Annotated in this window: 37 protein-coding genes; 9 read left to right on the top strand and 28 right to left on the bottom strand. The window is 58.1% G+C overall.

Annotation, left to right across the window (positions count from 1 at the left end; all coding sequences use genetic code 11):
• Window positions 1–174: 174 nt before the first annotated feature.
• The 17 genes from FD37_RS07505 to trpS form a co-directional block, all read right to left on the bottom strand.
• Window positions 175–1,101 (bottom strand): ROK family protein, encoded by a 927-nt coding sequence (locus FD37_RS07505; RefSeq protein WP_056964534.1) that lies wholly within the window; start codon window positions 1,099–1,101, stop codon window positions 175–177.
• Window positions 1,085–2,560, bottom strand: coding sequence for a 6-phospho-beta-glucosidase (locus tag FD37_RS07510; protein WP_056964536.1), 1,476 nt, complete (start codon window positions 2,558–2,560; stop codon window positions 1,085–1,087). Before FD37_RS07510 ends, FD37_RS07505 begins: the two co-directional genes overlap by 17 nt.
• 560 nt (window positions 2,561–3,120) lie before the next feature.
• Complete coding sequence (locus FD37_RS07515) at window positions 3,121–4,278, bottom strand: ROK family transcriptional regulator (RefSeq protein ID WP_056964538.1); 1,158 nt, start codon at window positions 4,276–4,278, stop codon at window positions 3,121–3,123.
• Window positions 4,279–4,299: 21 nt separating this feature from the next.
• Window positions 4,300–5,700: an MFS transporter gene (locus FD37_RS07520; RefSeq protein WP_056964540.1), complete on the bottom strand. Its 1,401-nt coding sequence runs from the start codon at window positions 5,698–5,700 to the stop codon at window positions 4,300–4,302.
• Between the two features lie 326 nt (window positions 5,701–6,026).
• Entirely contained in the window at window positions 6,027–6,881 is an 855-nt protein-coding gene (gene ispE / locus FD37_RS07525) for a 4-(cytidine 5'-diphospho)-2-C-methyl-D-erythritol kinase (RefSeq protein ID WP_056964542.1), read from the bottom strand.
• A gap of 169 nt (window positions 6,882–7,050) precedes the next feature.
• Complete coding sequence (locus FD37_RS07530; RefSeq protein ID WP_045807185.1) at window positions 7,051–7,287, bottom strand: Veg family protein; 237 nt, start codon at window positions 7,285–7,287, stop codon at window positions 7,051–7,053.
• Between the two features lie 98 nt (window positions 7,288–7,385).
• Window positions 7,386–8,276, bottom strand: coding sequence for a 16S rRNA (adenine(1518)-N(6)/adenine(1519)-N(6))-dimethyltransferase RsmA (gene rsmA / locus FD37_RS07535; protein ID WP_186811309.1), 891 nt, complete (start codon window positions 8,274–8,276; stop codon window positions 7,386–7,388).
• An 11-nt stretch (window positions 8,277–8,287) separates the two neighbouring features.
• Window positions 8,288–8,842: a ribonuclease M5 gene (rnmV, locus tag FD37_RS07540; RefSeq protein ID WP_045807187.1), complete on the bottom strand. Its 555-nt coding sequence runs from the start codon at window positions 8,840–8,842 to the stop codon at window positions 8,288–8,290.
• A complete protein-coding gene (locus tag FD37_RS07545; RefSeq protein ID WP_056964546.1) occupies window positions 8,829–9,605 on the bottom strand; it encodes a TatD family hydrolase in 777 nt (258 codons plus the stop codon). The genes rnmV and FD37_RS07545 overlap by 14 nt, the downstream gene beginning before the upstream one ends.
• A gap of 186 nt (window positions 9,606–9,791) precedes the next feature.
• Window positions 9,792–11,828 carry a methionine--tRNA ligase gene (gene metG, locus FD37_RS07550; protein ID WP_056964548.1) on the bottom strand — a complete coding sequence of 679 codons (2,037 nt, stop codon included), beginning with the start codon at window positions 11,826–11,828 and terminating at the stop codon, window positions 9,792–9,794.
• Between the two features lie 159 nt (window positions 11,829–11,987).
• Window positions 11,988–12,836 carry a DUF72 domain-containing protein gene (locus tag FD37_RS07555; RefSeq protein WP_056964550.1) on the bottom strand — a complete coding sequence of 283 codons (849 nt, stop codon included), beginning with the start codon at window positions 12,834–12,836 and terminating at the stop codon, window positions 11,988–11,990.
• Between the two features lie 12 nt (window positions 12,837–12,848).
• Entirely contained in the window at window positions 12,849–13,175 is a 327-nt protein-coding gene (locus tag FD37_RS07560) for a hypothetical protein (protein WP_045807191.1), read from the bottom strand.
• Window positions 13,176–13,189: 14 nt separating this feature from the next.
• Window positions 13,190–13,888, bottom strand: a complete 699-nt coding sequence (locus FD37_RS07565) for an NAD-dependent protein deacylase (RefSeq protein WP_056964552.1) — start codon at window positions 13,886–13,888, stop codon at window positions 13,190–13,192.
• A 197-nt stretch (window positions 13,889–14,085) separates the two neighbouring features.
• Entirely contained in the window at window positions 14,086–15,051 is a 966-nt protein-coding gene (locus FD37_RS07570) for a hypothetical protein (RefSeq protein ID WP_045807193.1), read from the bottom strand.
• Window positions 15,052–15,060: 9 nt separating this feature from the next.
• Window positions 15,061–16,323 (bottom strand): hydroxymethylglutaryl-CoA reductase, degradative, encoded by a 1,263-nt coding sequence (locus tag FD37_RS07575; RefSeq protein ID WP_056964554.1) that lies wholly within the window; start codon window positions 16,321–16,323, stop codon window positions 15,061–15,063.
• 13 nt (window positions 16,324–16,336) lie between these two features.
• The gene (locus FD37_RS07580; protein WP_056964556.1) at window positions 16,337–17,257 is read right to left on the bottom strand and encodes a Ppx/GppA family phosphatase; all 921 of its coding nucleotides are present in this window, start codon (window positions 17,255–17,257) and stop codon (window positions 16,337–16,339) included.
• Between the two features lie 20 nt (window positions 17,258–17,277).
• Complete coding sequence (trpS, locus tag FD37_RS07585; protein ID WP_045807196.1) at window positions 17,278–18,297, bottom strand: tryptophan--tRNA ligase; 1,020 nt, start codon at window positions 18,295–18,297, stop codon at window positions 17,278–17,280.
• A 394-nt stretch (window positions 18,298–18,691) separates the two neighbouring features.
• Here trpS and helD point away from each other — a divergent pair, with 394 nt between their 5' ends.
• Window positions 18,692–20,998 carry an RNA polymerase recycling motor HelD gene (gene helD / locus FD37_RS07590; protein ID WP_056964558.1) on the top strand — a complete coding sequence of 769 codons (2,307 nt, stop codon included), beginning with the start codon at window positions 18,692–18,694 and terminating at the stop codon, window positions 20,996–20,998.
• Between the two features lie 77 nt (window positions 20,999–21,075).
• Here helD and FD37_RS07595 read toward each other — a convergent pair whose 3' ends face one another.
• Complete coding sequence (locus FD37_RS07595; protein ID WP_056964560.1) at window positions 21,076–24,861, bottom strand: DUF5776 domain-containing protein; 3,786 nt, start codon at window positions 24,859–24,861, stop codon at window positions 21,076–21,078.
• Between the two features lie 538 nt (window positions 24,862–25,399).
• On the opposite strand from FD37_RS07595, the gene FD37_RS07600 reads away from it, so the two are divergent.
• Window positions 25,400–26,392: a tyrosine-protein phosphatase gene (locus FD37_RS07600; protein ID WP_056964563.1), complete on the top strand. Its 993-nt coding sequence runs from the start codon at window positions 25,400–25,402 to the stop codon at window positions 26,390–26,392.
• Window positions 26,393–26,614: 222 nt separating this feature from the next.
• Entirely contained in the window at window positions 26,615–27,517 is a 903-nt protein-coding gene (locus tag FD37_RS07605; RefSeq protein WP_056964565.1) for a tyrosine-protein phosphatase, read from the top strand.
• A gap of 59 nt (window positions 27,518–27,576) precedes the next feature.
• Here FD37_RS07605 and FD37_RS07610 read toward each other — a convergent pair whose 3' ends face one another.
• The 4 genes from FD37_RS07610 to FD37_RS07625 form a co-directional block, all read right to left on the bottom strand.
• Complete coding sequence (locus FD37_RS07610) at window positions 27,577–28,752, bottom strand: cation:proton antiporter (RefSeq protein ID WP_045807199.1); 1,176 nt, start codon at window positions 28,750–28,752, stop codon at window positions 27,577–27,579.
• A 242-nt stretch (window positions 28,753–28,994) separates the two neighbouring features.
• The gene (locus FD37_RS07615; protein ID WP_056964567.1) at window positions 28,995–29,936 is read right to left on the bottom strand and encodes a nucleoside hydrolase; all 942 of its coding nucleotides are present in this window, start codon (window positions 29,934–29,936) and stop codon (window positions 28,995–28,997) included.
• Between the two features lie 237 nt (window positions 29,937–30,173).
• Entirely contained in the window at window positions 30,174–31,508 is a 1,335-nt protein-coding gene (locus FD37_RS07620; protein WP_056964569.1) for a dihydrolipoyl dehydrogenase family protein, read from the bottom strand.
• A gap of 60 nt (window positions 31,509–31,568) precedes the next feature.
• Window positions 31,569–32,849: an MFS transporter gene (locus tag FD37_RS07625; protein WP_162256122.1), complete on the bottom strand. Its 1,281-nt coding sequence runs from the start codon at window positions 32,847–32,849 to the stop codon at window positions 31,569–31,571.
• A gap of 132 nt (window positions 32,850–32,981) precedes the next feature.
• Between FD37_RS07625 and FD37_RS07630 the strand changes: the two genes are divergently transcribed.
• Genes FD37_RS07630 through FD37_RS07650 form a run of 5 tightly spaced genes read left to right on the top strand, consistent with a single transcriptional unit; the run spans window position 32,982 to window position 36,441 of the window.
• The gene (locus FD37_RS07630; RefSeq protein WP_052957176.1) at window positions 32,982–33,896 is read left to right on the top strand and encodes a helix-turn-helix domain-containing protein; all 915 of its coding nucleotides are present in this window, start codon (window positions 32,982–32,984) and stop codon (window positions 33,894–33,896) included.
• Window positions 33,889–34,785: a helix-turn-helix domain-containing protein gene (locus tag FD37_RS07635; RefSeq protein WP_052957177.1), complete on the top strand. Its 897-nt coding sequence runs from the start codon at window positions 33,889–33,891 to the stop codon at window positions 34,783–34,785. The genes FD37_RS07630 and FD37_RS07635 overlap by 8 nt, the downstream gene beginning before the upstream one ends.
• Window position 34,786: 1 nt before the next feature.
• Complete coding sequence (locus FD37_RS07640; protein WP_056964572.1) at window positions 34,787–35,236, top strand: DUF3290 domain-containing protein; 450 nt, start codon at window positions 34,787–34,789, stop codon at window positions 35,234–35,236.
• Window positions 35,237–35,241: 5 nt separating this feature from the next.
• The gene (locus tag FD37_RS07645) at window positions 35,242–35,880 is read left to right on the top strand and encodes a DUF421 domain-containing protein (RefSeq protein ID WP_045807204.1); all 639 of its coding nucleotides are present in this window, start codon (window positions 35,242–35,244) and stop codon (window positions 35,878–35,880) included.
• Between the two features lie 30 nt (window positions 35,881–35,910).
• Window positions 35,911–36,441, top strand: coding sequence for an NUDIX hydrolase (locus FD37_RS07650; RefSeq protein ID WP_056964574.1), 531 nt, complete (start codon window positions 35,911–35,913; stop codon window positions 36,439–36,441).
• Between the two features lie 37 nt (window positions 36,442–36,478).
• Here the strand turns inward: FD37_RS07650 and FD37_RS07655 are convergent, their stop codons facing one another.
• The 3 genes from FD37_RS07655 to FD37_RS07665 all read right to left on the bottom strand — a co-directional run bounded on the left by FD37_RS07655 (window position 36,479) and on the right by FD37_RS07665 (window position 40,574).
• Window positions 36,479–37,261 carry a tyrosine-protein phosphatase gene (locus tag FD37_RS07655; RefSeq protein WP_056964576.1) on the bottom strand — a complete coding sequence of 261 codons (783 nt, stop codon included), beginning with the start codon at window positions 37,259–37,261 and terminating at the stop codon, window positions 36,479–36,481.
• A 177-nt stretch (window positions 37,262–37,438) separates the two neighbouring features.
• Window positions 37,439–38,278 (bottom strand): aldo/keto reductase, encoded by an 840-nt coding sequence (locus tag FD37_RS07660; protein ID WP_056964578.1) that lies wholly within the window; start codon window positions 38,276–38,278, stop codon window positions 37,439–37,441.
• Between the two features lie 139 nt (window positions 38,279–38,417).
• A complete protein-coding gene (locus FD37_RS07665) occupies window positions 38,418–40,574 on the bottom strand; it encodes a BspA family leucine-rich repeat surface protein (protein WP_056964580.1) in 2,157 nt (718 codons plus the stop codon).
• Between the two features lie 363 nt (window positions 40,575–40,937).
• Between FD37_RS07665 and FD37_RS07670 the strand changes: the two genes are divergently transcribed.
• Window positions 40,938–41,912: a serine hydrolase gene (locus FD37_RS07670; protein ID WP_056964583.1), complete on the top strand. Its 975-nt coding sequence runs from the start codon at window positions 40,938–40,940 to the stop codon at window positions 41,910–41,912.
• 71 nt (window positions 41,913–41,983) lie between these two features.
• Here the strand turns inward: FD37_RS07670 and FD37_RS07675 are convergent, their stop codons facing one another.
• The 3 genes from FD37_RS07675 to FD37_RS07685 all read right to left on the bottom strand — a co-directional run bounded on the left by FD37_RS07675 (window position 41,984) and on the right by FD37_RS07685 (window position 44,974).
• Entirely contained in the window at window positions 41,984–42,727 is a 744-nt protein-coding gene (locus tag FD37_RS07675) for an ion channel (protein WP_056964585.1), read from the bottom strand.
• Between the two features lie 170 nt (window positions 42,728–42,897).
• The gene (locus tag FD37_RS07680) at window positions 42,898–43,737 is read right to left on the bottom strand and encodes an aldo/keto reductase (protein WP_056964587.1); all 840 of its coding nucleotides are present in this window, start codon (window positions 43,735–43,737) and stop codon (window positions 42,898–42,900) included.
• Window positions 43,738–43,798: 61 nt separating this feature from the next.
• Window positions 43,799–44,974 carry an MFS transporter gene (locus FD37_RS07685; RefSeq protein WP_056964588.1) on the bottom strand — a complete coding sequence of 392 codons (1,176 nt, stop codon included), beginning with the start codon at window positions 44,972–44,974 and terminating at the stop codon, window positions 43,799–43,801.
• Window positions 44,975–45,513 lie beyond the last annotated feature (539 nt).

Consider the following 45,513-nt stretch of genomic DNA (forward strand, 5'->3'; position numbering starts at 1 on the left):
CATACCAGCCAGTTAGTGGCGTAGAAATTCACTCCAACTTATGGGGTTCACTTCATCTTCCCGATTCGCTGCTTTTTTAATTAACCCCATCAGCAACCCAAACAGGGTGGCCAGTCCGCGGAAGTTTCCGCGGTCTGACCACCCTGTTTAGTTTGCTAAATAGCTGTTTCATGCCTAACGCGACACCGGCACTTCAGCGGTCGCGGCGAGGGGCGCCGTATCGCCGAACTCCAGGTCGAACTGCCGCACGGCCCCGATCAGGTTCGCCTCGTTGCGGAACTGGCAAGGCTGCACGTCCACCTCGATGGGCGCCCCGTGCTGGTACATCAATTGCTGAATCTGGGCGCGCAGTTGGGCGACGAATCCCGGCCGGGCCGAGATACCGCCCCCAATCAGCAGGCGCTGGGGGTTCACGCTGACATAGCTGTTGAAGGCCCCCACGCTCAGCCAGCCCATCATCGCCGTAATGCACTGCTGGGCCACCGCATCACCGGCCGCCGCGGCGTCGTAGACCTCTTGGGCCGATACCGCCGTCAGGAGGTCGGCCTGGCGGCTGTAGCGCCGCGCCATCCGAACCGGACTGGCCAGCTCGCTGAGGGTCTCGCCCCGCTCGTTCATGACCATGTAGCCGAATTCGCCGGTGAAGTGCTGCCGGCCGGTCACCAACTGGTGATCCACCAGCATGGCGCCCCCGACCCCGGTGCCGATGATCATGAAGAGCGCGTCGGCCACGTCCCGGGCGTTGCCCCGCCAGCTTTCGGCCAACGCCGCACAGTTGGCGTCGTTTTGAATGCTGACGGGGACCCCCATCGCCGCACGCAAGGCGGCCTTAATGGGGAACCCGTTCAGGTACTCGACGGCACTGGTCCCCGAGATCTTCCCGGCGACCGTATCGACACTCCCGGGAAGACTGATGGCGACCCCGGCGAAGTCCTGCGGGTAGCGTCGCTGAACCCGCAGCAGTTCGTTCAGCAGGTCCGGCCACTGCTGGGGCGTGTCGAACCGCCCCGTTTGTCCCAGCTGCTGGTGGGCCCACACACCGTATTTAACGGTGGTCCCGCCAATATCAATCACCAGTAACGGTTCAGTTGGTCGTGCCATGGGCCGCACCTCCCGTAGACGCCAGGTCCGCCCCGTTCGTGGCGATGACGTGCTGGTACCAGTAGAAGGAGTCCTTCTTGTAGCGCGCCAGGCTCCCGCTCCCGTCGTCGTTACGGTCCACGTAGATGAACCCGTAGCGCTTCGAGAGTTGACCGGTGCTGGCGGAGACGATGTCGATGGCGCTCCACGGCGTGTATCCCATGACCGGCACCCCGTCTTCCTGCATGGCCAGCTCCATCTGTTCGATGTGGTCGCGCAGGTAGGTGATGCGGTAGTCGTCGTGCACCTGGTGGTCCGGCGTCAGTTCGTCGATGGCCCCGATCCCATTTTCCACGATAAAGAGTGGCAGGTGGTAGCGGTCATTCAACCAATTCAGCGAGTATCGCAGCCCCTCGGGGTCGACCTGCCAGCCCCAGTCGGACTGGGGCACGTACTGGTTGGTGACCAGGTCGGTGGACTCGTTGTAGGAGAACTGCGGATCTTCGTGGTCGCTGGCCGCCGTGGCGAAGGACATGTAGTAACTGAAGCCCAGGTAGTCGACCTTGCCGCGCTTCAAGTTCGCCAGGTCGGCCGGGGTGATGTCCAGGTCGTAGCCCTTGGCAGCGAAGTAGCGGGTCAGCCAGGTCGGGTAGGCCCCTTCGACCTGCACGTCGGAGAACCAGAAGCGAGCTTGCATGGCCCGTTGCGCCTTTAAGATGTCCGCCGGTTTGTCGGTCGCCGGGTAGACAGGTGACATGGCGATCATGGCCCCGATTTGGAAATCGGGATTGATCTGGTGGCCCAGTTGGACGGCCAGTGAACTGGCGACGACCTCGTAATGGCCGGCCTGGTACATCACGGCCTCGGCGTTCTCCCCGGGCTTGATCTTGATCCCGGAGTTGGTGAACAGCGTGAAGGCTCGGTCGTAGTTGCTTTGGTTGTTAATTTCGTTAAACGTCAGCCAGTACTTGACCTTGTCCTGGTAGCGTTCGAAGACGGCTTGGGCGAACCGGGTAAAGAACGTGACCACCTTGCGGCTGCGGAAGCCCCCGTACTCGGTGACCAGGTGGTACGGCATCTCAAAGTGCGAGAGCGTGACCACCGGTTCGATGTGGTACTTCAGGCATTCATCGAACAGCCGGTCGTAGAACTTCAGCCCCTCTTCGTTGGGTTCGAGTTCGTCGCCCTGGGGGAAGATCCGGGACCAGGCGATCGAGGTCCGGAAGCACTTAAAGCCCATTTCGGCAAATAGTTTCACGTCGGCGGGGTATTGGTGGTAGAAGTCGATGCCCACGTGGTTCGGGTAGAATTCCCCGTCCTGGACGCCCTGGGTGATGGTCCGTTCGTCGCGGTTCCCGGCGGCGGTCATCACGTCGGCCACGCTCAGGCCCTTACCGCCCACGTTATAGGCCCCTTCGAGTTGGTGGGCCGCCACGGCGCCACCCCATAAAAAGTTCTTTGGTAAGCTGATTTTCGTCAAATCAATTTCCTCCTATACAAAATGTCGTTTTATTGGTTAAATGCTTCAATTGGTCGTTGGCAGGCGCTCCACGCCGGCGAGCAAGCTGGTCGAGGTGGGCACGACTCCGAAGCCTCGAAACCCACGAGTCTCCAGAGCTCGGCCTTGATGTAACCGGGCAAAGAACACCCGGTAACATCAATTTCACCACGACCAGCAAGTCGCCTCTGTTACGCTCACATCATGAAAAACCATCATAAACGGAACATACTGGCGACCACCCCCGATGATGGCGGCGGCTGAAAACTGGACCAGCGCAGTAATCCCTAAGACCCCAACGGACATGGCTTAGCATCCACATCAGCTGGAGGGGTTGAGTTCACCCATGCTCATCCCATACGTATCTATACTTTGCAATCCGTAACTGATGAGTACCTGGAAATATGATGTTCAGCTCAGAGTTGCCAGTTTCCGCAACGTGAGCCAGAAGCGCTGAGTTCATCCACCTGACCCACAAAAAAAATGTGATGCCGACCAGCTTCGTCAGCCACCGGACATCACATTTTTAGTTTGGCCACCCGTTAATGGTGGAAGATCAACCGCGTCTTCGGCATGTGCAAGACCTGGTGAATCGCCAGGGAAGCACCGCCCAGCAACGTGGCGTAACGCACGTCCTTCGACATGACTAACGGGGGAACCAACGGCATAAAGCCGAGTTTCATTTGAATATTCTTGAGAATCTCTGGAATCTGATCCACTAAGGGTGAATCGAAGAAAATCATCTGCGGATCGTAGGCCGCAATCAGGTCGCTGGTCACGATGGCCAGTTGGTAACAGAACTCCTCCAACAACTCGGCAATCGCCGGGTCGCCGGCATTGTAGTCCCGGATCAGCTGGGCCAACTCGTAATCGGCCTGACCCTTCAGGTGCCCCGCCTTCGCGAGGAGCGCCGTTTCCGACCATTCGGTGTCGAACGTGGGCAGCGTCGCCAAGCGGCGTTGGGGATGGTCGCCATCTTGAATCATGATGCGGCCGATTTCCCCGGCCTGCCCGTAGTTGCCGCGATACAGCTGGGTGTTCAGGATGATCCCGGCCCCCAAGCCCTCGTGGATACTGATCGACACGATGTTCTGGAGCTCCTGCTTACTGAAGTCCTGCTCGAAGATGGCGGAAAGGTTGGCCTCGTTTTCCATAATCACTTCAACGTGGTAGCGTTGCTTGAAGTGGGCCACGAGGTCAAAGTCCTCGAAATCAACGAACGGCGACGTCATGATGGTGTTTTGGTAGACCACCCCGAAGATGGCGATGGAGATGGCGACCAGGCCATTTTCCACCGGGAACTTCGGCAATTGGCCGATCATCTTTTCCATCTCGGCCACGATTTCCTTCACGGACTGATGATTAAGCGGCTTGGTGCTGTACTCGAGCGCCCGCCCATCCAGCTGGGCAACCAGCATTTCGATGGCGGAGCCCGAGAGACTGAAATTGATCACGTAACCGTAAGCGGCGTTATAGGCCACCAGTTCCGGGCGGCGTCCGCTCGAACTGGCCGTTTTATCTTCACCAACGCTCAGTACCAACTTCCGTTTGAGCAACGTGCCGACAATGTCGGACACCGTCACCTTGTTCAGTCCCAGCAGTTTCGAGACATCGTTCCGCGAAATCGGGCCATGGTTCACAATCGCCTGTAAGACTGAGTGTTCGTTATGATCACGCATAACGTCCTTATTAATAATCATTCAATCAACTCATTTCACTGTTTAGTCTTCGTCTTCAGCGTTTTCCTTAGCGTGCTTAACCGCTAAGTCACTTTGCATCTGCTTTTCAATTCCATCTACATGATAGAACATCAGCGCGATACCTGAAAGCGCGAATCCCAACAATGGTACCCAAATGTAGTTCAATTCGATTCCGTGTAACGCGGAAGCGCTTTGGGCGTGGTTTGCGACGTAACCAGTGGAGGTCAGTAACCAACCAGTGATCACACCACCAATCCCCATCCCTAACTTCGCAGAGAAGCTGGAGAAGGAGGTAACGATTCCTTCGGCCCGGACACCGTTCTTCCATTCACCGTAGTCCACGGCATCGGCTAACATCACGGCGATCAAACCAGAAACGTAACCGGTTCCTAAGTAACCCACGATGGTGGCAAAGATGATCATTGGAACGCTCAAGCTGCCGGCACCAACACTCAAGAGTAATTGGCCCACAACGGCTAAGATCATACCCATTAACATGGTGTTCCGCTTACCGATCCGCTTGGAGGTCCATGGCGTCACGACCACGGCAACCAAAGCAACGATTTGTAAACTCAGAACGAAGGACGCCAGACCGGCATCGTGCATGTTGTACTTGAAGAAGTAAACCGTGACTTGTGAACGGGTCTGCATCCCCAACCAGTAAATGAAGTTGATGAAGATGATGATGGCCCATGGCCAGTTCCGACGAAGCGCTTTCAAAGATTCCTTGATTGGAATCGACTTCCGGGAGCTCTTGGTCTGAACCCGTTCGTGCGTGTTCTTGAAGACAAAACCGAAGATGATCACCACAATGATCCCGACGATCAAGGCCCAGATGAACCAGCCGTGAGCGCTCGTGGTGGAACCGTTACCGAAGAAGGCAACCATTCCCAAGGTAATCCCGGTGATCAACGTAGCACCGGCGGTTCCCATGAATTGACGAATCGTGGATAACGTTACCCGTTCTTGTGGGTTGCTGGTTAATGATGGCAAGATTGACGTAATTGGAATGTTAACTGCGGAATAAAGAACATCAACCCCAATATAGGTAACGTAGGCCCAAATCAGCTTCCCCGTTAAGCTCAGGTTTGGCGTGGTAAAGACCAGAACACAGAAGACGGCAAATGGAATCGAGAACCATAACCAGTACGGTCGACTCTTCCCATACTTGGTGTGGGTGTGGTCGATCATAATTCCCCAGAATGGCCCATCAAAAGCATCGACAATCCGGGCAGCCAAGAACAGGGTCCCAACTGCGGCAGCACTGATCCCAAAGGTATCAGTGTAGAAAATCATTAAGTACGTCCCAACCATCTGAAAAGATAGGTTGCAGGCAAAGTCACTCAAACTATAGGCGAATCGTTCCTTCCAAGGGACCATGTTCTTGGTGGCCACCTCGGCGTGTGGAGCATTTTCACTCATATCAAACACCTCTTAGCATAAAAGTTTTGACGCTATTAACAAACTCAACTTTCAATGACTAGGATACTGTAACCGTTTTCAGTTGTCAATATCAATTTACATATTTTTTAAGGTAAAACGCTTGATATCAGTAGATGTAACCAGCTTATTTTGATTAAAATCGTTGATAGACCGGGCCACGGTCAGCAAATGTTTGGCAACGATTAAGAAATTCAACTTTCAAAAAGAACTTGCGCCACCCTTTCCCACCCAAAAAGGCAGGCCCTCCCCCACTGGAGAAGGTCCTGCCTATTTTAAGGATCACTGCTTTGATGTTCTGGGGCTGGCTACGGCAACGGACGGACCAGGTACACCTCGCGGCAGAAGCCCTTCATGCCGTTGAAGACGCGCTGGGCCCGGGACTGCTTGCCACACAGGCCGAACACCGTGGGCCCGGTGCCGCTCATCTGCGCCGCGTCGGCCCCGAACTTGATCATCTGCTGCTTCAGCTGCGTGATCTCCGGGTAACGCTGGGCCGTCAGGGGCTCCAAGGCGTTGCCCATCACCGCACACATCGCGGCGATGTCCTGCTCCCGGACCGCCCGCAAGAGGGCCTCGATATCCGGGTGCTCCAGGTCGTCGTAGCGGATGCGCTGCAGGATGCTGGGCGTCGAGACGCTGACCTTGGGCTTGGCCAGGACCACCCACGCCGTCGGGAGTTTCGACAGCGGCGTGATGCGCTCCCCGCGCCCGCGTACGTGCGCCGTCCGGCCATACACGCAGTACGGCACGTCCGAGTCAATCTGCAGGCCCAACTTGGCCAATTCTTGCCAGGACAGCCCCAAGTTCCAGAGCTGATTGAGGCCACGTAAGACCGCCGCGGCGTCCGAGGAACCGCCCCCTAGGCCGGCTGCCACCGGGATGTTCTTCTTGATCCGAATATTGACCCCTTCGTTGATGTGAAAGGTCGTCTGTAATAAGTGGGCCGCTTGAAAGGCGAGATTCCGTTGGTCGTTGGGTAAAAAGCCGCTGTCCGAGGCCACCCGAATCCGTTTATGCTTGGTCAGCGTCTGAATGTCGACGTAATCGGCCAGGTCGACCGAGGTCATGACCATGTTCCACTCCTCCGCCCCATCTTGGTGATGGTAAGGCGTATCGAGCCCGAGGTTTATCTTGGCTGGTGCCTTTTCAATCAGTTGCATGCGCTCACCTTAATTCCGGGTAGGACCGGCCTACCGTACTCGTGAATCTAATTAAGCCCATTATACTATGGAAAAAAGCCAAATTGAACTCCATCGCGATAAAATCCTGGTCCCGCCCCCGGTTCCCCGCATTTTGGGCAAAATAAAAAGGCCTCGTAGGCCCAATTATTTATTCATCAAAGTCGACTTCGATGTTTTTGGTTAAAATATCGGTGTAACTGTAAGAAACCCGTTCAAAGGAGTTTTCGTTTTGATCGAGATCAACCACGAAAACTGCGGGATAGGTTTCCCGAAGAATTCCATGCCGTTCGGTCGTCTTCTTACGCCCGGCTTGGGCAATTACCATTAACTTTTCACCAATGCGACTATCAAGTTTATTCTTGATATTTGCTAAACTAGTTGGCATGCACTTCACCTCTGTGAAACATGATACCATAGTTTCACAAGAAATGCAAATTATACCACACTAGCCTCAAAATCGCAATAATCAGCGATTGGTAAGGGTTACATTAGCCCTTCGTCATGAAAAGCATTCACTAATTCAATAAAATTAATCAGCGTCAGCCGTTCGGGCCGCAATTGTTGCGAAATATCGACCCGTTGCAGGACCGTCTGGATGCGTTCGCGGACCTCGGGTTGTTTCCCAAAGATCCCCTGCAGGTTGTTCCACAACGACTTGCGCCGGTGGGCAAAACAGCCCTTGACGAAGCCAAAGAGGGCCTTGTCGTCGTACGGCATCACCGGCAGCGGCTCCCGCGGCGTCAGCCGAATGATCGCCGAATCCACGTTGGGCTGGGGAATGAACGCCGAGCGCGGCACGTCGAAGGCAACCTCCACGTGGGCGCGGTACTGCATCACCAGCGACAGGGAGCCGTACGCCTTGGTGCCCGGAACGGCCACCAGCCGGTCGGCGACCTCGGCCTGCATCATCACCACAATCTGGTCGAAGGACACGTTGCTCTGCAACACGCCCATCAGGATCGGCGTCGTAATGTAGTACGGCAGGTTGGCCACCAGCTTGACCGGGTGCCCCGGCTCAAACTCGTCACGGATGACCTCGGGCAGGTTGGCCTTCAAGATGTCCTGGTTGATGATTTTCACGTTGTCGTAGTCCATCAGGGTATCGTCCAGGACCGGCAACAGGTTGGCGTCGATCTCGAAGGCCACGACCTTGCGGGCCTTGCGCGCCAACTGTTCGGTCAGCGCCCCGATTCCGGGACCAATCTCGATGACGTTGTCGTCGGCCGTCACGTCGGCGGCCGTCACGATGTTCCGTAGGATGTTCAGATCGGACAGAAAGTTCTGCCCCAGGCTCTTCTTGGCCACTAACCGGTAGCGGTTCAGGATGGCCTTGGTGCGGGCTGGCGAGCCAATCTCAGGTACATTGTTATTCACGTAAATCCCCCTTATTCCGCGGGTAGCTGGGCGACAGCGGCCTGAAAGTCGGCCGGCTGAATCCCAAACATCCGCAACCGTTTCTCAAGTTGCTTACCGTTCACGTAGCCAATCTGCAACAGTTCGCCGAGTTGTTCCCGGCGCCGCTTGGCCCCCGCCCCACCGATCAGGCCGGCGGCGACCAGCTCGGCGTGGCTGATCAGTTCGGGCGCGGCGTCCGTCTCGGTGTAAACGTGGTCCAGTGCCGCACGAATGGCGTCCGGCGTCGCGTGTTCCACGCCCAGTGAGCCCCCGGCCTTGTCCGGGCGCCCTTCCTTTTTCGGCAGGAAGGCGTGCTTGGCGTTCGGCACGGCCTCGGCCACGATTTTGCGAATCTTCTCCCCGGAAAAGTCGGGGTCGGTGAAGATGATCACGCCGCGTTGGTCGGCGAGCTTTTCAATCAGGGCCAGGGTGTCGTCGTCGATGGCGGACCCCCTCGTCTCGATGGTGTCGGCGTTGACCGCCCGGTTGATGGCCTTGGTGTCGTCCTTGCCCTCGACCACCAGGACTTCTTTAATCTTCTTCAATTTGGTAAAACTCCTCTGCGTTGTGGTAGGTCGCGGCCGCAATGGTCTCTGGCGTGGTAGCCCGTTCCTTGGCGATGGCCTCGACGGTGTAGCGGGTAAAGCCCGGTTCGTTCTGCTCGCCTCTGTGCGGCTCCGGCGTCAGGTACGGCGCGTCGGTCTCGACCATCATCACGTCCAGTGGCGTGGCCCGCACGGAATCGTGGACCTCGTGGGCGTTCTTGAAGCTGGCCACCCCGGAGTACGAGATGTGCATCCCCAAGTCGAGGAACTTCTTCAACCATTCGGGGTCGCCGTTAAAGCTGTGCATGACCCCGCCGATGTCCTGAATGCCGGCTTCCTTGATGATCCGGTAGGTGTCTTCGAAGGCGTCGCGGTTGTGGACCACGATGGGCTTGCCGACCTCCTTGGCGATGGCGATTTGCCGGGCAAAGACCTTGCGCTGGGTATCCTGCGGGGAGGTGTCCCAGTGGTAGTCCAGGCCAATCTCACCCAGGGCACGGACCTGGTCGTCCTGCAACTGCTCTTCCAGCAGCTGCTCGGCGGCCGGCGTGTAGTTTTTCGAGTCCTCGGGATGCCAGCCGACCACGGCGATCATCTGCGGGTACTGGTGCGCCAGCTTGATGGCGTCGGCGTTCAGCTGGGTGTTCGACCCGACGTTGGCGATCCGGGTCACACCCAGGTCGGCGGCGCGCTTCACGAACGTCGGCACGTCGTGGATGAATTCTTCGCTGTTTAAATGCGTGTGTGAGTCAAAAATTTTCATACAATTGTCTCCTTATCAGAAACGGTGACCACTCTGCTAGGGGCGGCCGTTGCGACCAGCCGCCCCTAGCGCGATTCTCCTATTAAATCATCATTGGCCCGTCAGCGTCAAGCCGCAGCGGCCAACTGGTCGTCACAAAAAACGCGGGCCGACGACTAAGTCATCGCCGCCCGCGTTTGCTTGACGTTATTCGACTGAGGACCCGTTGACCAGGTCTTGTGGCACGATGGCCAGCTTGACCTCACCGTCATATTCCGCTGATAACAGCATCCCTTGACTGATCTGGCCCCGCATCTTCCGTGGCTTCAAGTTGGCCACGATGATGACCTTCTTGCCCACGAGGGATGCTGGTTCTGGGTACCATTGGGCGATGCCGGAGAGGATCTGGCGTAAGCCCTTGTCCCCGGCGTCCAACTGGAACCGTAACAGCTTGTCGGCCCCTTCAACGTGGTCGACCGCCTTGATTTCGGCGACCCGCAGTTCGATCTTTTCGAACTTGTCGAACCGAATTTCGGATTTATTTAAAGTGAGTTCCGTTTCTTCTGGATCCACAGCAGCCTCCTGCTTCTGAGCCTTCGCCGCCATCGCAGCCCGACCCTTGGTCTTTTCCGACTTCGTCATCTGTCCTTGGATGAAGTCCACTTCTTCCTCGGTGTCCAACCGGGGGAAAATCGGCGTTCCCTTGGCCACGACCTGCTCACCGGCGGGTAAGTCGGCGAATTGCAGGCCCTTCAAGGCCAACGTGGCCGGGTCCAAGCCCAACTGCGTGAAAATTTCCTTCGGCGCGTGGGTCATGACCGGACTGATCAGCGTGGCGATGACCCGCAGGCTGGCCGCCAAGTGGGCCATCACGGCGGACAATTGGTCGCTCGCCGCGTCGTCCTTGGCTAACTTCCAAGGTTCCGTCTCGTCGATGTACTTGTTGGTCCGGGCCACCAGCTTCCAAATCTCCGCCAGCGCGTCGGCGAAGTGCATCTGGTCCATCAGGTCTTCGTAGTTCCGGATGACGTCGGCCGCGGTCTGTTCCAGGTCGGCGTCGAATTCGGTCACACCGCTCTTCAAGACTGGCAACTTGCCATCTTCGTACTTGTTGATCATGGCGACGGTCCGGTTCAGCAGGTTCCCCAGGTCGTTGGCCAGGTCGTAGTTCAAGCGGTTGACGAAGTCTTCCGGCGTGAAGTTCCCGTCGTTACCATACGGCATCGCGCGCATCAGGTAGTACCGTACGGCGTCGAGGCCGTAGCGGTCGACCAGCGTTTCGGGGTAGATCACGTTCCCGGTCGACTTGGACATCTTGCTGTCCTTCATCAACAACCAGCCGTGGGCGAACAATTCCTTCGGCATTTCTAGCCCCAGAGCGTGTAGCACGATTGGCCAGTAAATGGAGTGGAACCGGACGATTTCCTTCCCGACCATCTGAACGTCGGCCGGCCAGAACTTCTTGAACAGCCCCTCGTCGTCACTGGTGTAGCCCAACGCGGTGATATAGTTCAGCAGCGCGTCGATCCACACGTAGACCACGTGCTTCGGGTCGCTTTCGACCGGGACCCCCCAGGTGAAGGTGGTCCGGGAAACGGCCAGGTCTTCCAGGCCAGGCTTGATGAAGTTGTTGATCATTTCGGTCATCCGGGATTCCGGTTGGATGAAGTGCGGATGGCTGTGGTAGAAGTCCAGCAGCCAGTCGGCGTACTTGCTCATCTTGAAGAAGTAGGACTGTTCCTTGACCAGCGAGACCTCGTGGCCGGACGGTGCCTTCCCGCCGATGACCTTGCCGTTATCGTCGTGGTAGACTTCGGCCAGCTGGGTCTCGGTGAAGTACTCTTCGTCGTCCTCGGAGTACCAGCCCTCGTATTCACCCAGGTAGATGTCGCCCTGCTTCAGCAGACGCTCGAAAATCTTTTGCACGGCCGCCACGTGTTCGGCATCCGTGGTCCGAATGAACTTGTCGTTGGAAATCTCCAGCGTCTTCCAGAGTTGCTTGATCTGGGTCGCCATGCCATCGACGTATTCCTGCGGCGTCTTGCCCTGGGATTGGGCCTTGTCCTCGATCTTCAGACCGTGTTCGTCGGTCCCGGTCAGGAAAAAGACGTCGTACCCGTTGCTGCGCTTGTAGCGCGCCACCGTGTCACAGGCAATCGTGGTGTAGGAGTTTCCGATGTGTAACCGACCCGATGGATAATAGATCGGCGTGGTGATGTAAAAAGTAGGTTTGGTATCTGCCATAAACTAAAGCCTTCCTTGCTCAAAAGATTTCCGTAAATTTTAGGGTTAAATTTCACGTTAAATTCTCATTTAGTATAGCATAATCCCCGGTCCAGCCATAGCACCCGACCGGGGATTTTGTCAGCTAAATGGTTCTGTCGGCCAACCACTGCCCGCCGCTTAGAACAGATCCAACTGTTGCGGGGCCAAATTGGTCCACTGCAGGCCCAGGATCTCCTGCAGGCGCAACGCGTTCGGGGCGGCATCGCGGCCGGAATTGTTGTTAAAGATGACGCACACGTCGCGGGCCTGCATGGCGACCTGCCGGACCAGCGTCGCAATCGTCTGCAGCTCGTCTTCACTGTACTTGTACAGCGTCCGGGTCTTGCGCCAGTTGGCTCCCTGGTTGAACCAGCCCTGGGCGTTGCGGCCGTGCAGCCGAATCATTGCCAGGTCGGGCGTGGTCACCGTGGCGACCAGCGGGATGCCGTCATTTAAGTTGTGCGGCTCGTCGGTCGTGACGTTGGTCATCCGCAGCGACTGCAGGTAGGCCAGCACGTCGGTGGTCATCCCCGGGGTTGCAAACCAGCTGGGACTCCGAAATTCCACGGCGATGGGCAGTCGCCCCATCCAGGTCCGAATCTCGCGGAGGTACTGGATATTCTCCGTAGTGCGGTTGAAGTACGGCGGAAATTGAAACAGGATCGTCCGTAATTGGTGGCGCCGCACCAACGGGGCCACCAATTCGGCGTAATCGGCGAAGACCTTGGCCCGTTCCTCGAAGGTCACCGGATGCTGCCGCTGTCCGTGGGTGGTCATGACCTGGTTGGCCTTCAGGATAAATTGAAAGCCCTCCGGTACCGTGGCCTGCCAATTGGCGATAGTACTGGCCCGTGGAAGGCCGTAGAACGGCGTATCGAGCTCCACCACCGGCAGATGACCGGCGTACTCGGTGAGGGTCACGGGGCGGTCGACGCCCCCAATCAGGGCGGGATGTTCCGTCCAGGTAGTTAACCCAATGGTGATCATGCGTGTCCCTCCCTACTTAAAGCGTTCAAACTGCTTGATCAGGTCCGCTTCCGGCGTAGTCAGGTGGCCGCTGAGTTGGCTGATCAGCCGCCGCCCGGCCAGCCGGTCGTTATACCGGATCCCGGTGACGCAAAGGTCGATCAACGCAAACAGGATGGTCACCATCCCCGCCCGCTCCCGGGAGAAGCCGGTGTTGAACAGCATCACGACCTCCTGATTAAAGGCCAGCTGTAAGATGCCGTAGATCACCAGCGTGTCGGGAATCAGTTGCAGCGCGTTTAGCCAGCGCATCCGGCGAACCAGCCGCCGGAGCCGGTCAATAATCTCTTGATGGCTCATCGGTTCTATCACCCTCAGACCTGAAGTTCTTCAAAGAATTGTGTGGCGTCCGCCTGGACCATCTCAATCGGGACGCCCAAATCGAGCTTTTCTTGGTTGATCACCACGACCGGGGCCTGGTCGTTGCGGTAATCGAGCAGGCCGGCGAACGGGTAGACCCGCATCGAGGTCCCGACGATGACCACCAGGTCGGCCTGGGTCATGGCCGCGACCGCCCGTTGGATGTTCAGCTGCTTCAGCCCCTCCTCGTACAAGACGACGTCCGGCCGCAACCAGCCGCCATCCGCGTCATGGTGCGGGTCCTTGAGGTACTGGTGCCAGTCGACGTGGGCACCACAGACCTGGCAGTAGACGTTGTAGAGGTTGCCGTGGAACTCGACCAGGTGGGCACAGTTCGCGACGTTGTACAGGTTATCGATATTCTGGGTAATCACCGTCGCGCGGTTCTCCCGGGTCAGCGCCGCCTGCTTGGTGTGGATCACGTTGGGCTGCGCGTCCGGGTAATAGAGGTTCTGCTTGACGTAGTCGTAAAAGGTCGCGGGCTCACGCACCAGGCAGGTGTGGCTCAGGTAATACTCGGCGTTGCGGTGGCCGGTGTACAGGCCATTCTTCGAGCGATAATCTGGAATCCCGGACGGGGTCGAAACGCCGGCACCCGTGAGAAAAACGATGTGTTTTGCTTGATCAAACTGTTCTTGTAATCGTGCTTCCATTCGTTACTACCCCCTCACAAATCATCCAGCAAACATCTGTTTCCATTATAGCATGCCCCCGAGGAGGTCGTTAATATCCACCATCTCACCGGAAAGTTGTGATTAGAAATTTTATACGCGAACGACCCGCTTTTATCTCGCTAATCGCACCATAAAAAAGCAGGCCAACGTTCAGTCGTTGGCCCGCTTCAGGGTGGTTACCGCAAAATGTAAGGCATCTTCAGTTGTTTGAAGAGGTCCTCAACGGTCATGTTATAGATGTTCGTGTAGTAATCCGGCGTGTCTTCCTTCGGCTTAGGTGCGGGCAACACGAAGGCGTTCTGGTTGTCCGCCCGGTTGAAGCCGACGTACCCGCGCCGTTGCGTGGTCTTCTCGTGCATGTCGGAATGGTACAGCTCGAAGATCTGCCGCACCTGCAGACTCAGCTGGCGCTTGGACAGCACGCTGGACAACGTGGTGAATTCCGTGTTGTGCAGCGCCGGCAAGTTCCAGGCTTCCAGCTGGGCGTCGAAGGCCTTGAACAGCTTGACCACGTTCCGGCGGAGGCTAAATGGCGACGTGACCGGTTTGGCAGTAATTGTTTGGTAGAGCTTCCGGGCCGCCGCGAAGCTTTCCGGGTAGTCCTTGGTGAACTGGTCGTTGATGGCCTGGTTATCGGGGCCAAAGAAGACCAGCGCGTCCAATAACGTCAGCGTCCGCAGGGTCATCTCGTCATCGCGCTCGGCCGGTTCCGGCTTCAGCGTGTAGTCGACCCCTTTCAGGTACAGGTCGTTGATCTCGGGCGTGATCAGGCCGTGCTTCCGCTGTTCGCTGACCACGACCTCGTGGCTCACGATATCGTACAGCTCGGTACCCATGATCATCAGCTGTTGATCCAGGTCGGGGTTCCCGGTGGTCAGGGAGAAGAAGACCTGCGGGAAGCCGGATAAAATCATCAGCAGGTGCAGCAGTTCGTGCGACGCCGTGTAATTCGGCGCCGTCAAGTCGGCCACTTGAATGTCGATGTCCTTGCCCATCTGCATCTGTTGGGCCTGGTCGTGCCGCACAAAGCCCGCCTGTAGTTGGCCGATAAAGTGGACCTCAACCTTCCCCGGGTAAAGGTTATTGACTTGGTTGAGCAGGTCTTGGACCTGGTCATTCAGTTGTACATCTTTTGCTTCCATGTGCTTGTCTCATCCTTTGTTGGTTAGATTGGCCTGACGGACGGCCCGTAACGCCGCCTGGGCTTGTGCAGTGGTCGGTTGTCGTTCCTGCAGCCGGGCCACCACTGCGGGGACCTCGGCCGGGGTGGCGCCCACGGAGAGCGCCAACGATTTGAGTTGCAGGTGCATGTGGCCCCGCTGGATGCCCTCGGTGACCAAAGCGCGCAACGCCGCCACGTTCTGGGCCAAGCCCAGCGCGGCGGTCACCCGCATCAGCTCGCGGGCACTGGTGACCTGGGCAATCTGTTGGTTCACGGCGACCAGCGGGAAGACCCGCGTGGCGCCGCCCACGAAGCCCAGTGCTAGCGGCAGGGTCAGCTCACCGTGGAGGATCGCCCCGTCCAGCCACCAGCGGCTCAAGCCGCGGTACTGGCCGTGACGGCTCGCATAGGCGTGCGCACCGCTCTCCACGGCCCGCCAGTCGTTGCCCATCGCCAGGACCACGGCGTCGATGCCGTTCATGATGCCCTTGTTGTGGGTAGCCGCCCGGTACGGGTCGACCTGGGCAAAGTCGCTGGCCGCGCAGATGCGCTCGGCGACGGTGGCCCCCGCCAGCGTGGCCGTTTTCAGTGGGTCCACCGGCACGGCACACCGCGCCGTGACCAGGCTGTGGGTCGCGTAGTTGCTGAGGATGCTCATCAGGACCTCGCCGTCGATCTGGGGACGCAGGTAATCGGCGACCGCCTCGGTCAACGTGTTGACCAGGTTGGCCCCCATCGCCTCGCCCACGTCGATGAACAGGTCGATGGAGACCCAGTCATCGGGGAGCACGCGCACCCGGATCGACCGGGCCCCGCCCCCGTGCGTCAGTAACGTCGGGTGCGCCGCGTCGGCGACCTTGAGGATCGCCGCTTGGTGGGCCTGCACCCAGGCCTTGAGGACCGCGGGTTGACGGACGTGCTGGCAGACAATCTGCCCCATCAGCTCCCGCCGCGCCACCGTGGTGGTGATGCCGCGGTCGCTGGTCAACAGCCGCCCGCCGTTGCTGGCAGCCGCGATGACCGAGGGCTCCTCGGTGACCATCGGGACGGCCACGGAGCGCCCATCGACGCGCAGGTTCACGGCCACGCCCTCGGGCAAGCCGTAGGTCGTCAGGTAGTTTTCAATCAGTTCTTCGTCCGCCGATTGCCGCTGCCGGGCCACGATGGCCAGCTGTGCGCCGGTCAAGTGCCGCGTCGTGGCCAGGCGGTCACGGCGTTGCTCGTACGGCAACCGGTAAAAGGGTGTCGTCATCCTGTCCACCTCCTTAACGCTGACTGAGGTACTCGGAAATGATGCCTTCGCGCACGCCGCTCTCGGAGAACACGACCCGGTCGGAATCCAGCATCTGCAGCAGCGTCACCAGGGGCAACATGCCGCCTAAGATGATGTCGGCCCGTTCCGTTTCCAGTCCCGAGATGCGCTTGCGCTCGCGCAACGGCACCGCCAACAACCGCTGAAAGGTCCGCATGACCTGGTCGGTCGTCAGCCGGTAACCGTGGATGTTCTCGACGTGCAGGATCTTTTGCTGCTGCCGGTTCATCCGGGCCAGCGTCCGGTTGGCGCCCCCTAAGAGGACCAGGGGAAGGTGCTTGGCGTCGTTGAGCCACCAGATGTCCCGCAAACGTTCCCGGAGGAAGACCTGGGCCGAGAAGAGGTCCACGGCCGCCACCCGGTCGTCCAGGTGGAACTGCTCCGAGAGGTTGACGGCCCCAAACGGCACGCTGATCAGGTTCGCATCCCGGCCGTCCTTGACGTGGACCAGCTCACAGCTGGCGCCACCGGTGTCCAGTAACAGGCAGTCCTTGACCTTCAGGCGGTTGACCGCGCCCAGGTAGTCGTAGTAGGCCTCCTGGTCGCCGGTCAGCACCTCGAGGTCGATGTTGGTCGCGCGCTTGACCTGCGCCAAGAACTCGTCGCGGTTGCGGGCTTGCCGGACCGCGGCCGTCGCGATGCCCCGGACGATCAGCTGGGGTAACTGCTCATAGTACGGCCGAAACGACCGTAAAGCGGCGATCGTCCGCTCCATCGCTTTGGGTTGAAGAATCTTCTCCGGCCCCATGCCTTCCGACAGCCGGCTGTCGGCCTTGACCCGGTTAACTTCCCGGTAGGTGCCGTCGTCGCGTAGTTCGTTCACGGCCAGGCGCACTGAATTGGAGCCGAGATCCACAATGGCTAAATTTTGCATGGTCATCCCCCCGTTTCGACTTAACCGAAGTAGTCGATACCAACCGCGTGACGCACTTCACGCAACGTTTGGGCGGCCACTTGGTTGGCCTTCTCGCTCCCCTGCTTGAGGATTGCGTAGACCCCGTCCGGGTCGGCCGCAAACTGTTCGCGGCGTTCGCGAATTGGCTTTAATTCGGCTTGTAAGACGTCGTTTAGATACCGTTTAATCTTAACATCTCCTAAGCCGCCATGCTGGTATTGCGCCTTCAGATCGGCCACTTTGGCCTTGTCTTCGGCGAAGATGTCCAGGTAGGTGAAGACCGTGTTGCCCTCGATGTGGCCCGGGTCCTCCACGTGGATGTGCTCGGGGTCGGTGTACATCGACATGACCTTCTTCTGGATCGTGTCGGCGTCGTCGCCCAGGTAGATGGCGTTGTTCAGGGACTTGCTCATCTTGGCGTTGCCGTCGAGACCGGGGATCCGCCCGAGGCCCTTGGCTGGGAAGTAGCCTTCGGGTTCGACCAGAATCTCCTGACCGTAAATGTTGTTGAAACTCCGCACGATTTCACGGGTCTGTTCCAGCATCGGTTCTTGGTCGTCACCCACCGGCACCGTGTCAGCTTTAAACGCCGTGATGTCGGCCGCTTGACTGACCGGGTAGATGAAGAAGCCGGCCGGGACGCTTTCACCAAAGGCCTTTTGCTTGATTTCCGTCTTGACCGTTGGGTTGCGGTTCAGGCGCGAAACGGAGACCAGGTTCAGGTAGGTCATGGTCAACTCGCTCAACGCGGGGATCTGGGACTGCACCAGAATGGTCGACTTGGCGGGGTCGATGCCCACGGCCAGGTAGTCTAAGGCCACCTGGAGCAGGCTGTGGCGAATCTTCTCGGGGTCCCGGGCGTTGTCGGTCAGGGCCTGCGTGTCGGCGATCATGATAAAGGTGTCGTAGTCGCCGGTATTTTGCAGCATGACCCGGTTCTTCAGGGAGCCGACGTAATGGCCAATGTGGAGCTTACCAGTGGGCCGATCGCCCGTTAAAATCACGTGTTTTTTTGTCATCAGAATCTTCCTTTCTAAAAAAGCGCCCCATTGACGATTGTCAATAGGACGCGACTGCGCGGTACCACCTAACTTGTGACCAGTGCTGGTCACCACTTTCGGCCGTTAACGGAGCCACCGCGACGTTCATCGTTTATTCAGGGAACAACCGTTGTGACCCACTTCGCCCGTGGGACCGTTTCAGCCGACCGGTCCCTCTCTGAGATTGGGCTACTCCATCACAACTCATGCCTACAGTTTAGTGGATTTACCGGCGAATGTAAACCGCCATTCACGGGGTCTTGCGGAAGAATCCGCCATTCGGCGTTTTCGCGGCGGTCTTTGATTGACAGCGCCCCGAAATGTGACTAGAATTGTTAAGCAATTTAGCCAATTCTATGAAGGAGGCGGTCCTTTGACCACCAACGAACAAGCCAACGAGCAACGCCGGGTGGACGACGTGGTCCACCAGATTGGGAACCGGATCGACCGCACCACGGCCGAGTACAACGACGCCCACCAAGAGTTGCGCAACGTGTTAAAGAACTATAGCGAAAACACGTCCGTGAACTGGTTCGAAGTCGATGACCGAATCGAAACCAGTGCCGAACTGCAGCAACAACGGGCCCTGGTCTCCCGGTTAACCGAAAATCAGAACATCATCGAGAATCAATTGCACACCTTCCAAGAACTTCAAAAATCGCCCTACTTCGGGCGCATCGACATTCAAGACCCCGACGAGGCGGCCCCCGAGTCGCTGTACATCGGGACGGCCTCGTTCGTGGACGACGATGAGAACTTTCTGGTCTACGACTGGCGCGCACCAATCTCCAGTATCTACTATAACGGGGTCCTGGGCAAAGTCGCCTACAGCACCCCAGCCGGTACCCAGCAGACCGACCTCTTGAAGAAACGCCAATTTTTGATTCAAGACGGTCAGATCAAAAGCATGTTCGACACCAACGAGACCGTGGGCGACGAGATGTTGCAACACGTACTGGGCGAGCAGAACGACGCCACCATGCAGAACATCGTGGCGACCATCCAACGGGAACAAAACGACATCATCCGCGACGTCCACAGCGACCTGCTGGTGGTCCAGGGGGTCGCCGGCTCCGGCAAGACCTCCGCGATTCTCCAGCGGATCGCCTTCCTGCTGTACCACAGCCGCCGCGACCTCGAGGCCGATCAGATTGTGCTGTTCTCGCCCAACCGCCTGTTCAGCCACTACATCAGTGACGTGCTCCCCAGTCTCGGGGAACGCAACATGCGCCAGGTCACGCTGGCCGAGTTCCTCACGCAACGCTTCCAGGGGCTCAACGTCCAGACCCAATTTGCCCGCTACGAAAGCGACCAGCAGCACCCGGTCAACCTGGCCGTCCGGCGCTTCCAGGAGAGCGCGGCCATGATGGACGCCGTCGCGGACTACTGTCAGCAGTGTCCGGCCGACCAGATGCAGTTCACCGACATCCGCTTCAAGGGCCGGGTCTTCTTCGACCACGACGAGATTCGGGCCATCTACGCCCGCTATCCGGCCACGGTGCCCCCGGCCGAGCGGTTCCTGAAGACCAAGAACGTGCTCGAGAAACGCCTGAAGCACCGCATCGCCGAGGAGGCCCAGGCCGACTGGGTCCGTGACACCATCGACCAGCTGAGCGACGAAGATTACCACAACCTGTTAGGGGCCAAACACCTGGGGCAGTTCGAACAGTTGGACGATGAGATCGACTTTATCGCCCGCGAGATTGTGCGCCGGCGCTTCCGCCAGGTCGACGACGCCATCTACAACGGGTACTTCCTGGACGTTTACAGCCAGTACACCGCCTTTCTGCAGCAGTGCCCGTTGCCGCAGGATGTGTCGGCGGCCGACTGGCAGGCCATCGTTGACCGCTACAACCACGACATCGAGTTCCATAAGCTGGCGCTGACCGACGCGGCGCCCCTGCTGTACCTGCGGGACCTGCTGACCGGTGGCGGCCTGAACCACCAGATGCAGCACCTCTTCGTGGATGAGATGCAGGACTATTCGATTGCCCAGTTAATTTACCTGCAGCACGCCTTCCCGCGGGCCAAGCTCACGCTTCTGGGCGATAGCGAGCAGGCCCTCTTCAAGGCCGTTGAGTCGCCGGAATCCATCCTGAAAAAGTTGGGCGCGGCGCTGCACGCCAAGCACGCGCGACTGATCACGTTGCGGCGGTCGTACCGCTCGACGCTGCCAATCACCACGTTCGCCAAGGCGCTGTTGCCGGACGGGGACCAGATCGAGGCGTTCAACCGCCCCGGCGACCTGCCCAAGGTGGTCATCCGCTACGACGCCCCGGCGGCGTTCAAGGCGTTGGCCCACGAGCTGACGGCCGAGCTGGCGGACAACCAGACGGTCGCGATTCTGACCAAGAACACGGCCGAGGCCAAGTACGTGTACCAGGAACTCCACGCCGACTTCGACCTGACGCGCCTGACGGATACCGACCGCTCGCTGCCCCAGGGCGTAGTCGTCCTGCCGATTTACCTGGCGAAGGGGCTGGAGTTCGATAGTGTCATCGCCTACAACGTGTCGGCGGAGAACTACCCCACCGACCAGTTCACGGGGACGCTCTACACGATTGCCTCGCGGGCGATGCACCACCTGACCCTCCTGAGCATCGGGCCGGTCTCACCGCTGATCGCCTCGGAGCGCATCCCGCAGAGTGATCTGCAGATCGAACATGAGTTGAGTAATTAGAGATCATCGTCAAAACGCATTGCTGGTTTCCTTGGGGGAATCGGCAATGCGTTTTTTGTGCTGGTATCACCACAAGCTTACTGCCAGTCGACAAACTGCTTGTTTGCTGTGATGTAAGTGCCATCGCTTAGTTGATACCGGTTAACGCCATCCTGTCGCCGAATCAAGCGCCGAATGGTCACCACCTGTCCGCGGTGGAAGTGATGCCGCCGGTCGCTCTGTCGGAAGTGGGCATGCCGATAAGCGTAAATGCCGTGCAGTAACTTGAGTTTGCCCGTCAACGGAAACATCTGGTAATACAGGTGTGCTGTGTACCCGGCGGTAGCGGTGATGTAACTCCCGTCGCGTAACCGATAGAAGCGCGTGCCTTGTGGCCCGTTAAAGACCGCGACCACCGTGAAGACGGCCGCCTGAGTGCGGGGACGGGATGGATAGAAACGAATCCGGTTATCTGGGGAGAAGGTCAAGCTTCGATAGCGCCATAGTGCTTGCGTCAGGTAGACCTTAAAAGGAACCTGGGTGCTTTCTGCAAACTGGCTGCTTGTCGTCGACGTCGGCGCAACCACTTGGTCCGCACTTTCCGTAACCACCACGTCACGAGCAGCCTGGTCTCGGGCGGCTTGTTGCAGTTGTTGCAACTGCGCTACCGTCGTCAGTTGGCTCACTCGCGCTAGTAATTGGTGCTTTTGCGCGGTAGTCAGGCTGTCGAGTTGTTGAATGGCCTGGGTCGTTGCAGTCTGCGTCGTCACTAAATTCTGTCGATCCTGCCGTTGGGCAGCCGCCACCTGATCCGGCAAGCCCTGCGTTGGCGTGACCAGTAGCAGCGCTTGCTGACTCACCTGTTCCTCATCATCCAGATTCGGCAACGCTTGGGCGTCTTGAATGGCCTGATTGACTTGTTGAAGATGAGTTTGCGCTTCTGCTTGGGCTTTCCGATAGTCACTATCTGCCTGGGCGACCGTCGTTCCCTGCTGAATTTTGTGCTGGATGGTTGCCTTTTCGCTCGTTGATAAGGCGCCTAATTGGTTCGTCTGTCGGATTGCCTGTCCTTGTGCCTTAGCCACCGCAGCATTTTGGTCTTGTTGCGCCTGCTTCCAAATCGTGGTCAACGATCCAGCATTCTCTGACGTAGCCGTTTTGACCCCATTGGTAAGGGCTCGTCGGTCAGCCTCTGACAAATCTGGTAGTCGTTTCAGGTTGGTCAATACCCGGTCCTGTTGATTTTCCCACTGTGCTTGCTTCGCTAATTGATTCAAATCAGACTGGGAAGCTGTCTGCATGGCCGTTTTGAGGTTTTGGCGGTCCGTTCCTGATAAGTCCGGCAACTGACCCAATTGTTGAATCGCATTATTCCGATTCAACTCCAGCTGATTGAGATTCTGCGCTTTCTGTAGCGTTTTTTGAACATCTGCGGGCGTTTTATCACCATCCAATCGCTGGACACTATCGGCCTTTTCCTTGGCCGTTAGCGCTGGCAGGGCTTGGATACCATCTTGTAATGCTACCAAGTCCGTCTTATTTTGGTCTATTGCATTTTCTCGGGCCTTCTCCGCTTCCGAAACGTTCGTTGCTTGCTGAATAGTCGATTCGGCTATCTTTCGGTGACTAGCCGACAAATCGGCCAACTGGTCGACCGCTACTTTTAAGCTAGTCTGAGCATCTGCTAAATTCTGTTGCTCCCCCTTTTTCTCTAACTTGTTTAACGCAGAAATTTCTTTGATTTGTTGAATCTCGTCTTTTAGAGTCTGTTGCTCATCCGCTGTTAAATATTTCAGCGTGGGTAACTCCTTTAAGAGGTTATTTTGTTTGTTTTGGGTTTCGTTATTTTCACTAGTTGCTTGTGTTAGCGCTTCTTTAATCGATTGAATAGTCGCTGACTGATCATCAATAGTTTTTTTAACCGCTGTCCTTTGCTCGTCCGTGAGGTCCGTTAGCGACTGGAGATTTGTTGTGCTATTGGACCTACAAGTCGTTAGCGCTTCATTATCCGCTTTCTTGGCATCTGCCACCGTTTTGTTAATGGTATCAAGCTGATTATCATTCGCCTTATTCTGCTTGACGACAGATCGAATCTTCTGAATATCCTTACTGGTATCAATGTTCTTTAATTGACTAAGCTGTTCTATGGCCCCGTTAGCAGCATCTTGCAATTGGGCCTGTGCCTGCACGTGCTTTATGGTCGTCTGTTTCGTTTGGTAATCCTGTAAACTGTCTTTTGCAAGTGAGTCGGTTGGCAATGACGTATTTTTTGACAGTTCCGTAATATAGCCTTTTTGGCTTTGCTCCCCTGCAGCATCCAAATGGCTTAGCTTTTTAATAGCTGCTTCCGCCTGCTTTTCTTGGGTAGCTAGCTGCTGATTTAGATAGTTTTGCCAGGTTGTCCATGCCTGCTCAACCGTCCCTACCCTTTTCAGGCCATTCAGCCACTGAGAATCCGGAGAGGGCTTTACCTGAGCTGCGTCAGCACTAATCTGCTGTTTCACTTGCGCGAGCTGTATCTGTTGGTCAATTTTTTGCAGGTCCTGTTCATTTTTAGCATTCTTGATACTTTCGGTAATTGTCCCCTTATCGTCCAATTTACCAAGGGCCGTTTGCTCCGTACTTTTCCCATCTGTTAAGTTATCCTGTTGGGCAGCTGCAACCTGACTTAGGATTTTCTTTCCATCCGTAGAACCCTGGATGACTGATTGATACTTTTTCTGGTGGTCTGGGCTTAAATGTGTCAACTTCTGAACTTTAGCTTGAACGTCTCGTTTAATTGGTTCCACGTCAGCCATTTTCTCCTGATGGATAATATTATTAACGGTTTCTAAATCTCCTTTGGTTATATTATCCTTAATTTTTTGCTTATCTGCAGGTGATTGATTTGTCGCTTTTTCAACTAATTCCAAACCTTGTGCACGTTCTTCGTCTAAAGATAATGCTTCCCGCCAGATATTCGCAATCCGAATATCTCTGCCATCCGGACCATCCTTAGCCGTACGCGATTGGTCGAGATCATTAGGACTGAGGCTATTGTCTGGATGTACAACTGGGTTGATCTTATCAATTTTATTTTTAAAGTTTGTCTTATCAGCAGCTGTTAAATTCTGGAAATCGCCAATGGCGTCTTCAAAAAATAATTTACTCTGCTTAATGCCCACGGTCTCCTGTTCCAGATTGATCCAGGTCATGATAGTCTTCCTATCTCGGGCAGAACTAATGCTAGTATCCGCTCCGCTCAAACTCAGGCTATTCCCTGGAACATTTTCCAGTGCATCTACCACCGTTTTGGCCTTGGCACGTTCCTCAATAATTTTATTATTTTTAATATCCTGATCAACAACTACCTGTAGATCAGCATTCACCTCATCAACTGATGTATCCGTGTCAATCCTACTAATAAGTTCTTCTCTATCAGAGTCACCTGCAGTAGGATTCAACGTATGAAACGATTGCATACTTCTAATCTGATTTTCAGCCCTCGTTCTAGCATCCGTTAGCGTTTCTTGTGGTTCAACATCAGTTACCGGTTTAGAGACCGTCCCTACTACTTTCACCGCTTGTTGGTTGGATACTCGGGGTACTTGTTTCTGATTAACGGGCCCACTTTGCGGCTTGATCTCTAACTTACCCGCTGGCTGAACGCGACTTCCGGTTTCTACCGCTGCATCTTTCTTCGGAGAAGCTACGACTTCAGCATTTCGTGTTACCGTCCGTCCGGCGGGCGCCAGTTGCTTCACAGTTGCCGATGATTGCGGACTTTCCGAACTGAGAGGTAAATCCGCTGCCCGAACCCTTTGTGGTTGTGCTTCACTCATCCCCAGTAAAATTCCCGCCGAAAATAACACGATGCCTAAACGTGACCATGTTGATTGTTCCATGACTACCTGACTCCCTTTTGTATTTACCATCCTTACTCGCCGATGGTTAAAAAGCCAATCAGTTTTACCCCTAACTGAAGTATAGAAGGAAACCATTCATGAAGATACAAAACTAGTCGCTATATAACGATATAAATATTAAATCGGTTATACTAAAGAACTGCCCATTGCAAATTTCATAAAATTCACAATTCATTCTGCCTCAAACTGCCGAAAGCCAGACTTCCATAACCAATCTTTACATTCACTTGTTCCTTAAATACACGGCCGTTTTAGGAAGCAAGCTCAGATTGACTAAGACAATTTGCTTAATGGTTTCAACAGTCCTATTGGCCACTTGCCTCGGCTGAACACAGTTCAATTCAAATAATCGCTTAACGCCACCGTTGCCTGAGTATTCAGTCACGGTGGCGCTTTTTATCAACATTATTTTAAGGGATTGGTCACGTTGCCTATGATCTTTACACAACCAACATTAACTCATTACATTACCTTGCTATCCTAGCACTGTACCAAAACAAGAGGAGGAGACACATTTATGAACAAACGCGTTAGCACCTTATTATCCGCCCTGCTGTTGGCAACCACGTTAGGGTGGCAACAACCTTTGGTCAACGTTGCAGCCGCAACGCACGCCCAAACGACGCAAAAGGCTAAGACCGCTAAGTCCGGCAAGCACGCCAAGGCCAAGAAGAGTTCCAAGGCGAAGACTTCTAAGGCCAAGACCGTTAAGCAACCCGCATCCGCTTCCAAGCACATCAAGCTTGCGGGCGCTTCTAACGCCCGGGACCTGGGTGGTTACGTCAACAAGAACGGTCAAAAGATCAAGGCTCACCGCTTGATTCGTTCCAACACGCTCTCCAAGTTAACCAAAGCTGACACTAAAAAGCTGGTCAAAACCTACCACGTCAAGACCGACGTTGATTTACGGACGCTGGTTGAACAAAAAAAGAGTCCTGACGTGAAGATCAAGGGCGTCAAGCTGGTCAAGGCCAACGTCTTCAAGAATTTCGGCGCCGCTCCTGACTTCTCCAAGAAGAACGCCGGCGTTAAGATGATGGAAAAGTCCTACCACGACGCAGTTACCACGGCGCAGGGCCGGAAAGCCTACAAGATGCTGTTCCACGAACTCCTGAAGAACCCGAAGAACAAGTCCGTCTTATGGCACTGCAGCGCCGGTAAGGACCGCGCCGGCATGGGCACGGTCTTAGTGCTCTCCGCCTTGAACTTCGACAAGAAGACCATTGCGAACGACTACCTCAAGTCCAACAAGTACTTAGTTCAGACCAACAAAGAAAACCTGGCTACCCAAGAAGCTGGCTGGACCAAGGGCGGCAAGACCTTAACGCCTATCGTGGTTTCCAACTTCAAGGCCCAAAACGGGGTGCAAATGGCTTACTTAAACACCTTCTACAAGGCCATCGACAAGAACTACGGCAGCATGAACGGCTTCCTGCACAAGGGTCTGGGCTTATCCAACACCCAATTAAAGCAACTCCAAGCCAACTACCTGACGCCCGCTAAGAAGTAGCGCCCGGCGTTCTCTTCAAACTAACTAAAAACACTTGATTACCAGGAACGGACCACAATCTCCCCGACGACGTTGTGGTCCGTTTTTGTGCTTCGTTCGGTCAGTAACGCATCTTTCCCGCCGCATTCCCGCATTGTTCTGTTTCTTTACGTCTTCCACACCTTTTCGTTACATCCCCTTTCTATACTGACGGTGTTTCCAACAAAGGAGGAACTCAAAATCATGCATCAATCCATGGGAACACTCTTATCGACCGTTTTGTTAGCCACCAGTCTGGGTGGGCTGGTGGCCCCACCCGTTGCCGCGCAAGCCATACGCCGGCCTACGCCGATTGCGCAGTCGGCCACCGCGGGGCGGGAGATTCGCCTGAAAAGCGCACCAAACGTTCGCGACCTCGGCGGTTACGTCAACCAACGGGGCCAACGGATCAAGCCCCATCGCCTGATTCGCTCGGCCTCCCTCTCCAACCTGTCCCCCGCGGACGGTCGCAAACTCGCGAAGGTTTATCACCTGAAGACCGACGTTGACCTGCGGACCCTCAGCGAACAAACGACCGCCCCGGACGCCAAAATCGCCGGCGTGCGCCACGTTTCCGACCCCGTTTTCCTCAAATGGGGCAAGGCTTCCGGCAACCTTAGCGACCGCGTCAAGGGCAACGGCGTCAAGAATATGGAGACCTTCTACCGCAACGCCGTCCTTAGCCGGCAGGGGCGGCACGCCTACCGGACCCTCTTTCTGATCCTGCTGAAGACGCCGCGCAAGGACGCCGTGCTCTGGCACTGCAGCGCCGGTAAGGACCGCGCTGGCATGGGAACCATGCTGATCCTCAGCGCCCTCGACGTCAGCCGGCGAACCATCAACCGCGACTACCTGCTCTCCAACCGGTACCTGGCCGCCAAGAATGCCGTCACGCTCGCCCAAGATCGGCGCAACGGTGATACAGCGACCCAGCTCGCCAACGCCAAGGCTCAGGCCGGTGTCCGGATGGCCTTCCTGAACGCAGCCTACCGCGCCATCGACCACCATTACGGGTCCGTCCAGCGCTACTTACACCGCGGACTGGGCCTGACGTCCGCTCAGCTGACCCGCCTGCAAAAGGCCTACCTGACGCCCGCTAAGCACTAAAATTTCCTCCCCCGAGGTCCAAAAAACCGCCCATCGTGATTGATGAGCGGTCTTTTGGATTATGCTTCGGTCGGTTGGACCGTCAAGCGTTTTAACGTTGGTTTCAAGAACAGCGGCGCCAACACGGTCGCCAGGATGATGACCAGGATCATCGCCGAGTAGCTGGCGTTGCCCATCAGGCCCGCCTGGTGACCAATCTGGGCGGTGATCAGCCCCATCTCGCCCCGGGCGATCATCCCCGTACCAATCACGGTGCTGCTGGTCCAGTCGAAGCCGCTGATCCGTGCCCCCAGGCCACAGCCGACCAACTTCGTCAGACAGGCCAGCACCGTCAGCACAATAATCAGCCAGAGGTTGTCCCCCAGGTGCGCCAACGTCATGTTCAAGCCCACACTCACGAAAAAGACCGGGATAAAAATGGCGTTGCCCAGCGGCTCTACGTGGTCGGCCAGCGTTTCCCGGTACGGCGTGTGCGCCACCGCGATCCCCGCGAAGAAGGCACCAATCGCCCCACTCAGGCCCACGATGTCGGCCAGCCAGGCCATCCCCAGGCAGATGACCATCGACATGATGGTCACACTGGACGCCATGACCAACCGTTCGCTCAGGTGCATCAGGTACGGTGCCACCCATTTGACCAGCAGGTAGGTCCCGCCGAAGAAAGCCACCTGTTCCAGCAGCACCAATCCCAGCGCCGGGTGACTGCCGGCCGTTTCGATGCCCTGGCTTGCCAGCAGACTGATCATCAGCGACAAGAGCACCACGCCGATGATGTCGTCCGCCACGGCGGCGCCCAGAATCGTGGCGCCCTCGCGCGTGCCGAGCGCCCGGTACTCCTTCAGCACGGCCACCGAAATCGAGACCGAGGTGGCCGAGAAGATCACGCCGATGAACAGGGCCTCCAGGGGGGTAAAGCCCCACCACCAAGACACGGCCCCCATGACCACGACCGGAAAAATCACCCCGGACGTCGCCACGATGATGGCCGGGCGGAGATACTTCATCAATAATTGCAGGTTACTCTCCAAACCGCCCAGAAACATCAACACGACCACGCCGATATCGGCGAACAGACTGACCAAGCTATTCAACTGGACCCAGTTCAACACGGCCGGGCCAATCAGGATACCAATCACCAGCTCCCCGATCACCGCGGGGACCCCCAGTCGGTTGGCAAAATTTCCCGCCAGCGTCGTCAGTACCAAAATCAAACACAACGTTCCTAAAAAGGCCACGGGCCTCTCCACCCTTCTTATGGTTTTAGCATCCATGATACGCCACTTGCCCGGTCCACAACAAGACCGCAAAATCGCGTGGATGGTTACCACCGATTGACCGCCGACTGGCACCGGCCCCCGCTTCATCGCCGTTTGATCAGCGCCCCGCAAAAAAACAGGCGGAAAATTCATTGCGCGAATTTTCCGCCTGCTTGGCTGGTGTGGCCGGGTCAGTCCCCGGCCCCGCCTGAGGGACCGTTTTAAGGTTGATAAGTCGCCGACTGGGCCAGCCGGTCGACGGTCGCAAAGAACGCCGCCTTGTCCGCCCGGGTGACCAACGTCAGGGGCTGCCCCGCCGGTTGACGGAAGGTCCGCCCGGCCGCCGGACCCGTGGTCAGCACGTCCCCCTCGATGGCCTGCGTCGTCACCAGCTCCGGATACTGGCTCGCCATGGCCGTCAAGACATCCCACAGGTAATACGTCGAGTTCGCTTCATAGGAGAGCACCAGCGCGTATCCCTGCCCAATCAGGTCCACGGCCGGGTAACCGACCATCTGGTTCCAGTGTTGGCGCAGCTCGTCCGTCAGTGGCAACTCGTCGGTGCTTTCCAGTCCAATCATCTGCAACGGCACACCGGCGTGAAAGACCGTGTGGACGGCCTGGGGATCCCAGTAGGCGTTCCATTCGGCCGTGCCGTCACGCCCCGGTTCGTTGACGTTACCCTGGTTGTTCATGGTACCGCCCATCCAGAAGACCCGTTCGATCTTAGCCGCGATATCCGGCGCCACTGTGAGCGCTCGCGCCAGGTCGGTCAACGGGCCGGTCATGACCACCGTGGTGGGACCATCGGCCTGCCGAATCTTGGCGACCATGTCCTGGTGCGCCGAGACCGGGGCCAGCGGCGTGGTCAGAGTCGCCCGCCGGTTCAGTAGGGGCATCGCGTTAAATGAATACGAGATCAACCGCCATTCCTTGGGAAATTGGTTGACCGGCCGCGAATCCGACGCCGCAACACTCAGGTCCTGGTGGTGGGTGTTGAAGTGATCAATGATCTTGCGGGAAGCGGCGACGGCAGGTTCCTGATACCCGTCGGCATCGACCACCCCGACCCCCAGCAGGCGAATGTCCGGCACCTGCAGCAGCAAGAGCAGCGACACCAAGTCATCGACGTTCCCATCGTGGTCAAAGTACACATTTTTCAAAATAACGGCCTCCAGTGATTTCTTTCTAGTTTACGGAACGGCTCCCGCCTTGTAAAGGTGAATATCCGGTTATTTTTATATAAATGGTTTTACCTCATCATTTTTTATTATTTAAGTAAACAAAAAGCGAACATCTCGTAAAGGTGTTCGCTTTTAAATCGGTTTATCCCACCGCCCCACGGCAGCAAAAAAGGCCCCGCCGTGCATCCATCACGACGGGACCCTTGGGCTGTTTAGTTAATGGAAATAAGTCAGATCAGACGCGAGCGTTGGGTACGCCATAATTGTCTGGTTGATGGCCACTGCATCGAGGTGTTGTTGGATGACGAAGTCCAGGTAATTAATCACCTGTTCCGCCTCCATGCTCAATACAGCCGCACCCACGATACGTCCACTGCCTTTCTCCAGGACGACCTTGATCCGGGCATGGGGATCCTGCACCCGCTGATAGCTGTACCAGTGCGTCAAGTCCAGGTCACTGACCCGGTACTCGTCCGGCTGGTCCGCCGCTTGGGCCGGCGTCACGCCCAGCTGAGCCAACTGGGTCTTGCCGTAGACCACCGACGGAATCACGGGGTAGCTGATGGCCGGCGCATCCGGCGTCGTCAGCGCCGTCGTCAGGTATTGGCCTTCAAACCCGGCTACCGGCGTCAATTTCGGCTGGGGCCGATCCACCACGTCGCCCACCGCGAAGACGTGCGGATTGGTCGTCTGCAAGTGATCGTTCACGGTGATGCCGTGGGCGGTCGTCGCGACGTGGACCCGGTCCAGGTGCAGGTCGGCCACGACCGGTACCCGCCCGGCCGTCGCGAAGACCATCCCCGTGATCCAGGACTCGCCATCCCGCGTGGTGACCCGGTACTGGTCACCGGCGGGGGCGACCTGCACGATGTCCGTCCCTAGCCGCACATCGATGCCGTCCCGGGTCAGTAACGCCAACAGGTCCGTGACCAGGTCGCCGTCAAATGCCCGCAACGGCCGGTCGCTGTGGTGCACCAGATGCACCCGGCTGCCCGCCGCGTTGGCGATGGCCGCCAGCTCCACCCCGACGTAGCCGGCCCCCATCAGGGTCACGTCGTTCGGCAGCGTGTCCAGGTCCAGGAAGTCGTTACTGGTGCGGAGCCATTCCTGGCCCGCTATCTGGGGCAAGCGAGGCGCCTGACCGGTCGCAACGATCACGTTGGTCGCGTTCAGCTGCTGGTCCCCCACCTGCAGGGTACCGTCGGCGTTAAAGCTGGCCTTCCCGTGCAGATTGGCGATGCCCGCCGCCTGCAGACCGCCCTGGGTCCCACTCGGAATCCCTTGGGTGTAAGCGCGCTTGGCCGCCATTAAGGCCGCCCAGTCGATCCGGGGAACCCCCGTCAGACCGTGACCCTGCAGGGCCGCACTGCGTCCCTGCGCTTCGACCGCCGCCATCAGGATCTTCTTGGGATCGCACCCGCGGTTCGGACAGGTGCCGCCCCACAGGTCCTTTTCGACGACCGCCACGTTTTGGCCCTTGGCGTGTAAACCGTACGCCGCAGCGAGCCCCCCGGGTCCACCGCCGAGGATTACCGTATCAAACTGTTGCATGCCCCATCACCCTTTCAAAAGTCTGTCCACTTCTGATTCTAGCACGCCACCCCGTTTTTTCTAAGCATTTGCCTCGCCGGACGGTTGCGGCGCCACGACCTGGTGCACGATCTTCCGGTTACGGTACCAGAAGAAGCCGACCAGCCCGATCAGGACCAGGCCCACGGCGATAAACAACGGACCGCCGAGCAGCCGCTGGAACAGCCAGCTGAAGAGCAGGGTCCCCACCGGCATCGCCAGCGTGTTCAGGGTCGTCAGGGTCACGCTGACCCGGCCCAGCAGGTGCGTCGGGACCGTGGTCTGCAGGTAAACACTGATGGGCGTGTTGATCCAGGCCAAAAAGAGCCCCATGGCCATGCTCAGCAGGACCAGGCCCCCCGTCACCAGGTTCGCGGCCAGCGGGTGGACCAGCCAGGCCCCCATCAGGGCGAAGACCGACCCAAAGCCCAGCGTTAACAGCAACACCGTGCGGATCAGGTGCTGAAAGCTCGGCAGCCGCATCAGCAGCAGGTTGCCGGCCAGCATCCCCAACGCACAGGCGCTGGAGACCCAGCCCAGCCGGGTGTTGCCCAATTTTAGCGTCTGGACCATCACGTAGGCCAGCCCCACGTCGACCGAGCTGAACAGCAGGTTCAACCACACGGCGATCTGGACCACGAACCACAAGACGGCGTGGTCGTGGATGTAGCGCAGGCCGACCTTGAAGGCGGCCCACTGCCCCGCCGTCTGCTGGGTCGGAGCGGCCTGCGGCAACGGGTGAAAGTGCATGCTCAGGGTGATCAGGATGACTACGAACTCGGCGATGGCCTCCAGCCATAACACCCCGCGAAAGCCGATCAGGCCGTACAACAGCGCGGCTAGTAACGGGGAGGCCAACTGGACCCCCGAGGTCGCGGCTTGCTCGATGGTGGTCAGGGGCTTGATGTGCCGTTCGTTGACCAACTCATGGACCGAGGCCGTGTAGCCCGTCCCGGAGATGCGGTCGTTGATGGCGTAGACCGCCACGATGACGATGGAGGCCGCCAAACGGTCATGGAGCCGAAAGATCACCGCGCTGTAGATCAGCAGGGCCACCAGCGTCACGAGCTTGCTGACCAGGATGGTCGTCTTGTGGTCGTGGGTATCGACGAAGTTACCGATGGGCACCACCAGCAAGAGCCCCACGATGGGGTACACGATGGATTCCAAGCCAAAACTGATGGCCGAATGGGTCGTGTGGAGTAACATAAGGGCTAACGAAAAGCTGAAAATGCCCCCGCTCAGGATGCCAATAATGTCACTGCTGGCGGCCCGAATAATTTGAATCACGGATTGACGGTTGGAAATCATATCTGCTACCATAATCCTAGCTTCCCTTCTCATATGCTTTTAATCTTCTAACTTGGTTATCATTGTACCGGGTCCCGAACCCGGTGGCCGCCCCAATTTGGGGCAAATTTGCCCCATTCAGGGGCTTGAAAGGAGGGCGTTGCCATGCTTAGTCTGGGAGCCACTCTAAAAAAACTGCGTCTCGCCCGGGGGATGACCCAGGCCGACCTATACGGCGGCATCGTTTCCCGGTCGTTTGCGGGCCGCCTCGAACGCGGGGAACACGACGTGACCGTCGAGACCTTCTGGGCCATCCTGGACCGCCTCGCCGTGAGCGCCGACGAATTCCGCTTCCTCCAGCAAGAAGACCACCCCAGTGACGCCCTGCGCCTGGAGGGGCAGATTGGCACGGCCTACAGTCAGCAGAACTTCCCCTGGCTCCGCCACCTGGTCCAGCGCTATCAGACCAGCACCGACCCGCAGGAACGGGAGCTCGCCACGGTGGCCGACCTCGCCCTGCGGTCCTTCGGGTCGGCCAGCTGGACCCCCACGCCGGCCATGCTGGCGCTCTGGCAGCACTTTAACCAGCTGACGACCTGGGGGCTGCACGAGTTGCGCCTCGGGACGGCCTGGCTGGAGATCGCCCAGGGGCAGCACCAGCCCGCGGTCCTCTGGGCGGGAATCCAGAAGATGCACGCGAGTTGTGCGCGCTACGTCTCGCCGACCGCCGATCCGTTTCACGTCACCGACCTGCGCGCCTCATTTGACTTGGTCGCCATGCAAATCCTACTATTAGGACAGGTCCAGTTCAGGCCCTATCGCACCTACGCCCAAACGCTCTACCGGGCGCTCAAGGCGTACGACCGCTGGCACCTCTCGACCGACGCGGCCCTGTCGCGCGAGATCTGCTTGTGCCTGTGGGACTGGTACGACGGCGACGTAGCGGCCGCGGATCGCCGGGCCGCCACGCTCGAAAACCTGCCGCCGCTGAGCGCCTCGCTCAACACACACGCCATCCTGACCAGTCACCGGCGCCACGCGCTGCGCCAACGCCAGAAACGGGGGGATTCCCATGCCTGAATTCGGCAGTACCTTAAAGCACCTCCGCCAGCTGCGCGGGCTGACCCAGGCCGCCCTCTACGACGGCATCATCTCGCGGTCGTTCGCCGGTCGGCTGGAACGGAACCAGCACAGCCTCACCGCCGATAAACTGGCGCAGATCCTCGACCGGCTGGCGGTCAGCCCCAGTGAATTTCAATTCATCCTGCAGGACCACCACTACCCCAGCGACACCGCGTTGCTCAACCACATCCTGGTGGCGTACGACCAGCGCAACTTCCCCCGACTGCGGCACCTCGAGCAGGCCTATCGCACCAGCGACCGCCCCACGGAGCGGGACCTGGCGACCCTGGCCCAGCTGCTGATTCGGATCACCGATCAGCTCCACTGGTCGCTGACCCCCGAGATGACGGCGCTGTGGCACCGGCTCAACGCGGCGACGACCTGGACGCTGAGCGACTTTTTATGGGCCCAGGTCTGGCTGATGATCGCCGCGGTCCAGCGGGACATCCCGCAGCTGCTCGCCGGCATCGCCAAGATGCACGCCAGCTGCGACCGCTACGTCACGGCCGACGGGGACGCCTTCCATGTCCTGGCCTACCGCAGCAGCTTCGACCTGCTGGCCTTTCAGATTCTCCTGACCCTGCACCGCGACCAGGCCGCCCGTGATTTTCGCCCGGCCTTCACCCCGCCGCACCAGGAGTACCTGACCGACAGCCAGCTCCTGATCTACCGCGCCTGCGACGCCATCTGGGAGTGGTACTTCGGCGACGTGGCGGCCGGCACGGCCCTGGCCCAGCCGATCCTCGCCCTGAGCCCCCTGGGCATCGCCACCGATATCGGGGAGGTTCTGACCCTCTACCGGCGCAAGGCCCGCACCTACCGCCAATCACAGCAGAAAGGAGTTTGACATGACCTTTTATACTTACGGCTACCTCACGACCAAGCACGCCACCTGGCAATACGCCCGGCTGGTCCTGATCATCGCGTTGCTCGCCATCTTCATCGGCCTCTTCATCTATTACCTCAAGCACCGCTGGAACATCAAGTACAAGGACCTCAGCATCATCACCGGGACCCTTATCCTGCTGGTGCTGGGCTTTCAGGTCAACGGTCTGGTCACCCTGCACACCAATAGCGTCCAGACGGGGACCATCACCGCGACCGTCAAGACCGTGGCCAAACAGCTGAACGTGGCCCCCGCCAAGGTCGCGGTGAACGCTACCACGACCACCAACGGCCTGTTGTTCAAGACGCCGAAGGGCTATTACCGCGCGGACTACAATTCCGACGGTTCGGCCTACGTGCTGGAAAAAGTCGCCCTGCATCACCCTAAAGTCACCCTACAAAAGGAGTCATAGCGCCCATGTTTACTTATTCAGATGTCGTCATGAAGCTGCTCATCGGCTTTGTTTTCATGACCCTCTTAATCAACTTCACCGGCAAGGGCAACCTTGCCCCCACGTCGGCCATCGACCAGGTCCAGAACTACGTCTTAGGGGGCATCATCGGGGGCGTCATCTACAACGCCTCGATCACCCTGATTCAGTTCGTCATCGTGCTCCTGATCTGGTCGCTCTTAATCCTAATCATGCGGTATCTTAAAATTCACGTCCGGGCCGTTGGTAAATTCATCGACGGCGGTCCCATCACCATCGTGCGCAACGGGCACCTGCTGGTCCACAACTGTCTCAAGGCCAACCTGTCGGCCAAGGAAGTCGACTTCAAGCTGCGGTCGGCCGGCGTCTACCAGTTGGCCGAGGTCAAGCGCGCCATCGTCGAGCAGAACGGGAGTCTGACTATCCTGCGGCAGGGCGACGGCTCGATCCGCTACCCCCTGATCGTCGATGGTCAGGTCGACCTCGACGTCCTGGAACTGACCAACCACGACGAGGCCTGGCTCGACGACCAGCTGGCCAAGCACGGCGTCACCAACATTCGCGACGTGTACATGGCCAAGTACGAGAATCACGAGTTCAAGGTCACCCGTTACGACCATGATTAAGCCCCACACCCATTAAAGGAGGTCCTTATCGTGCCCGCCGATCAACTTCACGAACACTGGGACGTGTATAACCGTCAGCTGCAGCGTCTGGGCGACCAGCTGCGCGCCGACCCGGTCACGCCGGGCCACTACCACCTGGTGGTCAACGCCTTTCTCTTCAACCGTCACCACCAGGTTCTGCTCCAGCAACGGGCCGAGAACAAGCTCAACTTCCCCGGCTACTGGGACACCTCGAGTGGTGGGGCCGTACGGGCTGGCGAGACCATCGAGACGGCCATCCAGCGTGAGATGGCCGAGGAACTGGGCTTCCACCATCCGGTCACCCCCGCCGACAACTACCGGGTCACGCCCCACAGCCACTGGATCAGCGCCTGGTTCGTCTTCCAGACGGACTGGGCGGCTAGCGACTTCACGGTGCAGACCGCCGAGCTCCAGCGGGTCCGCTACTACGACCTGCCGGACGCGTTCACCCGGCTCCACCAGGTTGGCTTCGACGATTACCACGTCGAGCTGCAAGCCGCGTGGGACCACCTGCAGCACGGCAAAAAGCCCACCGCATAACGATAGCGGTGGGCTTTTTTGACGTCTTTATCAGTGGTTATTTTTTAAACGTTAAGTAGTTCAGGCGAATCGCGCGTTCCTGCGCGGGGGTAATCTTCAGGCCCTTGTGCACGTAGTTTTCCACCGACCCGTATTGCTTGGTCACGTCAGTGAAGAATTGGTTCAGCAGGGCGGGCTTGGCCCAGGTCACGCCCAGTTGGGTGTTGGACAGGAGGTAGTCCCGTTGGATGTCCTTGCGGCTCACACCCAAGATGGAGTAGATGATGGCCGCCGAGGTCCCCGTCCGGTCCATCCCGTGGGAACAGTGGAAGAGCACGGCGCCCTTCTTTTGCTTGGCAATCTGGGTCAACAAGCGGTGATAGCTGCGCTTGGCGGCTGGCTTGAAGGCCATGTCCTTGTACATCCCCTCGTCGTCATTGTCGTAGTTGGAGCGGGTGCCCAGGACGGAAGCCTGCAGGTAGTTGACGCCTTCGATCAGCGTGTCGGGCTTCTTCTTGATCTGGTCACTGGTCCGCAAGTCCACGATTTGTTGGACGTTCCAGTCTTGCGTTAACCGGATGGTGTCCAACGTGGTTAATTTGTCCAGTGAGTCGCTCCGGAGCAGGCGGCCGCGCTTCACGTACAGGCCGTGCTTGCCCTTGTAGCCCCCCATGTCGCGCGCATTTTCGGCCCCATCCAGATGAATCGGTGCGTTGACCTTGGTGGAAACGGCGGGTTGTAAGTCCTTGTCGCTGGTGGTGGCGGCCATCACGGGAGCAGCGGTTCCTCCGAATAAAGCCAGTGCACACCCAAAACTAATCATTAATCGCTGTAGACGCATGTGTTGTTTAACCCCTTTCTGAATAGTCTTAGAATACCAGGGGCGTGTAAAGAAACGTCAAACAGGATGTATTGATTACGTAAAATATTTCACAATTAATTCAATATCCGATTACCATTATTTTCATAGCAAACAGGGACGTCCTTCCGCGGAGGGCGTCCCTGTCACTATTCGCTCTTAGAAATCAAACTCATCCGGATCCGGTCCCACCCGTACGTCCGCGTTCAGGGCGTCGATGGCCGCCATGTCGGCTTCACTCAGGGTGAAGTCAAAGATATCGGCGTTGGCCGCGATACGGGCCGGCTTGGTCGACTTGGTGATGACCAGCACGTCGCGTTGTACGTCCCACTTGAGGATCACTTGCGCCACGGACTTACCGTACTTCTGCGCCAGATCTTCCATGACCGGGTTGCCAAATAGCTTCCCCTGAGCCAACGGTGACCAGGCCTGCAGGCGCATGTCGTGGGCCGCCGCAAACCGCCGCATCGGTTCCTGGGTCAACAACGGGTGCAGCTCGATCTGGTTGATGACGGGCGTTACCCGTGCCGTCTGTAACAGGTCGTCAAAGTGGTGTTCAGCGAAGTTGCTGACGCCGATGGCCTTGATTTTGCCCGCTAAGTACAGGTCTTCGAGGGCCCGCCAACTTTCCAGGTAGGCGTGATCGCCGGGCCAGTGGATCAGGTACAGGTCCAGGTAGTCCAGGCCTAACGCCGCCAGGCTCTGGTTGTAGGCATCGATGGTCTGTTCGTAGCTCAGGTGCTCGTTCCAGACCTTCGAGGTGACGAACAGGTCACTGCGGTGCAGGCCCGCTTGCTTCAGACCTGCGCGGATGCCCTCACCGGTCCCCTTCTCATTGCCGTAGATCTGGGCGGTATCGATCAACCGGTACCCCTGTTGAATGGCGCTGGCCACCGCGGCCGCCGTCTGATCGTTGGGAATCTGGAAGACGCCCAGGCCGAAGCCCGGCATCTGGACCCCGTTATTTAACGTGACCGTTTCTTGTAAGCTCTTAATCATGAGTGCTCGTCTCCTTTAACGTTTTGAATGGTCTTAGTATACGAGCTTTAGACCTCATTTGCCTAGAACGAACCTCAAAGTGCCTCAGGTACCAAACGGTCAGCTTTGCGGCGGGGCGGCCACCAGCCACGCTGACTGGTTACGACCGCCGACGCCACCACCAGCCCAACACGGCCAGAAGCCCACTCAAACCGAGAATTCGACCGCCATTCGCCGCCTCACTGGTTTGAGGCAGCGCGGCCGTGGTCGGCAACGCTGGGGCGACCTGATTGGCCAGGGCCATCCCCGAGGCCGTTTCCGGTAACGATGATGACCCGGTCGGGGCCGCCGGCAGGGCACTCAACGGCGGTAACGGCTGCTCCACCATATCGGGGAGGGTTCCCGTACTTCCCGCCGGAGTGGTTGTAGGGGTCGTTTCGGTCGTGGTTTGGGCCGCTGATTGATCCGTTTCCGCAGGCTGGCTAGTCTGGTCGGCTGATCCGCCCGCTTCCGTGTTGGAGCTGGCGGACTGACCAGACGTGGTACTCTGACTGGACTGACTGGTTTCCGAACCCGTCACCGGCTCCGAACTGCTGCCAGCACTTGAGTCCTGGCTGGAAGCGGTCTCGGCGCTACTGGTTGAACTCGACGAGCTAGCATGACTGCCGCTGCCCCCAGATGGTTCTCCTGCCTGATCACTAGGTCCCGGGTTTGGGTTTGGGTTTGGGTTTGGGTTTGGGTTTGGGTTTGGGTTTGGGTTTGGGTTTGGCAGCGCCGCCTCCTCGCCCGTACCGTACACGAAGGTCACCGTCTGGGGCGCGGTGGTGAAGGTCCCGGCGGTCGCCCCATCGATCCGTTCCAGTTGGTACCCCGCAAACACCCGGCCGCTCGTCACCCAGGGCGCCGCCAACTTCCCCGTCAGCGTCTTCTCGGCCAACAGCTTGCCCACCGTCGTCACGTGCCGCACGTGCACGCTCCCCGCCTGCTCAGGCGCGACCTGCGCGTTAATGTGATACGTTCCCGAGAAGTGGGGGTGGAGGTACAACAGCAAGTAGCCGGGGATCTGGTGCTCATCGTCATACCGTTCCACCGTCTCATAGAGATTGTCGATACCCTGTTCCGACAGCGTCACCAGGTAGCTCCCCGGTTCGGTCGGCTCCCCCGCATCGAAGACCAGGTCGCCTGCTTGGAGCTGATACTTGAGGCCCCCCGGCAACTCGACGTGGTACTTCTGCAGGTCGAGCGTTCCCGGCTGCCCATCGTACGGCTTCTCATCCTCCCCGATCAGCTTTACCGCTGCTCGGCGCGGAACGAAGGCCCGAATCTTTTGGGGCACGTGGTCGCCCTGGTAGAGCGCCTGAATCTCAGTGGCCGAGCGCACCTTGTCGTGCATGAAGGCAGCTTCGCTGAAGAGGTCGTTGACCATGCTCAGGTCCTGCCACGCGTGATCCCAGCCCCACGACTGCGGAAAGGCCACGGTCCCCTGCGCCGCCCGGAACCGCACGTTGGGGCCCAGGACGATCACCGACAGGTTGGGGTAACCATTGCTCAGCGTTTCCACGGGCCTCATGTCCATAAAGTCGCGACAGTCCGTGACCTGGCGCATGTCCCAGCCACTGATATCAAGCAGCGTGATGCTGGTCGCGTCCTGAAAGGTCCCGACCATCGAGGTTACCCGGCTGACGTCCCAATGACGCACCCCCAGGTCCCCCTCCGTACTCGCGTTCCGGAAGGTCCGGTTCATCGACGTCACCCGGCTGACATCCCAATCCTCCAGGCCATCAATGACAATGTGGTCGCCGTCGAACGTCTGGTCCAGGGTCGTGACCTGCTGGGTCTGCCAACCACCGACCGAGACCTCGATATCTTCTCCCCGAGCGAACATCCGGGACATATCGGTCACCTGACTGACGTCCAGGTTCTCCAGGTCCAGCCGCGCCTCCGTCAGGTCCGCGAACATCTCGGTCACGTCGCCCGTGACCACGGCACCCTCAGCCACCTGGACGTAGTCGATGCGGTCCCGGTACTGGTACCACCACCAGCCGGCGCCCTTCTCGAGGTGCCCCGCCCCGATCTCAAGCTGGCCATCCTTTAGGGTCAGCTGCGCGGTGCCCTGTCGACCGCTTAAGACCTCGTCATCGCGGTCATCTTTGCTGTCCGCCCGGGTACCGGTCCGCGCATGTGCTGGCGGATTCGTGGGTAACAGCGTGGTCGGCAAGTCTGCGGCCATCGCCGAATCGGCCATCCCCCCGAGACCGCACATCATCAGGAGGGCACCGGTCCATCGCCAGGACCGCTTGGTTAAAAGTTGTTGCATGGTGTTCACCTCATTCTTTGTTTGACCGTAGGAGTATATCAAAGACTCACCCCCTCACACATCCCTAAAATGGTATCGGTTTCAAAAAAGATTTTAGTTAAACACCCGGCCTTAACGCGGCAAATCCCTCGAATACCGGTCTTCTCCGCTGGTCAGCAACCACGGCCACAGCCCCGCCACGTGTCCGTTGCCAACGCATTTTTCATCAGTTTGCCAGGGAAAAACGCCCACTGTCTTGTGCACAACTCATTATTTAATCCCCTTGATTTTTACTCACCTCCGATAATTTGCCCCACCCAACAACTCCTTTCTGGCGTATAATAAATTAATAATTAGTTAAGTTAACGAAACGAGGCGACGGTCATGCATCCCAAACATTTTCAACCCAGCTTCTGGTCCGAACATCGACGCTCCCTACTCATCGTCGGGCTGGTGGTCTTAGTCGGCCTAGGGGGCACCTGGGAGTTCCAGAACCGCCAAGCCCTCTCCGCGAAGACCCCGGCGACCGCTACCCGGCCGACCGTGACTCCCCGGCAGATCACGACCCGCCAGCAGAAGATCAAGCACCAGCTTCAGACCTACGCCGACCACGTCACGGCCGACAAGACCACCAGCATCAGCTTCTATAACCTGAGTCCCCTGCCCGGGAGCGCCGCCGCCAAGCACGCGACTACGCGGCGATTCTACCACCAGGGCGACCTGGCCGTGAACGCCAACGCCCACACGCCGGAGGTCTCCGCCAGCACCTACAAGCTGTTCATGGCCGCCTACGTGCTGAACCTGCACCACCAGGGACTACTGCCCTGGACGCCCGAGAACCAGACGGGCTTCGAGCAGATGATCGTCCACAGCGAAAATGACTTCGCGGAGGATCTGCTCGACCGGCAGGGGCTCCCGGCCGTCAACGCCTTCATCGGGGCGCAACACTGGTACGCTCCGGTCTTCACCGCCGGCATCCCCTCCCAGACCACGGCCTACAGTCTGAACCTGGCACTCCAGGACCTAGCCCTGCAAAAGGCCCCGTTCGCCCACCAGGCCGACCGCAAGTGGCTCTTGAACCTGATGGGGAAGCAGGTCTACCGCACGGGGATTCCCGCCGGGGCGGCCCAGGCGAAGGCCGGTACCACGGTGGCCGACAAGGTGGGCTGGTACGCCGACACCAACAACGACGCCGGCATCGTCACCCTGCCCAACGGCCAACGCTACATCCTTGTGGTCATGACCCACGGCCACATGCAGTCCGGCTTTAGCGGCTTCCCCCGCATCGCCAAGATCACGACCCACATCCAAAAGGTGGTCTACGACCCCCAGATCGACCGGCAACTGAATCCTTCATAAACTGAAAAAAGAAGAAACTTCTCAAAATCGAGAGGTTTCTTCTTTTTTTGACGTTCAATGATAATTTTCCGTCATTTTTTCTGCGTCAGTTGGCGTTGCAGGTCGGTGATGGCTTGCCGCAACTCACGGTTCTGCTGCTCGATCCGGTCTAGCTGGTGGGCCAACTGGTCGTTCTTCGAGGTCGTGCGGCGCTGGGAGAAGTAGGCGGTGATGGTACTGGTCAGTGCCCCGATGAAGCCGATGCCGACCAGCATCAGGATCGTCGCCGCCCACTTACCGACGGCGGTCTGGGGCGCCACGTCGCCGTAGCCCACCGTGGTGGTCGTGGTGATGGCCCACCAGAGGGCCTCCCCCCACGAGACGTTCTCGGCGTACGCGTACAGCGAGGCTGCCAGGATCAGGATGCTCAGGCTGGTGACCACCAGGTAGCCGAAGCCGTTGGTCTCGAAGAACGTTCGCAGCTGGCCCCGCAGTTTCCCGATGAACCCGATCAACCGGACCAGGCGAAAGACCTGAGCCAACCGAAAGAGCCGCGTCAGCCGGGCCAGACGGAAGAAGCTAAAGAGGGCGTTGAACGGGATGATGGCCAACAGGTCGAAAAAGTTGTGCCAGAAGAAGGCGCGTTTGTCGCGGGCCCGCCAGAAGCGCACGCCGTAGTCGACGGTGAAGAAGGCCAGGATGGCGTCGTCGACCCACATCCAGGGCCCCCGGTCCAAGTTCACGGCCCCCGCCAGTTGGAGCACCACCAAAATAATTGAAACTAATGCCAGAATGATGACACTCCAGCGGTACACTTGTCGCCAGGTTGCTTGCATGACCCGCCCCACCCTTTCGTTGTCTGTTCCCATTATACGACGAAAGGGCGGATGACCCGGCAAAATATGGGAATGCTCCGAATTTTCTCACGGGCCAGTAACGCCCCGCGGCCACCCTTGAAGCTCAAAAAATGACGGCCATTGCTGGCCGCCACGGGTTTCCTTAACGCTTAATCAAATTCCTCGTACTCGTTCGGGTCCTGCCCGTCAATCCGTCCATCTGGCTTGCTTAAGGCGTTGATGGCGGCAATTTCGTCTGCGGTCAGGCTGAAGTCGAAGAGGTCGAGGTTCGACCGCTGGTGCTTCAGGTTGCGCGCCTTGGGAATCGGCACGATGCCCCGTTGGGTGTGCCAGCGCAGGATCACCTGGCCGATGTTCTTCTGGTACTTTCCGGCCAAGTCGCGAATCACCGGTTCCTGCAGGGCGGCACTGCCCCGCCCCAGGGGACTCCAGGCCTCAGTCACGATACCGCGCTGAAAGTTGGCGGTCCGCAGCGCTTCTTGAACCCAATACGGGTGGACCTCAATCTGGTTGACCGCCGGCGTGACACCAGTCTCGGTGATCAACCGGTCTAGGTGTTCCGGCTCGAAGTTGGAGACCCCAATCGAGCGAATCAGGCCACGGATCCGCGCGTCGATCATCGCCTGCCAGGCCTCGACGTAGTGGTCGCGCTTGGGCAGCGGCCAGTGAATCAAGAAGAGGTCGAAGTAGTCGAGCCCCATGCGGTACAGCGATTCTTGAATCGCCATGGTCGCATCGGCATACCGGTGATACTTACCGGGCAGCTTCGAGGTCACGAAGAAGGCCGACCGGGGCAGACCGGAGCGGCGAATCGCCTCGCCGACGGCCCCCTCGTTGTCGTAGTTGGTCGCCGTATCGAGGCTGCGGTAGCCGTCCCGGATGGCGGCGAGGATCTGGTTGACTCCCTGGCCCCCGCGGATCTGGTAGGTTCCCAGCCCGATTGCCGGCATTTGATACCCGTCATTTAGCGTCAGTTCTGGTACGTTCATCCAATCATCCTTTCGCTTCAGCAGATACCTCCAGCCTACGCCAAACGGCCCGCGATGTGAACTAGTTTGCCGTTGCGGCTTGGCGAATCGCACGGTTCAAGACCACGGACAGCACCAAGGACACGGCGGCGAACCCGGCAGCCCCCCAGCTGATATGCTGTAGCCCGACCACGCCGAGCATCCCCGAGGCCGTCGCCGACCCCAGGGAGATCCCGAAGTTAAAGAAAATCGAGTTCAGCGACGACGCCAACACGGTCGACTGTGGGTACTCACGCTCGGCGATGTTTAAGAAGTGAATCTGAATCGGTGAGTTGATGAGGGTCACGATCAGGGTCAACACCAGCAAAATCGCCATGCCGCCCAGCTTGCTGCTCATGCCCCACGGCAGGATCAGCAGGAGTGCAATGTCGGCCACGTAGAACTTGGGCATCTGCTTGAGCCCGTCGCGTTCGGCCAGCATCCCCGAGAACCGGTTACACAGGATGTTCATGACCCCAATCAAGAAGAGCAGCCAGTTCAGGCTAGCGGTGCTGAAGCCCAGCCCGGTGGTCAGGATCGGCCGAATGTAGGTGTAGTACGCGTACATGGTCGCGGCGGTGAATAGCACCAGCGCGATGCCGATGTAGATCCGTTTGTCCGCCAGCAAGACCAGCTGGTTCTTGATGCTGCCCTGCACCTGCTCGACCTGCTTGGGCAAGAGCCAGCCCAGAAGGCCGCAGGTAATCAGGCTGATCACGGTAATCAGGTAAAAGGCGTCGTGCCAGCTGTAACTGGTACTGATGGCGGTCCCAATCGGCACCCCGAAGACCGAGGCGATACTGAAGCCCGCGAAGATCCAGGAGACCAGGTTGGCCCGTTTCTCCCGGGGCGCGATGGCGCTCGCGAAGGTCATGATCAGGGAGATGATGGCCCCGGCGACCACGGCCGTAATGACCCGCGAGATCAGCAGGACGGTGAAGCTGTTGGCCAGGCCGCTCAGGGTATTCCCAATCAGGAAGATGACCATCAGCGTCATCAGCGTTTTATACCGGCTAAAGCGGTTGGTCAGAATGGTGATAAAGGGCGTGCTGATCGCGTAGACCGTGGCGAAGATGGTCACCAGGTACCCGACCGTCGCGACGGACACGTGTAGTTCGCGCGCGATGTCGGACAGGACCCCGACCACGATAAACTCGTTGCACCCCAACATGAAGGCCACCAGCACGAAGACGATGGCCTGCCAACGGTACTTATTCATAATGGCAAATCCTCCAAAAATGTTGTTCTTCCCCTAGCGTACACGATTCCCCCAAAAATAACAGAAGAAAATCGTTTTCATCTTCAAATTTATGTGCTCCTACCTCCCCTACCGGTTGGTCACCCAGATTAGTATGTATTGTCGCTTCACGCCGGCGAGCAAGATGGTCGTGGTGGGCACGATTCTGAAGCCCTGTGAAACCCACACAGGTCTCCAGAACTCGGCCTTGATGTAACCGGGTAAAAAACACCCGGTAACATCAATTTCACCACGACCATCAAGTCGCCTCTGTTACGCTTACCTAGCGACATCCCCGCAACATCCTCGACTGAGAAATACTGGAGGTCCAATCTGCATCTGATTACCTAGTCAGATCATCCTGTCGTCCTTCATGACGAATTACCAGTCGATTGCTTCGGAACGATTAGTGAATGACTTGTCATGCCTAGTCCTTCTTTTTGAGCAGAAATGGTTGGCGACAATCTCAGCCGAGAGGGAGGTCAGAATGGGGCTCAGTAGCCTCGTTTCTGTTATCCGGG

This window comes from Levilactobacillus spicheri DSM 15429 (assembly GCF_001435095.1).
GTDB classification, from domain to species: domain Bacteria; phylum Bacillota; class Bacilli; order Lactobacillales; family Lactobacillaceae; genus Levilactobacillus; species Levilactobacillus spicheri.

Excerpts from the sequence above, each read along its gene's own strand:
- FD37_RS07505 (WP_056964534.1), bottom strand. The coding sequence starts at position 1,101 with ATGGCACGACCAACTGAACCGTTACTGGTGATTGATATTGGCGGGACC.
- FD37_RS07515 (WP_056964538.1), bottom strand. The coding sequence starts at position 4,278 with ATGATTATTAATAAGGACGTTATGCGTGATCATAACGAACACTCAGTC.
- FD37_RS07520 (WP_056964540.1), bottom strand. The coding sequence starts at position 5,700 with ATGAGTGAAAATGCTCCACACGCCGAGGTGGCCACCAAGAACATGGTC.
- ispE (WP_056964542.1), bottom strand. The coding sequence starts at position 6,881 with ATGCAACTGATTGAAAAGGCACCAGCCAAGATAAACCTCGGGCTCGAT.
- FD37_RS07530 (WP_045807185.1), bottom strand. The coding sequence starts at position 7,287 with ATGCCAACTAGTTTAGCAAATATCAAGAATAAACTTGATAGTCGCATT.
- FD37_RS07545 (WP_056964546.1), bottom strand. The coding sequence starts at position 9,605 with ATGAAAATTTTTGACTCACACACGCATTTAAACAGCGAAGAATTCATC.
- metG (WP_056964548.1), bottom strand. The coding sequence starts at position 11,828 with ATGGCAGATACCAAACCTACTTTTTACATCACCACGCCGATCTATTAT.
- FD37_RS07555 (WP_056964550.1), bottom strand. The coding sequence starts at position 12,836 with ATGATCACCATTGGGTTAACTACCTGGACGGAACATCCCGCCCTGATT.
- FD37_RS07560 (WP_045807191.1), bottom strand. The coding sequence starts at position 13,175 with ATGAGCCATCAAGAGATTATTGACCGGCTCCGGCGGCTGGTTCGCCGG.
- FD37_RS07565 (WP_056964552.1), bottom strand. The coding sequence starts at position 13,888 with ATGGAAGCACGATTACAAGAACAGTTTGATCAAGCAAAACACATCGTT.
- FD37_RS07570 (WP_045807193.1), bottom strand. The coding sequence starts at position 15,051 with ATGGAAGCAAAAGATGTACAACTGAATGACCAGGTCCAAGACCTGCTC.
- FD37_RS07575 (WP_056964554.1), bottom strand. The coding sequence starts at position 16,323 with ATGACGACACCCTTTTACCGGTTGCCGTACGAGCAACGCCGTGACCGC.
- FD37_RS07580 (WP_056964556.1), bottom strand. The coding sequence starts at position 17,257 with ATGCAAAATTTAGCCATTGTGGATCTCGGCTCCAATTCAGTGCGCCTG.
- trpS (WP_045807196.1), bottom strand. The coding sequence starts at position 18,297 with ATGACAAAAAAACACGTGATTTTAACGGGCGATCGGCCCACTGGTAAG.
- FD37_RS07595 (WP_056964560.1), bottom strand. The coding sequence starts at position 24,861 with ATGGAACAATCAACATGGTCACGTTTAGGCATCGTGTTATTTTCGGCG.
- FD37_RS07600 (WP_056964563.1), top strand. The coding sequence starts at position 25,400 with ATGAACAAACGCGTTAGCACCTTATTATCCGCCCTGCTGTTGGCAACC.
- FD37_RS07605 (WP_056964565.1), top strand. The coding sequence starts at position 26,615 with ATGCATCAATCCATGGGAACACTCTTATCGACCGTTTTGTTAGCCACC.
- FD37_RS07620 (WP_056964569.1), bottom strand. The coding sequence starts at position 31,508 with ATGCAACAGTTTGATACGGTAATCCTCGGCGGTGGACCCGGGGGGCTC.
- FD37_RS07625 (WP_162256122.1), bottom strand. The coding sequence starts at position 32,849 with ATGGTAGCAGATATGATTTCCAACCGTCAATCCGTGATTCAAATTATT.
- FD37_RS07630 (WP_052957176.1), top strand. The coding sequence starts at position 32,982 with ATGCTTAGTCTGGGAGCCACTCTAAAAAAACTGCGTCTCGCCCGGGGG.
- FD37_RS07635 (WP_052957177.1), top strand. The coding sequence starts at position 33,889 with ATGCCTGAATTCGGCAGTACCTTAAAGCACCTCCGCCAGCTGCGCGGG.
- FD37_RS07640 (WP_056964572.1), top strand. The coding sequence starts at position 34,787 with ATGACCTTTTATACTTACGGCTACCTCACGACCAAGCACGCCACCTGG.
- FD37_RS07645 (WP_045807204.1), top strand. The coding sequence starts at position 35,242 with ATGTTTACTTATTCAGATGTCGTCATGAAGCTGCTCATCGGCTTTGTT.
- FD37_RS07655 (WP_056964576.1), bottom strand. The coding sequence starts at position 37,261 with ATGCGTCTACAGCGATTAATGATTAGTTTTGGGTGTGCACTGGCTTTA.
- FD37_RS07660 (WP_056964578.1), bottom strand. The coding sequence starts at position 38,278 with ATGATTAAGAGCTTACAAGAAACGGTCACGTTAAATAACGGGGTCCAG.
- FD37_RS07665 (WP_056964580.1), bottom strand. The coding sequence starts at position 40,574 with ATGCAACAACTTTTAACCAAGCGGTCCTGGCGATGGACCGGTGCCCTC.
- FD37_RS07670 (WP_056964583.1), top strand. The coding sequence starts at position 40,938 with ATGCATCCCAAACATTTTCAACCCAGCTTCTGGTCCGAACATCGACGC.
- FD37_RS07675 (WP_056964585.1), bottom strand. The coding sequence starts at position 42,727 with ATGCAAGCAACCTGGCGACAAGTGTACCGCTGGAGTGTCATCATTCTG.
- FD37_RS07680 (WP_056964587.1), bottom strand. The coding sequence starts at position 43,737 with ATGAACGTACCAGAACTGACGCTAAATGACGGGTATCAAATGCCGGCA.
- FD37_RS07685 (WP_056964588.1), bottom strand. The coding sequence starts at position 44,974 with ATGAATAAGTACCGTTGGCAGGCCATCGTCTTCGTGCTGGTGGCCTTC.